Origin of the sequence: Acetobacterium sp. K1/6 (assembly GCF_034438075.1) — a bacterium.
In the GTDB taxonomy this organism is placed as follows: Bacteria; Bacillota; Clostridia; order Eubacteriales; family Eubacteriaceae; genus Acetobacterium; species Acetobacterium carbinolicum.
In genome coordinates this window covers 1-57,671 of the sequence record NZ_JAXQGA010000011.1, presented here as the reverse complement: position 1 = coordinate 57,671, position 57,671 = coordinate 1, and the positions used below count along the sequence as shown (strand labels likewise).

Below are 57,671 nucleotides of genomic sequence, written 5' to 3'. Positions count from 1 at the left end.
CCTTTATGCTTTGGGGGTAACTAAAAAAGACCTGATGCGATACTATCTTACCTTGCCGGTAATCATTACTGTTTTAGGTGGCATGATCGGGACCGCGATCGGTTACAGCCAATGGGGGGTTAATCTGCAAATGGCTGAGTCGCTGAATTATTTTTCGGTCCCCAATCTGGCCACGGTTTATTCATTACCACTCTTACTCTATGGGATTGTGATGCCGGCGGTTGTGGCCGCTGTTGTTAACGTCCTGGTGATTCGTAAAAAGCTTTCCAAAAATGTTCTGGATCTATTGTCAAATCGGGAAAACAGTGAGCAGGCAGCGACGATCACGCTTAAACGCTTTGGCTTTGTCCGGCGTTTTCAAATCCGGCAGATGATCAGGGAGGCCCGGACCAGCCTGACGGTTGTTTTTGGTTTGTTCATTGCCTTGTTAATTATGATGCTGGGACTAAACTGTTATGCGGTCTGTAGCCACGTCAGTTTAGAAAACAAAGCCGATACCCGTTTCGAATACATGTATAGCTATAAGTTTCCAACCGAAGCGGTACCAGAGGGCGGCGTGGCCGCTTTTGGGAAAACCCTGAAAAAAGAAGTCTTTGGCTACAACCTGGATGTGACGCTTTTGGGAATTGATGCGAGTAATCCCTATTTTGATGCCGCGGTTACCAAAGGACAAAATAAGGTTATCATTTCTTCGGCAGTGGCCAGGAAGTTTGGCCTTGCGGCAGGAGATGTGCTCGTGTTAAATGATGAGGAAGATGAAAAATTGGCAGCATTTACCGTTGACGGGGTGACAGCCTACGCATCGGGGCTTTTTTTTTATGAATTTGGCGGATATGCGGGATTATTTTGGTGAAACCGACACATATTATAACATCGTTTTTTCGGATCAGCCTTTGAATCTGGAAACTGAGCGACTAAATAATGTTACCACCAGGGAAGATAGTGTTAAGAGTGCCAATGTTTTTATTAGCCAGATGACCTCTTTGATTATTACGATGGTGGCGGTGTCTCTTATTTTGCTGGCGGTGGTGATGTATCTGATGATGCAGGTGATGGTGGATCGTTCCGCTTTTGGGGTTGCACTAATGAAAATATTTGGCTATCGGTCCAAAGAACTTAGAAAGCTCTATATAAACGGTAATTTCTATGTCATTGCAGTAGGTGCCGTTATCAGCATTCCCCTGGCTAAATGGGTGATGGATCAAGTTTACCCGATCCTGGTTTCTAATGTGGCGGTAGGCTTTAATTTAAGCTTTCCATGGTGGCTATATGCCGGGGTATACGGTATGATTTTATTTTTATATTTAGTCATTAACACATTACTGTTGCAACGGCTTAAAAAAATAAGTCATGCTGAGGTATTAAAGAATCGCGAATAAGGGAAATGTTCTTAATAAAAACAGTTCGGTAGTTGACAATCCCCATTGGAACGGGTTATACTCACATAAACACAAGAAAATATCAATGTGAAATATTTAAACGAAATAGAATGCACCTAACATAATTAAATAGTTGCGAATGGATGATGGCTACGGGAGAGACTGCTTAAAGTGCAGCACCGAAGGATTAAATTGATAGAATAGCTCATATCAATGATGATCTCAGGTAAAAAGGACCGTAACCGGACATAACTCTGGAAAGCGTAGCACCGAAGGGGCAACTTCCATAATGGAACGAAACTCTCAGGTTAATAACAGAGCAGAAGGCGTAAGCCTTCTGTTTTTTTGTTTATAAAATTTCAGAACGGGTATTGAATTTACAGAAACTAAACAAAGTGGAGGAGAAAAAAGATGAAAATTATTGAAGGTTTAAAGTATTCAAAAGATCATGAGTGGGTAAAAGTTGAGGGCAATCTGGCCACCGTTGGCATTACTGATTATGCCCAGCATTCCCTTGGTGATATCGTCTTTGTTGAATTACCAGAAATTGGTGATGTAATTGGCAAGGAAGAAGCCTTTGGGGTAGTGGAATCGGTAAAAGCTGCCTCAGATATCTATTTACCAGTATCGGGCACCGTTGTTAAAATAAACGAAGCCCTGGTTGATGAACCGGAACTGCTCAATACTGATGCCTTTGAAAACTGGATGGTGTGTGTGGAAATGGATGATCCGGCACAACTGGATGAACTGATGGACGCCGCAAAATACGATACTATTTGTCAGGATTAAAACGCAGAAAACAGGAGATTAAGAAATGGGAAATTTAAAACACACCCTCTTTTATGACAATCATGTCAAAGCCGGAGCAACCCTGGTCGATTTTGGGGGCTGGGAAATGCCCATCCAATATCCGGCTGGCATTGTTGATGAACATATTCATACCCGCATTAAATCTGGAATCTTTGATGTCTCCCATATGGGAAGATTCATCGTCTCCGGGAAGGAAGCGATCGCCTTTTTGCAACATGTGTTAACGAACAATGTATTAGCCCTGGACCTGCTTCAGGCCCAATACACGATGATTCAGAACAGTAATGGCGGGGCATTGGACGACGCCTATCTGTACCGTTTTTATGAAGACGAGTATCTGCTGGTGGTTAATGCTGCCAATGCCGAAAAAGACTGGCAGCACTTAAATAAAGAAATTGTCGCCTTTGATGCCCGGATTATTGATCAGTCCGCTGAAATTGCGATGATCTCGCTGCAGGGACCGGACTCAAAAACAGTGCTTAAAAAGCTCCTCGGCAGCGAGAATCTCACCGAACCCCTTAAGAATGCTTTGGCGATTTTAGACTATCAAGGTGAGGGCTTACTAATTGCCCGAACCGGCTACACCGGCGAACCCCTTGGCTTTGAGCTTTTTGCTAAGGCCGCACAGGGCCCGGCAATCTGGGAAAAGCTGCTTGACCTGGGTGCCATGGCGATTGGTCTGGGTGCCCGCGATACATTACGATTAGAAGCGGGTCTGCCTTTATATGGTCATGAACTGGGGCTTGATAGCGACGGGAACGAAATTCCCATTTTTTCCTGCCCGCTGGCTAAATTTGCAGTCAGTTTTGCCGCGGTCAAAGGCGACTATATTGGCCGGGAAGCCCTGGCAAATCAATATATTGGCTTTAAAAAAATTATGGAGCGGGATCTGGCTGATCTGTCCCATCTGGCTCGGATTGTCAGGCCAATTGCCATTACCGGTCGCGGCATTGCCCGGGCCGGTTGTAAGGTGTATAAAGATGGCAAAGAAGTCGGCACTGTCACCAGCGCTACGATGGTGCCTTATTTAAAGGCGGTAGGATATGGGCTGGACAGTAAAATCACCGACGAGAAAGCGATGCGGGCCATTGGTTTGGCCCTGATTGACGGTGATGTGGAACTAAATGATGCGGTAGCGGTGGAAATTCGCGGTAAGATGGTACCGGCGGTGATTGCCCCCTACCATATGAAAAGTGATGCACCGCCTTTTGCCAGACCGATCCTTTATGGGGTCGAAGTAGAGCGCAAATTTGATAGTCCCCGGGATTATGAAACCAAGGCTCTTAATCTGCTGGAAAAAAGCTATGACAATACCATCTTGAGACAACATCAAACCATTAATTTGATTCCTTCCGAGCAGACCCATTCTGCGGCGGTGCGGTTATTATCGATAATGGACCCTTCCTTCCGTTATGCAGAGCACAAAAAGACAAAATCATTTTATGATTATGATGTCTTCTATTATCAGGGTACCGCCTTTATTGATGAGATTGAATACTTGTTGATGGAAGAAATGAAAAAATATCTGCGTTGCGCCGAGGTAGAAACCCGGGTGATTAGCGGCCAGATGGCCAATGTCGCGGTCTTTAGTGCGCTGATGGATTATAAAAATCGGGTCAACCGGAAGGTCGATGCCAAACGATTAGGTTATGTGATGAATAACCACATTATCCGCGGCGGTCATTTAAGTGCTCAGCCGATGGGCGCGCTCCACGATTACATCGCCGTCGATCCGGTTACGGAAAAAACGGCAGTGGTGAATTTTCCGGTGGAAAAAGACAACCCCTTTAAGATTGATGTAGCGGAAACTAAAAAGGTCATTGAACAATATAAGCCAGAGCTGATTATCTTTGGTAAGAGCATGGTGCTTCACAAAGAACCCGTTCGGGAAATTCGGGAATTTATTGATGCGCAAAAGCTCAGTTCGATCATTATGTATGATATGGCCCATGTCCTTGGTCTGGTCGGGGATCATTTCCAGGACCCCTTTGCCGAAGGGGCGGAACTGGTCACCGGCTCGACCCATAAAACCTTCTTTGGCACCCAACGGGGCGTTATTGCTGGGAATTATGACAAAGACGATTATAAGTATGGTCTCTGGGAAACCATCGAAACCCGTGCCTTCCCCGGCAGCGTCAGCAATCACCATTTAGGAACGATGCTGGGTCTGCTCATGGCAAGCTACGAAATGAACTGCTTTAAGGATCTTTATCAGAAAAATGTCATTGACAATGCCAAGTATTTTGCCAAATGTCTGGCAGATTGCGGCCTGGAGGTGGCAGGAGACCCGGCCATTTCCTATACGGAGACCCATCAGGTGGTGGTGCGAGTGGGTTATGGCAGCGGTCCCGAAGTGGCCAATCGCCTGGAAAATAATAATATCATCATTAATTATCAGGCCACCCCGGAAGAAGAAGGCTTTACCGCTTCTGGTGCGATTCGCATCGGGGTTGCAGAAATGACCCGGTTTGGTTTTGGCAAAGAAGCCTTTGCCGAAACCGCAGCTTTGATGGCGGATGTGATTTTAAGAAATAAAGATGTTAAAGAAGATGTCAAGCGGCTTAGAGGCCAGTTTACGAGTCTTAAATATTGCTTCGATGATGAAGAAATTGCAGCACAGCTGGAAAAATTAAAAAATACGTTTTAAATAAAAAATAAGTTTAAAAGGGGGAAAAAGCGTGTCATCCTATTTATCCCATACCAAAGAAGAACAACAAGCGATGCTAAAAGCGATGGGAATCGCTTCGATAAACGAACTTTTTGCCGACATTCCAAAACAAGTGCGCTTAAACCGCGAGCTTCTATTACCACCGGCTCTATCAGAGATGGAACTGACTAGTTATATGCAAAAGCTGTCACAGCAAAATGCCAATCTGGATGCTTATAGCTGTTTTCTGGGAGCCGGGGCCTATGATCATTTCATCCCCAGCGTGGTCGGCAATCTGACTGCCCGACAGGAGTTTTACACGGCCTATACCCCGTATCAGCCAGAAATCAGCCAGGGTACCCTGCAGGCGATCTTCGAGTTTCAATCGATGATCTGCGAGCTCACCGGGATGGATATTGCCAATGCCTCGATGTATGATGGTGCCACCGCCCTGGCTGAGGCGGTCGCGATGGCCTGTAGTCATACCAGAAGAAATGAGGTGCTCATTGCCAGCACCGTTCATCCGGAGAGTCGGGAAGTCATAAAAACCTATGCCCGATACAAAGGCATTGAGGTCAAAGAAATTGACTATGATAATGGTAGCATCGATTTCGGTTGTCTGGAAGCAGCGTTATCGGATCAAACCGCGGCGGTTATTGTCCAGAATCCCAATTTCTTCGGTATCATCGAAGATCTGGGCCAGGCCGCCGAACTGGCACACCACCATAAGGCCCTGCTGATTGCCAGTGTCGATCCGATTTCGCTGGCAATCTTAAAATCCCCAGGCGAACTGGCGGCCGATATTGTGGTTGGGGATGGCCAATGTCTGGGTAATCCGATTAGCTTTGGCGGTCCCGGCCTTGGTTTTATGGCCACCTCTAAGGCATTAATGCGGAAGCTGCCGGGTCGCGTCGTTGGTCAGACCACTGATCTTGATGGCAAACGGGCCTTTGTGCTGACCCTCCAGACCAGAGAACAGCATATCCGTCGGGACAAGGCTACTTCTAATATTTGCTCCAACCAGGCCTTAAATGCTCTGGCTGCGACTATTTATATGACGGTTCTTGGTAAGGAGGGTTTAAAAGAGGTAGCCAATCTATGCTTTAATAAAGCTCACTATCTCTATGATCAACTGATCCAATCGGGGAAATTTACGCCTGTTTTTTCAGCTCCCTTTTTTAAGGAATTTGCTGTAATCGGCAGTTGCGAAACCAAAGCCCTGAATACGGCGTTGCTCTTGGACCAAATTATCGGTGGCTATGAGTTGGAGAAATCGTATCCGCAGCTAAAAAACGGCTGGTTGCTGGCGGTGACCGAAAAACGGACCCGAACCGAGATCGATAGTTTAGTAGAAAAGGCGGTGAATTATTGTGATTAAGAGCGAAGCACTGATTTTTGAAAAGTCAGTTTCAGGTCGAAAAACGGACCTGTTACCAGCCTGTGATGTTCCTGAATTAGATCTTGGCAGCGCCATCCCCGCCGGTTTTTTAAGGGCTCAGTCGCCGGAACTCCCGGAGGTCAGCGAAGTCGATACGGTTCGCCATTTTACGGCCTTATCGAAGATGAATCACGGGGTCGATTCCGGCTTTTATCCGCTGGGTTCCTGTACCATGAAGTATAATCCCAAGGTGAACGAGGAGGTGTCCAAATTTAGTGGCTTTGCCCGGATGCACCCGTACCAACCTGAAAAAACCGCCCAGGGTTGCCTGGCGGTTTTATACGAAACTGACATCATGCTGGCAGAAATCACCGGAATGGAGCGGGTATCCCTGCAACCGGCGGCTGGCGCTCATGGGGAGATGGCGGGACTGATGATTATCAAAGCTTATCATCAGAACCGCGGCGATACTAAGCGACAAAAAATCGTTGTGCCGGATTCATCCCATGGCACCAATCCGGCTTCGGCGTCGGTGGTTGGTTTTGATGTGGTTGAAGTGAAATCCAATGCATTTGGCGGCGTTGATATCCCGTCACTAAAGGCGGTGATGAGTGATGAAATTGCCGGACTGATGCTTACCAATCCCAGTACCCTGGGCTTATTTGAAGAAAATATTACCGAAATAGCTCAGATTGTCCACCAGGCGGGCGGCCTGCTTTATTACGACGGTGCCAATATGAATGCCATCATGGGTAAGACCCGGCCTGGCGATATGGGCTTTGATGTGGTCCATCTTAATCTGCACAAAACCTTCAGCACTCCGCATGGCGGTGGCGGCCCCGGTTCAGGTCCGGTGGGCGTCAAAAAAGAGTTAGTTCCCTTTTTGCCTGGTCCGGTGGTGGAACGGGTCGAGGATCGCTATTATCTGGATGATAACCGGCCCTTATCGATTGGCCGGGTTAAATCTTTCTATGGCAATTTTGGGGTGGTCGTTAAAGCCTTTGCTTACATCCGCTCCTTGGGGGCTGCGGGCCTTCGGGAGGCATCAGAGACAGCGGTACTTAATGCCAATTATATCCGTGCCAGACTGCAGGATGATTACGAATTACCGTTTGGCAAAATCTGTATGCATGAGGTGGTTTTCTCGGCTCAAAAGCAGAGCAAGTTTGGGGTTTCGGCGCTGGATATTGCCAAACGGCTGATTGATTTTGGTTATCATCCGCCAACGATATATTTTCCCTTAATCGTCAAAGAAGCGCTGATGATTGAACCGACTGAGACTGAAAGTAAGGAAACCCTGGATGAATTCATCGTGGCGATGCAACAAATTGCCAGCGAAGCGCAGACGAATCCGGAGCTTCTAAAGGAAGCACCCCATGACAGCATGGTAAAACGGCTCGATGAGGTTGCGGCAGTACGAAAACCGATGCTTCGGTATAACAAAGTCTAGATAATCCGATGTAAATCGGGTATTAATAACGCAAGAATACACCAGAATCAAATAGTGGTGCCTGAAAAAGTGGTTGCCCCAAAGTGGAGGTTGGCATGAATGTATTTGATATTATCGGACCGATTATGGTGGGCCCGTCCAGCTCTCATACTGCCGGAGCGGTGCGAATCGGCAAAATAGCCCGAGTGGTCGCAGGCGGACAGCCGGTTGCGGTGTCCATTGAACTCTATGGCTCCTTTGCCCAAACCTATAAGGGACATGGAACGGATAAAGCGATTATTGCCGGCCTGCTGGGCATGGCACCAGACGATGAGCGGATTAAAGACAGTCTGGCGCTGGCCAGGCAGGCGGGAATGAGTTTTAAATTTAGAAAGTCCGGTAATCAAGCGGTTCACCCCAATACGGCCTTGATTTCATCGGTCGATCAATTGGGAAAAAAAACAATTGTCCAGGGATCTTCAGTCGGTGGTGGCAGAATTGTAGTCAACCGGATTAACGAGATCAATGTCAAATTCAAGGGCGACTATTATACTCTGCTGATTCCCCACACCGATACGCCCGGGGTGATTGCGGCCGTAACTAAACTGCTGGCGGATCATGGGATTAACATTGCTGAGCTGAATATGTATCGTTCCCATCGCGGCGGTGAGGCGATGATGGTGATTGAAACCGATCAGGCGGTTAAAGGTGGATTGGTTTGCTCAATCGAAGCGGTGAAGACGGTAAAAAAGGCAGTATTAATTGAACCGATCTATTAGGAGTGAAGATGATTAGTTATGATTCGATACAGGAACTGGCAGATAAGGCCACAAAAAAAGGGAAGCGAATTTCGGAGCTGGTCCTTGAGGATCAGGCCTTGCATATGGAACAGTCAAACGATGAACTCTTTGAGCTGATGCGTAAAAGCCTTCATGTGATGGCGGCCGCAGCAGAAAAGGGACTCACTTCACAGAGTTTGTCGGCAAGCGGTTTAAGTGGCGGTGATGCCAATAAAATGAAACAGGCGGTTGATGCCGGCAGAGCCCTTAGCGGGAAGGTGCTGAGTGAAACCCTGGCAAAGGCGTTGGCGATTGCTGAAGTGAATGCCTGCATGGGTAGAATTGTCGCGGCGCCGACGGCCGGTTCCTGCGGGATTATTCCGGCCCTCTTGCTGACCTTAAAAGAAGAACACCATTTAGCTGAGGATCAGGTGGTGATGAGTCTTTTTACCGCCGCCGGACTCGGCATGGTGATTGCCCAAAAGGCCAGCGTTTCCGGTGCGGAGGGAGGCTGTCAGGCAGAATGCGGCAGTGCCGCGGCAATGGCCGCAGCCGCGGCGGTTGAATTAATGGGTGGTACCCCACAAATGTGTGCCCATGCCTGTGCGATGGCCTTAAAAAGTGTGCTGGGATTAGTTTGTGATCCGGTTGCCGGGCTGGTGGAGGTGCCTTGTATCAAGCGTAATGCCAGCGGAGCAGCCAATGCCCTGGTTGCGGCAGAGATGGCTCTAGCCGGGATAAAGAGTACTATCCCGGTCGATGAGGTGATTGGTGCGATGAAAGCCGTTGGCGATGCGATGCCCAAAACATTAAAAGAAACGGCAGAAGGGGGTCTGGCCGACACGCCCACCGCGAAGAAAATTGCCCGGGAAATTCGGCGCTGACCCAGGATCGGATAATTCGAGTCAATCACATTCAATTAAGGATTGGTGGGATCGTCTTGTCGGAAAAGATTTAGGAATATCTGGAAATAAATCGCACTAATTTTCACCTTTTTTTAACATATGCTTAAGTAAATGCATGTTTACAGAGAGCGTTAAGTTTAATGCGTTAGAATCTGTGATGTGAGAAAAGTTTCGACATCTTTTTTCACTTCACTATCACTGGCAGCTGTTCATTGAACGGCTGCTTTTTCTTTTTTTGATCCATCACTTTCCTCCTGGGAAAACGCAATCCCCCGGTGTTCTACCGAAGTCGAAAAGACAATCAGTGTTTTGGTTCGGCCAAATTGTTGCAGCTCCCCAATGAAGCTGTCCAGTTCACTGGTGCTGGGGAAAAGAACTTCCAGCAGCATCGAATAATCCCCAGTGACACAATTGCATTCAATCACATTGATGCAGGTCTTAATGTAGGGATAAAATTCTTTTTTGCGAACGGGTTCAACCTCAAGATTAACAAAGGCCTTGATATGATAACCCATCTTGATGGGATTCACCACTGCCTGATAGCCGCAAATATAATCGTTTTTCTCCAATTGCTCAATCCGTGAAGAAACTGCCGGTGATGAGAGGTAAACCTGGGCAGCTAAATCTTTGATTGAAATCCGTCCGTTTTTTTGTAACAGATTTAAGATCTGCAGATCGATGGAATCCAGTAACTTGTTTTTCATGGTTTTAATCTCCTGAACGCGTTGAAAATAATTGAAAATATACTGTTGATGTAAAAAACGTACATTCTTTACACTAGTGTAGCATAATTAAATTAAGTAGAAAAGCGAAAAAACTTTTTAAATTAGGGATATACACTTAAAATAATTAGGTATCATCGTTTTACATTGAGTGATTGACAATGTAAATGGTTTAAGTTTATGATTGTTTTCAGTTGATGTTCACAACAAATCATAAACAGGAGACAAGTATATGAGAGAATTTTATGATCCATATTTAAACGTGGTCGATGTAATGACAGAGGCAATGAAAATTGGCGGGATGAATCAATATATGTTTGAGATCATTAAAAATCCTCAGCGGGAGACAAAGGTCTATTTACCAGTCGAAATGGATGATGGAGCGGTAAAAGTGTTTGAAGGCTATCGGGTTCAACATTCCAATATTCGGGGACCCTTTAAAGGTGGAATCCGCTTTCATCAGGACTGTAATTTAAATGAAGTAAAGGCTTTGGCGACCTGGATGTCGCTAAAATGTGCAGTGGTCAATATCCCCTATGGTGGGGCTAAAGGCGGGGTGCGGGTAGATCCCGATACCTTGTCGCTGCGGGAACTCCGTAAACTGACCAGACGCTATGCCTTTGCCATCGAACCACTAATTGGTGCTGATACCGATATTCCGGCACCGGACGTCAATACCAACGCCCAAACAATGGCCTGGATTCTGGATACCTATAGCATGCTAAAGGGCAAGCCCTGTCCCGGCGTGGTTACCGGAAAACCACTGGAGTTGGGTGGTTCAAAAGGACGAAATTCGGCTACTGGTCGAGGGGTGGCTATCAGTACCAAGCTGATTCTGGAACGGGATGGCAGGACGCTTGCGGATATTTCAGTGGCAATTTCGGGGATGGGCAATGTTGGCGGCAATGCAGCCCGGATTCTTTTTCATCGCGGTAGTAAAATTGTGGCTTTAAGCGATGTCTCCGGGGGCATCTACTGCGAAGAAGGTCTGGATGCGGATGAAGTCTCAACGTTTCTGGAGATTAAATGTAATCAGTTAAAGGATTATCAGAAAGCGGGGGTCAGCCATATTTCCCATGAGGAGGTACTAACCTGTAAATGCGATGTGCTAATCCCGGCGGCACTGGAGAATCAGATTAATGCTGAAAATGCTCCAAAACTGCAATGCTCGTATATTGTTGAGGGCGCTAACGGACCGACTAGTGTGGAAGCCGATGCGTTGCTAAAAGAACGGGGTATCGTGTTGGTACCGGATATCTTTGCCAATAGCGGTGGGGTCATTGTCTCTTATTTTGAGTGGGTACAAAATATTCAAATTCTAACCTGGAATCGGGAGCAGGTTAATAAAACCTTGGAAAAGATCATGTCGGCCGCCTTTATTGAGATCCAGGAAGAAAGTCAGCAGTCCCAATGTTCATTACGGATGGCTGCTTATATCATTGCCTTAAAACGATTGATTTATGCAGAAGAAATAAAAGGCATTTTCCCTTGATCAATCGTGTTATTTGATAAAGTTTGAAGAGGTCACTCTTTTTCAACTTTATTTCAAGGTTCATGAATTAAATTATTTAGGTAGTAACATCCACCTCAACCAAAGAAAAAACAGCGGACTTTATATCAGTCGGCTGTTTTTTTGTGCTAATTTTGAAAAGTGATAATAAATACAGTGATTCCACAACGATAAATGCTATAATAAAAAATATGATAGTGCAGGTGAAACAGTCAAAAATAGAGGAGGTTTCCATGGATGAATATTTCGACATTATGATGCAAAATCCTCGCGTTTTGCAACTGGTTCTGGTGGTAGCAGGCGTGATCCTAATTTTGACGGCGAAAAACTTGATTCGGTCTCGCCTGAGCAGACACATCAACGATCAAAATAATTCCTATCGAACCAGAAAGGCCATTAACCTTGTGGGCTATTTTCTCATTCTACTGTTGATCTCAATTATTTATCGCGAGAGCCTGGGATCGTTAACAATTTTTTTGGGGATTGCCGGAGCTGGGATTGCTTTTGCACTACAGGAAGTTATTACAAGCATCGCTGGATGGATGGCGATCTTGTCCAGCGACATTTATAAATCTGGGGACCGGGTATTGATGGGCGGAATCAAAGGCGACGTGATTGATGTCGGTGTGCTGCGAACCACCATTATGGAAATAGGCGAATGGGTAGAAGGGGATTTATACAATGGCAGAATTGTTAGAATCTCCAACAGCTTTGTATTCAAGGAACCCGTATACAACTATTCCGCAGATTTTCCTTTTTTATGGGATGAGATTAAGGTTCCGATTCAATATGGAAGTAATTACACTCTGGCAAGAGAAATTCTCTATGATGTAGCTCAGGAAGTGGTAAGCGACTATTCTGATGAAGCGGAGAAGCATTGGGAGATCATGGTACAAAAATTTCTGATTGAAAACGCCTCAACCCATCCGATGGTAAATATTATTGCCAATGATAACTGGGTAGAGTTTAGCCTTCGTTATGTGGTGAACTATAAAATGCGTGTGGGTGTAAAGGATCAGCTATTCACAAAAATCCTTGAGAGGGTAGAAAGCAGTTCAGGTCAGGTTAAGTTTGCCTCAGCAACTTTTGCGTTAACAAAAATGCCTCCCATTGAAGTAAAATCGAACAATGAGATCAATAGCCCATAGGTGGTGTTAGTTTTGATGAGAATCAAAGCAATGGCAAATTTTGGCGGTTTCGTTGCCATTATTGCGCATAAATAAAAAATGCTTTTGATAAATAATGAAAGTAGGATGATTGAATGAAAAAAATAATTAATAAGATTCGAACAAGCATCTGGTTGTATCCAACGATTTATAGTTTGTTTGCGTTCGTACTCTCGATTAGTATTACAATCATCGATAAAACGTATACTGATGAATCATTGAACTATGTAAATGAGCTATTTTATACGACATCTTCTTTAGCCCAGGCAGTATTGAGTATTATTGCAGGAGCGTTTATTACAATTTCGACCTTTACTTTTTCGACAACGATGGTAGTGTTGACGATGTATTCTTCACAGTTTACACCACGCGTTGTAGAAAATTTTTTAAATAATAAGACAACAATGAAATCTTTTGGTATTTTTCTGAGTGGATTTATCTATGCGATTACTTCGTTGTTGTTTATTGACACAAATAAAGATGGTAATCTTGTAATTGCGGCCAGTGTAGGTGTTATTTATATCATAGTCGGTCTGGTATATTTCCTATTATTCATCCATAATGTTTCAACCCATATTCAAGCCAGTGATTTAATATCTAGACTTCATGAAGAAGCAATCGGAGAAATTGAAAAGTATACTAATTTTGCAAAAGAGTCAGAAATTATTTCAGAAGTCAAATTGGAAAAAATAATAGACAAAAAGAATTTTATTAAAATATTTGCTCGGTCCGATGGTTATATTCAAGAAATAAATTACCAAAGATTAAAAAAATTTGCACAGAGATATAAGTGTATTGTTTGTTTTAAAAAAGTTGTCGGGCAATTCGTTTCAACGGAAACGAGGATTTTAATAATTTATTTCGAAGGTTTTGAAGATTTTACTGAAATCGTATTAAATGAACTTCATCAATGTATTTTGATCGGAAATAAAAAAACGCAGGCTCAAGACTTTAGTTTTACAATTCAAAAGATCGTTGAAATCGCTTTAAAAGCACTTTCGCCAGGGATAAATGATCCAAATACGGCAGTTCATTGTCTTAAGATCATGGGTGTTTTGTTAAGAAATTTAGCAAATATCGAAAAAGGATATATTATCTTAAAAGAACAAAATGAATTTGGCTTTATAATCTACGAAGCTTTTGATTTTGAAGTGCTGCTGTATGATGCCTATAATCAAATTATGTTTTATGGGCAAAAGGATGTATCCATTGTGGTGGCAGGATTTAAATCGTTGCGATTTATAAAAGCCAAGGCAAGCCAGAACAATCGTGAAATAATTGATGAATATGCAAAACATGTATTTAATAAACGCGAAAATAAAGCTTTTGGCAAATTAGAATTTAGTAAAATTCAAAAAGAATTTAATGATTTGCTTAATTTCTAGAAGAACCGATTTTTTTCAGATCTTATTTCATGTGACGAATGAATTATAAAAGTTATAATATTCCTCTCACCCCAAGAAAAACAGCGGGCTAACAGTCAGCTGTTTTTTTGCGTGATTAGCTGTAGTTGGTTAAAAAAGAAAAGGTTCAAATTGTGAGTAAAGATCGAAAAGATTAATAAAATACTTAAATTGCAGAAGTTTTCTGGATCTTTATCAATTCCTTATCTTTGCTTTGTAAGATTGTTGGTAAGCAAACAAATTGGAGGAACTCATGGAAAAAATAATTTTAGAAACAAAACAATTGACGAAACAGTTTAAAAATCAAAAGGCGGTCAATGACCTGTCGATTAAGGTTAAAGAAAACTCTGTCTATGGTCTGCTGGGGCCAAATGGGGCCGGGAAGTCAACGCTGTTAAAAATGATCACCGGATTGATTAGGCCGACGGATGGGGAGATCTTGTTTGAAGAAACACCCTGGGAAAGAAAAGACTTAGCTAAAATTGGGGCCCTGATTGAAAACCCGGGCATTTATCCCAATCTGACTGCCATGGAGAATTTAAAGGTGGCGTGTACCCTCTATGAACTGCCCAGCTCAAGAGCTGAGGAAGTGCTAGCGGTGATTGGTTTAGAAGGTGCCGGCAAAAAGAAAACCAGAAATTTCTCGATGGGTATGAAGCAACGCTTAGGAATTGGTTTAGCCATTATTAATACGCCGCGGCTGCTGATTCTGGATGAACCAACCAATGGCCTGGACCCGGTGGGGATCGAAGAATTGCGAGAATTAATTCGTTCCTTCCCATCCCATGGGATCACCGTCATTCTTTCTAGTCACATTCTATCGGAAGTGGCACTGGTTGCCGATGAGGTCTCAATCATCGCGAATGGGGTTGTGGGTTATCAGGGCGCCGTCCAAAAAGGTGAAGACTTGGAAAAGATATTTATGGATGTGATCCGAAAAAACAAGGGTGAATACATATGTTAGCCATCATAAAATCCGAGTTTCAAAAAAGTAAACGGTCAGCGGTGAACAAGTTTGTTATTCTGGCACCCCTTATGACGCTCCTGCTTTGCTATTTTTTAGGTGGGGGACAAAACGGCGCCTATAATTGGTGGGTGGTCATGTTTCTGCCCGGGCTCATCGCTATTTTAGCGGCGATGGTCATCGGTCGTGATAAGAATCTTGAGTATAAAGGGCTGTTTCTCTATCCAAGAGAAAAAGCCTTATTCTGGATTGGCAAAACACTTTATGTCAGTTTACTGTTTTTAGGCTCCAGCCTGATTTTTATGTTGGGCATTGCCATGATGGGATTAATTGATCAAGCGACGATCTCCTTACAGGCCAACTTATTGGCCATGAGCATATTAATTTTAACCTTTCTTTTTCAGATTCCGATTTGTATGTTTCTGGCGGATCGTTTCAATCTTTTTGTGGCAACGCTGTTTAACGTCGGCATGGTTATTTTATCGGTGGTATCATTTGGAAGTGAATCAATTATAAAGTACTCCCCCTATGGTGTTGGTGTGGCCTTGATGTGCCCGATTCTCCATATTTTGCCCAATGGCTTACCGGTTCCCGAAGGCAGTCCATTATTAGCTGACAATGGAATCTGGAGTGCGGCACTCGGTTGTATGCTCGTTTTTATCATGCTAGTGGCAGCAACGGCCTGGTCCTTTAAAGAGCGGGAGGGAAAATAATGAAGTTTAAAAATCTGCTGATTACTGATATAATAAAACTTAAATCAACCCCGGTTCTGTGGCTGCACGTGCTGGTGCCAGCGCTAGGGTTGATGGTGTTTTTGAGTTATTATGCGGTGAGTCCAATGGACGTCTTTATGAAACAAAAAACTTATATTACAGTGATCTGTGTGGCGTTTCCGATTCTTTCTGGTGTGATTACCGCCATGGTCGCCGAAGCTGAAGACCAGGCCGGGAATTACCGCAACCTGTTAAATGTCTATCCGTTTAAGTGGCCGGCTTTAATGAGTAAATACCTCGTACTAATTGTGCTTGGAGGGCTTAGTACCCTTATGGCCGTGATTGGTTTTTATCTTGGCATGTCACAAATGACCGAGACATTGACGATTGGAACGTATTTTGCATTGACCGGCATTTTATTTGGATGCAGTTTGTTTTTGTATGCGCTTCATCTATTTTTAAGTCTGCGTTTTTCAAAATCGGTTTCTGTTGGTATTGGGATCTTTGAAGCCCTCATTGTGGCCCTTTTCAGAACCGGCATGGGGGATGGCCGGTGGGCCTATTTTCCCTGCGCCTGGAGCATCCGTTTTACCTGGACGATGATGACCCAAAGTGGCAAGGGTGTCATGATCCAGGACCCGATGATGCGGCTTGGCATTGCTTTGAGTATTGTGGTGACGATTTTGGGGGTGGGACTGCTAATGGTGTGGTTTTCAAGCTGGGAAGGCCGTAAATCGGAAGAATAGGAGCGGGTGATGGCAAACATATTAGTGGTCGATGATGACCCCGGGATGTTGGATTTAATCGCCAATGTCCTGAGTAAAAATGGTCATCAGATAAAAAAAATTGAAATACCGGAAGATGTTTTAAAAGAAAAATTGGATTATTATCAGCTGATGATCCTGGATGTGATGATGCCGGGGATGAGTGGTTTTGAATTATGTCACAAAATCAGAAATCAGGTCGATTGTCCGATTCTCTTTTTAACGGCCAAAGCGGAAGAAGCGGCCATTATTTATGGTCTTGGTCTGGGGGCCGATGATTACCTGACTAAACCATTTGTCATTGCCGAACTGCGAGCCCGGGTTGACGCCCATTTAAGACGGGAATCACGCCAAAAGAGCCATGCTTTTACGGTCGGGAATTGTCATTTTTTTATGTCCCGCAAAGCCTGCTATGTCGATGATACTCCCGTTGCACTAACGAAAAGTGAGTATGAAATATCGGAGCTGCTGGCACTTCATCATGGGCAGGTGTTTTCCAAAGAACAGATTTATGAGTCGGTTTTTGGTGCTTTTGGCGAGAGTTATAATAGTGTAATTGTCGAACATGTCAAAAACATTCGCGGTAAATTTGCATTAAGCAAAGAGGAGCCCATCAAAACGGTTTGGGGAGTGGGCTACAAATGGGACGCATAAGGGGTAAAAATAAATCGTTGCGGCGGATATTTATTTACTTTCTGGGGTGCATGCTGGGATTTAGTTTACTCATTATCGGAGTCAATTATGGACTTTTAAACTATGCGCTTGATTCAAAGATTGTATATCCGGCAAATTACTCTGAATCCTTTATTCAAAAAAATAGTGCGACACTAAAAGGAGCAAGTACCATTACCCTTGACATGATTCCCGACGGGTCTGATTTTGGGGTTTATGATGTAACTGGCAATTATCAATATGGTTCATTTCCAGAGAATGGACCAGAGCATCTTGAAAAAATCGGGCAGATATGGAAGAGTTATGAAAATGGCGACTCATCGCTTAGTGGATCAGAATTTATTTATGTGATCCAAAGAGAAAATGAAGTGCTCCTAATTACCTATCCAATCTCATTGCAATTTAGTGATACGCGCTTGCGTCAGATCTTTCCGAATCTGGAAGCCCTTTGGATTGGATTCTTTGGACTTGAAATGGTTATCCTGATTTTGCTTCTATCCATCAATTTTGGTAAATACTTAGGCAAAAAAATAGCGGTTTTGCAGCAGGCTTCCTGGAATATTGAAAATCAGAATCTGGATTTTGATCTGGGTGGTAGCGATGTGTGTGAAATCAATCAGGTATTGGACAGCCTGTACCATCTCCGGGATGAGTTAAAAGAGTCGTTGCTGCAGCAATGGCAGATTAAAAAAGGAAAGCAGGAACAAATTTCTGCTTTAGCCCACGATATCAAAACGCCATTAACGATTATTAAAGGAAATGTGGAGCTGCTGGGTGAAACGACCTTAGATCAGGAGCAAATGTTGTATCAGAAATATATCATTGAAAATGCGACTCAAATAGAAGGCTATATTAATAAATTAGTTGAGCTTTCAAAATCGGAGACACCGCAAGGGCTGACGCTTAAAAAGGTAGCAGTTAAAGATTTGCTTGATGAAATTCATGAACAGACTAAGGGTCTGATTATAAAAAAGAACATTAAACTCAACTGGCAGGAAATAGATATAGCTAAGGAAGTGATTCAAGCGGATCTGGAAAAGCTATATCGGGCGATCATGAATGTGATGGGAAATGCCGTTGAATTTACACCGTCCCAGGAGACCATTGCAGTAACAGTAAAGAAAAAAGACGGTGAACTTATCTTGACCATTTGTGATGGTGGAAAAGGCTTTGGAGCCCAGGCATTACGCCATGGGAAGGAGCAATTTTTCATGGGAGATACCAGTAGAACCGATCATAAGCACCACGGGATGGGACTTTATATTGCCGACAACATTGTGAAGCAGCATGGCGGTCAGCTTGTCGTTGGCAACACGGCCCAAGGTGGTTTGGTAACCATCACCCTTAAAGTTTAAGCCATGTATTAAAAATTAGAAAGAGAGATGACGATGGAACAAGATAATTACAAAAAAGTGTGCGAGTATTGGCGACTCAAGGCGCTTAAGTTTGACTACGAAGAGCGCTATGCTGCTCTGGGGCTGCCCGGGTATAATGCGGCTAATTTACCGATCACTTACTTTGGCGTTAACTACGAAATTAAACGCACCGATGCCAGCATTAGCCGCGTTGATAAACCGGAAGAAGTGCCGGATTTTTACACCCAATCAGCCATCTACCACTTATTTCATTTTTCGAAACAAGCACCGAAAAATTCCGGCAATTTTATTCCCCTTCATGAGCTCCGGGGCGCAGCGCCGTTTAGTCCGGCATTTAAAAAATCGACTCTCGCTCCTTTTGCTAAAACATTTGAAGGCAAAACCCAGCAATTGATAGATACCGCGGAAAAGCTGGGGTTTGAGCGGCTGCCTAATTCAGACGCCGGTTTTCAGGCGATGGCGTTTGTCTGTATGCCCATCCGGTTTCTATTTTGGGATGGCGATGATGAACTTCCCGCCCAGGCAACCATTCTTTTTGACGAAAAAATCACGGATTTTACCCATGAGGAAACCGTCATCGGAATCGGTTCGGATCTGGTGAATCGCTTGATCGATGCGGCGGGGTTAAAACGATTGGTATAAATAAAACCGATTGATCAGGATCATCTTGATTTTAAGATCAATGGGTATAAAAAAGCCACCACCACGTAAAGTGATGGCTTTTATTTTGGTAAGGAACAGGAAAATTATCGCAGTTGAAATTGGTCAATCATTTGTTTTAATAAAACCGATTGGCCGGATAATTCTTCACTGGCCGCCGCACTTTGTTCGGCTGTGGCCGAGTTTTGCGAAACAACATGGGCAACTTGTTCAACGCCCATATTAATTTGGGCAATGCTGGTAGCTTGTTCATTGGAAGAACTGGCAATATTACCAATCAGGCCCGTAACTTGACCAATGCCAGCGACAATTTCATCCAGCGCTGCTGCTGTTTCATCGGTGATCTTGGTACCTTCCTGAACCTTGCCGATTGAACCTTCGATAAGTTCGGTTGTTTCTTTTGCAGCATCAGCACTGCGAGCGGCTAGGGTTCTTACTTCTTCGGCGACGACTGCAAATCCCTTGCCATGTTGTCCGGCCCGAGCGGCTTCAACTGCAGCATTTAGGGCTAAGATATTAGTCTGGAAGGCAATATCATCAATGACTTTAATGATTTTTGAAATATCATCAGAAGACTTGTTAATATCGACCATTGAACGCTGCATTTCGGTCATCTGATAATTACCTTTATCAGCATTTTTAGCGACTTCTGTAGCTAATTCATTGGCACGGTTTGCATTAACTGCATTGTGCTTAGTCTGGTCGGCGATTTCAGCGATGGATGCTGTTAATTCCTGAATTGAGCTGGGCTTGTTCAGTGGAACCTTGAGCCAGCGATTGGCTGCTGTCAGAGATTTGGTTGGCACCGGCATTTACTTGCTCAGCCGCATCGTTGATATTACTCAAAAGCGTGTTTAATTTTTTGATAATCGTATTGAGAGAAATAGAAATGGCATTAAAATCGCCTTGATAGACTCTTACATCGTTAATACTAAGATTTCCATTGCCAATTTCTTCAGTAACTGCCGAAATTTCAGTCACGACTGTTCTGAATCGGCTTCCCATGGAGTTAACTGATGTTTTTAGGGCTTCAAAACGTCCTTGATAGGTGCCATTCACGGAAACGTTTAAATTTCCCTCGGACATCTCATCCATCGTAGCAGAAACTTCATTTATTGGTTTTGAAATTTCTTCAAGAATAGCATTCATACCCTTAATCAATTTTTGCCAGGAACCACCGAAGCTTGTTTCATCAGCCCGGGTATCCAGTTCACCCTGGATAGCTGCCCGGGTAAGCTGGGTTGCATCTTCGATGAGAACACTAATTGAATCTTTTACTTTGATTAAGTTGTTTTCAATAGTCATAAACTGTTCGTAGGTCTCATTGGTATAGTCATTTGGCTTCTGAATATCCAGATTGAAATCCAGATTTCCAGCCGACAATTGTTCTAAGTTCTCTTCTAAACGGAGGACTTCTTTTTTTGTATAGTGGGCAACACTTTCGCTTGGCGTTGTATCGTGAGAAACTTCCAGATAACCAATCGTTTCACCGTTTTTATCTACAATAGCCGTTGTGTCCATCCGGTAGTATCGGTCCCTGAATTCAAACGGATATTCGATTCGGCCACTTTTTTTAAATGCTGTAACACCACAATTTTCGGTTTTGCACATTTGTAGATTACAGTCCGAACAGTTAGTGCCATACATGTCTTCACGATGTTCGGCAGTTCCGGTTTTTTTCATCAAATCCCCCAGGGCTTTATTAAGAAAAGTAATCTTCGAATCATTATCAACGGTGGTAACACGATATGGCATTGCATCAAGAATAGCCATAAAGAAATCCTTTTCATTTAAGACTTCTTTTATGGTCAAATTGAGTTGTTCGATCGCACTTTTATAATCTCCGCTCAAATCTACTTCTGCTGTCGCGACTTCAGGTAGTGTTTTTAGACAAGTAAAAACGTTTTCAACGGATTTTTGGATGCTCAGTAAACTATTTCCCATTAGATCGCTCTTAGAGGTTGGCGTGATGACAACCGATAAATCGCCATTACCAAGGCGATTAGCAATGTCAATCTGTGATTTGAGATCTGCCGCAATTTCATTTAAGATGTAGCCTAATCGTTCTAACTCATCACGTGGTTGTACGGTTTCGGAGTTAACGTCAATATCACCATCAACGATTCGATTGGCAACTTTGATAAGATGCGATATTTTGTTAGAGGGGTCTTTCAAGCCAAGTACAATCACACTAACGATCACAACCAATCCGATGGTATTGATGAGGATCATGGTGTTTAGAACACTTGCAAATTGATCAATGTTCTGACTTAAAACATACATAGAAACGCTAACGGTTGCTAAAAAAATCAAAGCAACAGGTAAAACAACCGTCAACAGGATCTTTGACAATAAACTTATTTCATGCTTCATTTTTACTCCTTTTTAGTATGGATTTAAATGTGTTTAAACAACAATTCAGGTTTAATTCACCACTTTTCTTTGAAAGACTATACCACTGATCAATGCGCGCATCGATGCTGTTACTCTTCACAGCAAGGGTATTCAATCGAATCTGTTTATTAACATCCAACATTATATCCGATCGTTTTAGCAAACTCAATCATATTTTATGCATTGCATGATTTAAATTCATTTAATTCACAATAGGAAAATTTGTCAGAATGGTTTCCTTACCCATTGGCCGTCGTCATTTACCCGGAATGTTGTGGATTGATAATGTTCGAAAAATATGATTGACAACACAACGAAAATAATTTAAGATAAGATTGACTAGTCAATTGTAGAAGGAGAGAATACATTGGAAATTGAAAACATGCATTTTATTATGTTCAACAATAAAATATTTAGAAACAATCAGATTCAACTGGACAAGGTGATGAAAAAATATGATTTAAGCAGTGGTTCGATGTCCTATCTCTTTATTCTGGAAAAAAGCGAGGGTGTCAGCCTTCATCAACTCAGTATAAAAATCGGTAATGACAAAGCGATGACCACCCGCACCATCAAACGCCTGATTGAGCTGAAATATGTTTATAAGGTCGGAAAAGACGGGGATTGTCGAGCTTATCAGCTTTATCTGACAGAAAAAGCTAAAGCGATACTACCTCAGATGCACAGGGAAATTGAGGAGATTGTGGACTTAATCACAGTAGATTTATCCCAAGAAGAAAAAGAAGTAACCCTGGCAGCGATGAAAAAAATATTTATGCGAACCCAGCAGATAAGAACTGAGGAGGAAGTAAATGGAAAAAATCGATGAAAAAAATAAATGGCCGATTCTGCTAATTGTGGTGATGTCCACCTTTATGGCAACCCTGGACAGTAGTATCGTCAATGTGGCTCTGCCCCAGATGGCCCGGGCAATGGATGTTGACACATCTCAGATTCAACTGGTGGTGACCAGCTATCTGATTGTCATTGTGGGGATTATTCTCATTTTTGGAAAACTGGGAGATATGCTGGGTAAAACCAGGATCTTTACTTTCGGTATAGCATTGTTTACCGTTGGTTCGTTGCTTTGCGGTATCACCAGTTCATTTCCGGTACTTATCGGTGCCCGGATTGTTCAAGCGGTTGGTGCTGCGGCAACCATGGCCAATAATCAGGGCATCATTACCCAGGTCTTTCCAGCAACACAGCGGGGTAAGGCCCTGGGTTTAACGGGTACATCTGTGGCGTTGGGATCTCTGGTAGGGCCTGGTTTGGGAGGAATTATAGTCGGTGCTTCCAGTTGGGAGTATATTTTTTTGATCAATGTACCGGTGGGGGTGGTGGTCTTGTTTTTTGCCATTAAGCTGCTACCGAGAAGCAATAAAAAGGCAACAGTGAGACTGGATGCACTGGGGGCTGTTCTGTTTATGCTAAGCATCGTGCCATTATTTGTGGCACTGGGTCAGGTGCAAAGTCTGGGTTTTACCAATCCGCTGATTCTGGCTGGCTTTATCGTGTCGATCGGATCATTTATCGCATTTATACGGGTTGAACAAAAACGCGAAAACCCGTTGATTCCGCTTTATATTTTCAAAAACAAACTGTTTTCACTGAGTATATTCTGTGCCTTTATTACCTTTGTGGGACTCTTCTGCAACAATATTATTCAACCATTCTATCTCCAGGATGTGATGATTTATTCTCCGGAGCAGGCGGGTTTAATGATGATGATTTTCCCGCTCGTTTTAGCGGTGCTGGCACCAGTTAGTGGTCATGTGTCTGACAAAATTGGATCAGAATTGCTAACCTTCATTGGCTTACTGCTGATCAGTTTGGGTTTGTTCCTGATGTCCACCCTGACTGAGCAGTCCACCCTGACAACCATGGTTATTTTCATTGTTGTCTTATCGGTAGGGATGGGTTTATTTCAATCGCCAAACAATTCTTTGATCATGTCAACCGTAAAAAGAGATCAACTGGGGATTGCCGGGAGTATCAATGCTCTGGTCCGAAATATGGGCATGGTTACCGGGATTGCTTTGGCAACCACCCTGCTTTATGGCAGCATGAGTGCAGAGCTGGGTTATCGTGTAACAGATTATGTGGCCGGTCAAAATGGTGCCTTTATTAACGGTATGAGCAACGTTTATATTACCGCGGCAGTCATTTGTCTTTTTGGTGCGGTGTTAACATTTTTGCGACTGCTGAGAAAAAAGTCAGGGGCGATCGAACAAGCCGTGATTTTGGAGAATGAAATAAGCGGCAACCGGAAATAAGCCCAACCAGAAAACAGTATTCTAGTAGTTTTTGTAGTAAATATATCCAACTTCAGGTGCCTCGGTTTTGGTGATGGTCACATCTGTTAGCATCGGTACAGGATGGCCATTGTATTGATAGGAAGTGATGGTTCCGGTAACCATAATCCATTCTTGGTCAACCAGTTCATTTCGCAGATTGCTTTCACAAATTATGCCATAGCCGGCCAAATCGGCGGCACAACAAACCATAAAATTTCTTCCTGCTAAAAACTGATTATCTTTAAAATCATCCATTGAAAATACTTGAGCCAAATACTGGTACCTTTTTCCGGTAAAGTCATCAAGATGAGCATAGGTATCAAAAAACCAGGCGGAAAAAACATCATCGTTAATTTGTACGACGTCATCGACCTTATAGTGTTCATATTTTTCAGAAGCATCTTCATTCGAATCAGATTGTTCTTCAATAGTATCGGTTGTGGTAGGTTTGTTTTCTGCTATCGGTTGTTCACTGGTTGTCGTTGAAAGACTACTTTCGATCATGGTCACGTCCTTACTGATGACCTCTCCGGAGGGAAAGAAAAGAGCAGCGGCGAGGGGAATGATAAAAATCAGATAAGGACTGATACTCACATTATGTCTTGCTTTTTTAATTTTAGGGATTAAACTTAGAGCAAAGAAGACCAGTATAATTATAGAAAGCCATAATCCCAGGTAATACCTTGGATGGACATAGGCGTTTATTTTCTTGGTAATTAAGGCGTAACTAAGCAAAACAACAGTAAGGATCAGAATGATCAATTGGATAAGTGCATCCGTATTTATTTTTTTGTTCATATCAAACTCCTTACAGAAAATAAGCTAAGGTGCTAAATACGACGGCGCCTTCTAGAATTACCAGAGTGGCAAGAACAATCAAAAAGCGCTTTTTTAATACACCGGAAAGCATCAGCATGTTTTTTAGATCCAGCATCGGTCCCATGACAACAAAGGCTAAAATAGGTATGGTAGAAAAATTATTCGAAAAACTTTTCCCAATAAACGCGTTTGACGTGGAACAGGTGGACATAAAGATGGCGGCGGCAACCATAATCATAAATTGTAACAAGGGGTTGCTACTAATTAAGTGCATTAGTGTTTGTGGCAGAATCGTCTGTAAAATTGCCGAAACCAAGGCACCGATGATGACATATTTCGACACTCTGAAAAATTCACTTTTTGCGCCGGCAAAAACCGCCTCGATTTTTCCTTTGGTCCCTTCAAATTTTAAATCAAGAATATCCTTGCCGATCGTTTGGAAGTAGCGGCTGTCCTGAATAACAGCACTGGTTTCCAGATGGGCCAATTTTAAGATGATTCCAGCAACAATACCAATTACTACGCCAGTTATCACACGGATAACAGCCAGGTAGGGTTGCTCGGGAAAGGCATAGAGCATGGAAAGAAAAACAATTGGGCTGACGGCTGACGAAGCCAGCCAGAAGGTAATTGTTTGCGGTAAGGGAGTACTTTTTTTAAGTAAACCAGAAACAATAGGAACTAATCCACAGTCGCATATCGGCAAGAAAAAGCCAGCACTGGCAGCAATTAAAAAAGAAGTCCAAGTTCCCTTGGATATTTGCGTGATAATCCAATTTGATGAAACAAATAGCTGGATAATGGCTGAAAAAAATGCCCCAAACAAGATAAAGGGTAGTGCCTGAATCAGAATACTTAAAAAGATCGTGGTGATCGATTGAATGTAGTGATAGTCATTAAAATCACTAAATATCAGAATCACCGAAACACATAAAAGCATCAACATGAATAGGTTCAATTTGATCAGTGAATTTAAGGGACTGTTTTTCTGGTTGTCGGGTTTACCAAAATAGGGATTTAATGCTTGGGTAGGTGCGACGGCTTCAGCAAAAACCGTTTTTGTTTTCGGATTAATACTTTTTATATCTTGGACTATTTTTTTTAGGATCTCCGGAGCCATGGTTTCGTGTCGGTTAAAAACAGTGACATTGCTATTTTGAATATGAGGATGCATAAGGGTAACCATATTGCTTAATTGATTTCTAAAAGTTCCGGTTTCGCTGATAAAAAAAACATTTCGGTAGCGATAATCAGGGTCCATTTTCAGACCTAAAAGTCGGGAAATATCCCAGGTTCCATTATATTCGACAATGATGTAGTCGGGATGAAATTTTGCGTCAATCTGTTTAAATAAGTCATCATTTAATTCAGTGGGGCTCTCTAAAATGATGCTTTTGATATTCTTCTGCACAAATAATTCTTGATCATAGTCAGTAAAGCCCTCTTCGCAGATAACCAGGACGATTGAATTGAAATCCGAAACTTGGCCGTTGTTTAATATATTTTGAATGAATGTGGTTTTTCCGCTTTCTAAAAATCCCGTAACAATATCTATATAAGTTGCCATAAGGATCGCTTACAAACCGAATAATTCAGTAATCTGGACATCATTGATCTGTTCTCCAATGACACAAATTCGTCCAATGTAATCGGGTTTGATATCTTTTATAAAGGTTTCGTCAGGCACATAATCAAATTGAAGCCATTGATTTTTTTCGACCTTGATGATACCTTTGGCCCGGAGAATCGTTCCTTCTAAATGCTTTAATTGTTTTAAGACCGATTCAATTTTGTTACGTTCAAATGTTTTAGCCGTCTCTCGTCCCCAGACACTAAAAACTTCATCAGCGTGATGATGACTCGCATGGGTATGTTTGGTTGGGTTGATTAAAGAATGGAGAGCTTCGATATTATCTGTGAGTTCGCCAATTTCTTTTATTTTGCTTCCGTCTAATTCTTGCCAGTCAGTACTAATGATTTGGGCATGGGGATTGATTCTTCGCAGATCTTTGATGATCATTTCTATGGTATCTTCGTTAACCTTTTGACTACGGCTTAAAATAATCGCTTTTGCATTGGCCAGTTGATTCGTATAAAATTCAGTAAAATTTTTGACGTAGACCTTATACTTTGTCGCATCCACAACGGTAACACACATATTTAATTGAGCAGCAGCTCCTTTTAAGGCGTTTTGACAGCCATTGATTACATCAGAAAGCTTGCCAACGCCGGAGGGTTCAATAATGATTCGGTCAGCCGTATCAAGTGCTAATATTTCTTTTAAGGCGGCACCAAAGTCCCCGGCAATGGAACAGCAGATGCATCCGGAATTCATCTCGGTTATCTGGATTTTGTAATCTTTAAAAAGTGCGCCGTCGATGCCCACTTCCCCAAATTCATTTTCAATGAGCACGACTTTTTCTTCAATAAATGCTTCTTCCAGTAATTTCTTGATCAATGTCGTTTTGCCAGCACCCAGAAAGCCTGAGATAATATCTATTTTCGTCATTGGTATATTCCTCCCGAACTATTTATCAGTATTAAACAAGCAGTGTATATTGATAGCGATTGTAACTGCATGAACTTAATTATAATACAGATTAAGGCAGGAAAACCTTAAGTGCAAATACGAATCATTTGCAAATGAAAATAGAATGTTTTATTCGTGTTTGCCTCATTAGAAGGCCAGATATCGAAAGATCATATAGACTGTTGCGATCAGGATCGTAAAGATCATAAAGGGGAAAGCGACTCTGAAATAGCGGCCAAAGGTAATCCGGTAACCTTGTGCTTCGGCAATCCCGATGGCGACTACATTGGCACTGGCACCAATAACGGTTCCGTTCCCTCCCAGACAGGCGCCCAGGGAAAGTGCCCACCACAGCGGGTAGATATCAATGCCGGAGAGATGCCCCATTTCCATGATCATCGGAATCATCGTGGCGACAAAGGGGATATTATCGATAAAAGCTGAGGCAATTGCAGAAACCCATAAGATCGATAGCGTTGTCATGAAAACATCGCCATGAGTTAAGAGCAGTACCTCTTTGGCCAATATTTCGATGACGCCGGTGGCTTCAATACCACCAACCAGAATGAAGAGACCGATGAAAAAGAAAATGGTCTTCCATTCCACCTCGTGAAGAATTTCTTCCGAGCTGATACCTGAAATTAAGATGAGGATAACCGCTCCCGATAAGGCAATAGTCGGTGATTCTATGTGGAGCACCCCATTGAACAAAAAACCAAGAATAACAAGGGTAAAGACAATCATCGATTTTCGTAGTAGCGGTAAATCAGTGATGGCATCTTTTTCATTAACGGATAAAACCTTGGCTTTGACAGATTCATCGGCAATCAAAACTTTTTTATATAAAAGCGCAAATAGAATGGATGTCAGCAAAAGAATTGGCAGCGCGATGACAGAATTATTAAGCAGAAAATCATTGAAGGTAAAACCAACCTGACTTCCAATCATAATATTGGGCGGATCGCCAATCAGTGTAGCAGTGCCACCGATATTGGAAGCGAAAATTTCAGCAATGATAAAGGGGATTGGATCAAGCTTTAAGTCTTTGGCAACGCTGAGCGTTACTGGTATAATCAGCAAAATTGTGGTGACATTATCAAGCAAGCCCGATAAGACACCGGTAATCAGTGAAAGCAGAATAATCAGACGCTGGGGATCGGCTTTGGAAATTTTTAATACCTTAATGGCCAGGTATTCAAAAACGCCGGTTCGACGCATGACCATAACAATCATCATCATCCCGATTAAAAGGGTAATGGTATCGAAATCAACCGCCTCGATGGCAGATTCCTGATTCAGAATTCTCAGAATAACCATCAGCATGCCGCCGCCTAAAGCGACAAGGGTTCGATCGAATTTGTCCCAGATGATTAAGGCATACACAATTAAAAAAATAGCGATCGATACAAAAAAATAATTACTTTCCGTCATTTCAGTTCTCCTCAATTTACAATGTGTGAAGCAGCCAACCGATCCTCACATCATTTAAATCGTCTGAATGCCATTACCCATTATCGTGTTAACGGGGTGATTTGTCAATCGATTTTGTGTTTTTTTTGAAGTACATTATAATAAGAAGAAACTTTAACGTTTGCAGCCGGAGATACCGAAGGTGGTTAGTAAAATAGTCATTGCAATTTTAGAAAAAAATCGTTATCATGAAGCTAACTAAATAATACAGGGAGGCACCATATGAAAAAATTACTTGTTCCCATTGATGGCTCGCCAATATCAACAAAAGCGGTACTGGAAGCAAAAAAACTGGCGGAAGCCTTAGGCTCGGATATCGTTTTATTGTCGGTTGCCAATATTACCACACCCAGTGGAACGGATGAGTCCAATCTATTAATCCAATCCGGCTTGGAAGTCCAGGCCTATGTATCTCAGTTTAAACTTAATGCAGAGCGCAACCTTGCTGACGCAAAGGAAATGCTAAAAGATTTGTCAGTCAATGTGGAAACCGTTTTGCTCTATGGAGATCCGGCCGATCAGATAGCCGATTATCTCGATGAAAATGAGGTGGAAATGGTAATTATGGGTTCTCAGGGGGTTGGCATTTCACGACTGCGCCAGGTGTTTATTGGCAGTGTCACCTCAAAAATAGTGCGTCATTCCAAACAGCCGGTTCTGGTCGTTAAATAAACGAAAAAAGAAATGGCTGATGTTTAAAAAAGACAATGGAGTTTCTCCCATTGCAACCATTAAAGCGATAAAAAAACCCAGAGAAGCAGCTTCTCTGGGTCAAATATTTCCTCGTTTAATAATCTCAGCCCTTCTTTTTTTGGCATGCTTTGCAATAATAGGTACCTCTGCCACGAACCATTTCTTTGGTAATTGCACCACTACATAGCGGACAAAATTTTTGTGTATGTACCTGCAACTGCACCTGAAACAAACCGTTAATGCCATTGGCGTCAAACGAGTGAATCGTTGTTCCGCCTTGGGCAATGGCCTGCTCCAGGATTTCTTTTGAAACAGCAATTAATTCCACTACCCGCTTTTTACTGACCCGTTTGCCTGGGGTGGTAGGATCTATTTTTAATCTAAAACAGATTTCATTGGCGTAGATATTGCCGATTCCTGTCATAATGCTTTGATCAAGTAGCAGCGTTTTAATCGGCAGATTGCTCTTATGTATTTTGGCGTAGATCGCTTTAGGATCAGCATCCCATGGTTCGGGACCAAGCTTGCAAAGCGGTAAATCCTGACGATACGTTTTTTTGTTGACGCGCTCAAGCCGACCAAATTTGCGGGTGTCCTGATAACGTAATTCGGTGCCGTCACGAAAGACAAAGGTCAGATGTTCATGTTTGTTAAGCGGCTTTGAAGCATCGACAAGATTATATTTGCCTTCCATTCGCAAATGCGAAATAAACGCATCGCGATCGAGAATAAAGACCAAATATTTTCCCACTCGATCAATATCCCGAATGGTTTGTCCTGTTAATGACGTCACAAAGTTATCCGTATCCCCGACGACAATCTTATCGTAATGAACCTGGATTTCCTTGATTTCTTTGCCAATAATAAAGTTTTTTAACGTTCGGCGAACGGTTTCGACTTCTGGTAGTTCGGGCATAAATTTTCACCTGCTTTAATGGATTTAAGTAAAGTTAACAAATAGAAACTTCCTTAGCTGATACTTACGCGATATATTCGCCGACGATGGGAAGATCAGCTAGTACCCTTTCACCATGGGAGAACCAGAAAGAGCCTGGGTTAAATCATTGTCGGCTATTGCCATTGTGTTCACCGTTTACCCATTGTGATACGTTCGAAACATCATAAACCACGTTTTTGTAAGCAACATAGGTGGGATTACCGTCTTTACCATTAAGCTGGCAAGTCATCCTTTGTAAAACGCGTTAATTGACGATCCGCTTCGGTTGACCGAGTGTCTGTTTCCGTCGATTGTACCGCTGAGGTTGCGGGTTGCAGCAGTATACGGTTAAGTGAATACGGAGCCAATAAGTGTAAGAGAATTCCGATTATGATCAAAACGGCAATTAACCGGTGGGCAACAAACCACGCACCCTTGCGCGGCTTGTGAGCACGCGTAGCGTAGATCCCTAAACTGACCTGGGAAATAATTAAGATGGCCGCCAGGGCGCCAGTTAGATTAATGCCATAGCGGCTAAACTGAATGGTAAAATGTGTCAGTAGCAGTGCGGCAGTCAGGAAACCAAAAAATTTGTGATTCCGAACAAAGACGGTCATCAGTAATTTCATCGTTTTTTTGCCAGAACTGTTGCTGGAAATCGTCTTGCCCCATTTTTTATTAGCAAATTTTACGAGATAGTTAAGCAGGGTGCACGCGAATGCACCAATTAAAAGCCAGCCAAAAAAACCACCTAATTCTTCAAACATTTCACTTTCCTTTCTTGAACAAATCGTTATTGATAATCATTATAACATGTTTCATCATGATAAACACCCTTTGTTCACTTAAATTTATCTTTGGCATCGGTGAGTTTCGCGATTTCTAACAGGTGAGGATGAGCGATTTAATTTTTAGCCGGTAGCCTATTTTGTAGATTTTATGGTCATTAAAAAATATCTCTAGAATGAGGAGGATAACGAATTGAAAACAACACTGCGTAAATGGGCAGAAGAAGATGCCAATCAGTTGGCAGCAGCCCTGAATAACAAAAAAATTTTGGAAAACCTGCGGGATGGCTTACCATTTCCCTATACAGTTGAGGATGCAAAAGAATATATCAAGGCCATGCAGGATTCACAAGCCGATAATACCTTTGCCTATGCCATTACCGATGAGGGTCGGGTTATTGGGAGTATCGGTGTATTTCGCAAAGATAATATTCACTTTCGAACGGCTGAACTGGGTTATTATATTGCCGAACCCGATTGGGGACAGGGACATGGAACTCGGGCAGTAAAACAGATCTGTGAACTTGTTTTTGAAACAACCGATATCATCCGAATTTTTGCCGAACCTTTTGCCCGGAACCTGGGTTCGTGCCGGATTCTTGAAAAAGCTGGTTTTCAACTAGAAGGACTGCTTAGAAAAAATGCCATTAAAAATGGTCAGACAGAAGACATGAAATTGTATGCGTTAGTTAGAGAATAAAGAAAAAAAGGAGCAAAAACCATGATTTCTTATCGTAAAGAATTGCATTTTAATTTGCCTAAACGAAGAGGCCTGGTCAATATCACCGGTGATGTAGAAAAAGCCCTGGCTGAGAGTGGGATAAGTGAAGGACTGATTTTAGTTAATGCCATGAACATTACCGCCAGTGTTTTTATTAATGATGACGAAGGTGGATTACATCAGGATTATGAAGACTGGTTGGAAAAACTGGCACCGGAAAAACCATATAGTCAGTATCATCATAATGGATTTGAAGATAACGCTGATGGTCATCTCAAACGAACCATTATGGGCCGCGAAACAGTGGTGGCAGTAACCAATGGCAAGCTGGATTTTGGCAGATGGGAACAAATCTTTTACTTTGAATTTGACGGAAAGCGAGATAAACGGGTTTTAGTTAAAATAATTGGAGAGTAGGGGGCTTGTCATAGCGGACCAAATTGCAATCTTGCTGATGCGTTTGGTTTTTTTTAGCGCATTCATATTTATCATGCGAAGTGCGATGGCGGATTGGGTAAAGCGACCTGAGACGCAAAAAGAAAACTAAATGTCCCCTTATTATTAATTACAAAGAGAGACGCTTCCCTTGCGGGCCACGTCTCTCTTTTGCGTTTGCGTATTAATTGGGGGAATGGGTTCAGTAAATTTTTGATTAAAGCAGTCACATAACGACAAATTCTAACAAACTCTTAACGCAATCTTTACATTGGCGAAATACTTAAGCGGGTTTTCTGGGGTACACTAAACTGAATCCATCCATCGATTTTTGCGAAATTCTTTTGTGAAACACTTGAATGAAATGGGGTAAAGAATGGTGTTAATGGGCGTACAGCCGATTATCTTTTTAAAAGCTGAAGAGTGTTTTATTATCTCAGCTGATTTTACAGTTGGGAGGAGTCGATGAACTTTTTTAATAAGCTGTCCAGCATCCGAACGAAAATGTTGATTGCATTCATCCCGATCATCTTACTGGCAACTGTATCGATTGCGGCTGCCTCGGTGTTAAAAACAAAGGCGGGATTAGAAGAACAAATCGAAGCAAGAGTAACAGAAGCCCTCAATACCATCGAAGCATCGATTGAGTCTGAATTTACCACGAATAGACAAATAGCAGAAGCCGTCGCTGCTGTTTATGAAGTCCAGGCAAATACGCTGACAAAGACGGATTATCGCGGCATTATTGAGAAATTCCTGGCGATGAATAAAAACACCCTCGGCAGTGGACTGTGGCTGGAAAGCGGGGTTTATGATAAAAACATCCGATATTTTGGGCCTTATCTCCACAAAGAAGGGGAGACCATTGTCTATAGTGAAGCGTACGAGTCAGAAGATTATGATTATTTTAATACGACTGGTATCTTATCGGGAAAAACACCGAAAAAGGAGTTGGCTGGACAGATCCATACTACGATGAGGTGACAAAAATCTCAATGGTTACTGCAGCAGTCCCGATAAGCACCGAATACGGCATCATCGGTGTCGCTTCGGCTGACTACGACTTGACAACGATCCAAAAAATCATTAAAGAAGTGAAATTGGGTGAGTCCGGTTATGCCTTTCTGATTGATACAAAGGGACGCTTTATTGCGCATAAAGACCCCCAAAAGGTCATGAAGCTAGCAATTGAGCAGGATCAGGAATTAGGCGTCATCGCCGATACCATTATGAATAATAGTGAGGGGTCAATCAATGTTGCATTAGGCGGCCAGGATTTTAGAGCCGATTATTTAACCCTCGCAAGCACTGGCTGGAAATTAGTTGTGATGACGCCCTTTGCCGAATTGTTTTCTTCGGTGAGCGATATGATTGCCAATGCCATTATGATTACGCTAATCATTATTGCTTTGACTGTTGGGCTGATCATCATTTACAGCACTTCTTTTTCCCGGGAATTCAAGCAATTTGTGGATAGTTTGGGTTTTGTTGCACAAGGTGATTTTACACGAGCAATTGAAGTGAAGACCAAAGATGAGATCGGGCAAATGGGCGCTTACTACAATCATGTCCTGGTGGAATTAAGGAATATGGTTGATACGATTAAAGAAAAGGAACAGCATATTCAATTTCTGGCCGATCGCGACCCGATGACAGAGTTATACAATCGCCGGAAATTTAATGAGTTGCTCACTAGGGACTTATTAAATAATGTGCACGGAAATATCGTCTTATTGGATATTGATAACTTTAAAACAATTAACGATACTCTTGGTCATAATTACGGGGATCACTTATTGCGTTATGTAGCCGAGATCCTGCGTGAAAAGATGTGTTGTGATAATACGATCCCCTTCCGATTGGGAGGCGATGAATTTTTAATCTGGCATCGAAACCAAAGTGAAAAATGTGACGTTCGTCATTGCATGGAGGTCACAATGGCTAAGCTCAGAAAGAAAATCAACATTGAAGGGGTCGTGATTCACATTACCGTAAGCGCCGGAATTGCCGCTTATCCAGCTGATGGGCGGACGGTGGATGAGCTGCTTGTTAAAGCCGATATTGCTATGTATAGTGCCAAAAATAATGGCAAAAACCGGTGCATGATGTTTGATGAGCAGATGACGTCCGCCTTCCATGAGCGTTTTAAAATTGAAAAAATACTCCGAGAAGCACTGGAATATCAGCGATTCCGTTTACTATATCAACCCGTAATCGACGCCCAAACCGGAGCGATCGCTTATTTTGAGGCACTAATTCGGATTCAGGACAGCTCGCTTTCGCCAGCCGTCTTTATCCAGGTGGCAGAGGAGTCCGGTTTAATCATTCCCATTGGCAGATGGGTCATCCAGGAAGCAATCTGTCAACAAAGAAAATGGATCGATGCAAACTATCCAGTCAAAGGGATCGCGATTAATATTTCGGGAAATCAGTTTTATGATGAAAATTTGGTTGCATATATCGCAAACAGCCTCGATGAACAAAAAGTTGATCCAGCGTTGATCGAAATAGAGATAACCGAGAGTGTGTTAATCGACAATCAGGAAAAGGCCATTAATATTATGAAAAAGTTAAAAGAAATGGGGATCCGGATCGCCCTGGATGATTTTGGGACAGGTTTCTCATCCCTAAATTATTTAACCTTTATGCCGGTGGATAAGATTAAACTTGATAAAAGTTTAAAGGATAAGTTCATTCGGATGGAGAGTATTCAGGTGATGGAGGGGATTGTTTCCGTTGCCCATGGTTTGGGATTAATGGTCGTTGCTGAAGGGGTTGAGGAAGAAGTAGAGGCTAACCGTTTGAAACGCGTAAAGTGTGATTACCTGCAGGGCTACCTCTACAGCAGACCGCTTAGGAGTAATGATGTTGAACGTTTGCTGAAAATTCAAACAAACTTGTTTGGGTTCACAGAAAGAGTACTGTGATATAGGAATTGAATTAAGTGGCGATGAGATAAGTAGACTGGCAAAAAAACGTCCTGTCTACCAAAAGGTTTTGGGTTCAAAGCGGTGCACGTAGCACGTCAAAACTCAAAAAACCAGTTGGATCAGTTTAAGCATCAGTCCCAGACCATAAAGTATAATAATAATACCGCAAACCAGATTGATATACCGTAAGGTTCGGCCTTTGATAAGATTGCCGGAATAAGATACAACAAGGGCGAGCCCGGTAAACCAGATCAGCGAGGCAAACGCCACACCGATGATAAAGTACTGGGCATCATCCGCTGGCAGGGAGACACGGAAGGCACCAAGCATCATGGTTCCGTCAATCAATGCCTGGGGATTAAACCAGGTCACCACAAATGCTGAGACAACCATCTTACGGATCGATAAAACCGCACCTTCGGTTGGTTTGTTTTCAGTCTTCGCCAGAAGTAGTGTGACGCCAATATAAGTAACGATTAAACTGCCGCAAAACAGGATCAGCGCTCTTAGCCCGCTATAATAGTCCATAATGGCACCAATGCCATAGAAACAGGAAAAGGCCAGAGCTACATCAAAAAGTGTCACGGTCAGCCCAACCAAAAGCGCCTGTTTCCGGCTATGAGCCAGAGCGCCATTAATCACAAATAAATTCTGCATCCCGATTGGAGCGACATAAGCCAATCCCATGAGAAGGCCTTGTAAAAAGTATTGCATAGAAACTCCTTTTAATTATATTTCTAACCTTTATTTCTGATATAATTTGATTATACTTATATCATAAATAGAAACTGGTGTTTTGTAACCAGCCATATGTTAGTTTAAAACCAGCCAAAAGGAGTAATAACAGCGTAATGAATAAAAAACAGACCTGCACTTTTGAGTGGTTACCTGATCGCAGTTCAAAGATACCAATCTACCGGCAGATTATCCACTTTATTAGCGCTCAAATTCAATCCGGTGCCTGGGAAGTCGGGACTCAGTTGCCCTCTCAACGGGATCTGGCCGCTAAGTTGGGCGTTAACCGCAGTACGATTACCACTGTCATGGATGAGCTGGCCGCCGATGGGATCATTGAGAGTAATTTTAAGGGCGGAACCCGGATTATCAGCAATACCTGGACGCTGTTATTGTCTGAAAACAGCATCTGGAATCGTTATGTGAACCTGGGTAGTTTTAAGTCTAATCATGCCATGATTCAAGCGATCAATCGACTTGAATTTACGCCAGGCATCCTTCGTCTGGGGACCGGGGAATTGGATCCGGCTCTGTTTCCATCAGAACTATGGAAAAAAGCAGTAAAACCGCTGGAGAATATTCCGTCCTTGAATTATCTGGAAGCTTCCGGTCTTTATCAGTTGCGTTGTGCGATTGTCAGGTATGTAACAAAATTTGGGATTATAGCTACCCCGGATCAGGTTTTGATAACCTCCGGATCTTTACAGGCACTACAACTCATATCCGTCTGTATTCTTTCGGCAGACTCGGTAGTCTACACTGAAGCACCAACCTATTTGAAATCCTTGCAGATTTTTCAGTCAGCGGGAATTACGCTGGAAAGTATCCCCATGGATGAGGAAGGCATTTTGCATCATCGGCTTCCCAGGACGGATCAACGGACCCGAATCCTCTACACCATTCCTACCAACCATAACCCCACTGGTATCACAATGTCGAATCAACGGAGGAAGGCTCTTTTCGAATATTGTGGGGTCAATCGCATTCCGATTATTGAGGATGGTGCTTATGAAGAATTATATTTTGATAAACAACATCATCAGCCAATTAAACAAATGGATCTCAACGGCGATATTATTTACCTCGGCACAGTGTCAAAAACGTTGTCACCGGGCCTGCGAATCGGTTGGGTGATTGCTTCGGAGCCAATTATTGATCGTCTGGGAGATGTGAAAATGCAAATGGACTATGGTGCCAGCTCAGTTTCACAGTGGATCATGACCGAATTTTTGAACAGTGGCATGTATGAACAGCATCTGGAACAGATCAGAACTGAAATGGAGAAGCGCAGAGACCATGGGGTCCGGGTACTCAGGCAATATCTGGGTGATCGGGTATCCTTCAAATCACCGGCCGGCGGTTTTTATATCTGGATGCGCTTTAATAAAAAAATACCGATGCAAAAATTATTTGAAGAAGCCGTAAAAGTAGGGGTTCTCCTGAATCCCGGAGATATCTATGACTATGCTCCGACAAATGCTCTGCGGATTTCTTATTCTTATTTGAGCTGCGGGGAATTTGAGGAAGCCGTGAAACGATTGGCTGGTATTACCAAAAGATGGTTTGAAGTGTGACTACAATCAATTGACAAATTCGCTAACGACCGGGCGATTCGCAAAAACCTTATCGCCGTGAGGCTAAGCAGAAAAACCTTGACACCGTTAAGGTTATTAGATAATATAATCATATAAACTAGATCATGTGCTAAACGTAATTATATAATATCGGGAAGTATGACAGATAATGTTGTTAAATGAACATCCGTTTTTAAATTGAACACACACCATATTGACTCAAATCATAACTTGGAAATTAATGAATGAAAAGAGGATTATTCTATGGAAAACGAACATGAAAAAGATGTAAGAATATGTGTGTTTGGAGATTCCATTGGAAAAGGAGTCATCCAGCAAAATAATTCCGGCCGTTATGGACTGGTGAAAATTGATTTGAATGCCTTGGTCGGACAGAAGAATATTATTCTTGATAATTTCTCGAAGATGGGGATCACCGTTTCGAAGGGGCTATCCATAGTCAAACGCCATGCTGCTAAGCTCTCAAATTATGACCGCATTTTTCTGGAATTTGGTGGCAACGACTGTAGCTATGCCTGGAATGAGATTGCCGAAAATCCTCAGGATGAACATATTCCCAAAACACCGACCACAGTATTTGAAGACCTCTATACCGAAATGATTGAAGAAATAAAAACCAATGGAGGTAAACCCATTATGCTCTCGTTGCCACCGCTTGTGCCGGAACGATATTTTGAATGGTTTTCAGAAAACTTAAACAAAGAAAATATCTTAAAATGGATCGGTAGTGTTGATGTCATTTATCGTTGGCAGGAAATGTACAATTTAAAGGTTGTTTTACTGGCGAAGAAGCTGTCAATTCCACTCATTGACATACGCAGTGCGTTTTTAAGCAAACGCCAGTATAAAGATTTTTTATGCGAGGACGGCGTTCATCCAAATAAGTCGGGTTATAAATTGATTTATGAAACCGTAATAAAAGCGATACTGGACCAGAAGATGATCCCGAATGGCGCAACTGATTAGCCCGCACACCATTTCTCGAGATGATCCGGGCAAACGGTGTCAAGAAAAAATAAACTGAGCCGAAATGATTGTGGAATAGATTGCGGCAGCATTATTGGGGTAATCTTAGCCATGTTTATTTAGTTCTGACTGGCTGAAATGAACCGGCCGCAACAACACAATTTGTTAACGAACAGCAGGAGAAAAACACAAGCCCCTCTGCTTACTATTTTTTTATGCTGACTTGAAAATACGTTTTATTTGCAAATGCAAGCACGGCTGATTTAAGAATAATCAGTTCGGGCGCTTTTATTTGATTGCTCGGTTGAACTTTCGGAGAGAAAACCTCTTTGATGGCACTTTCCAGTTCATCACAGAATAAATTGTAGGCATAATCGATTTTGTGCTGGCTGATTAAATAGGTAATCAGATCACCAGTTTCGGAAATACTGAGAACCCGTTTCATGATACAAATCACAAAAAAATAGGCAAGGTGGCTCCGGTTATAGCGCTTTTTAATTGGCGGCTCAACGACTTTTTGCTTAACATAGTTATTGATCATCATGGAGGTGATAATTTTTTCACCCCAAATTTCTTCGAAAATAACCAGATTCTTTTCTAAAATACTGACTAACTGATCCATATATAAATCAATGTCGGGAAGTTCAAGCCATCGCGGACAGTGAAAGTTAAGGAGTTCCTCTGATATTGTTTCCATTTTCTGATACCTCTTTCAATAAGACTCCTCTTAATTATAAGGTAATATACAAGATGATGTCAAAGTTAATAAAAAAAATTGGTTTGTTATAGCAATCATCTTATCTGGTGCAAAAAACGGGGTTAGCCTGGATAAAACTAATCGCGGACCTTAAAAATATGTCTTTGTATTGCCTGGCAATTCTCTGGGCTTTGCAGTGAATTCAGGCCGGATGGCCGGAAAAAATGCGGTGACGTATATTAAAGAAGAATTGGCTGAATAACGCTCAAATGGGCAGGAGACTGAGCATCGGGTGGTTTTGTCTTTGATTGCAATGGGGTGCTATTTATTCTTAAGTGGTTCTAAATTATCGTGAAGAAAAAAGCTAAGAGCAGGGACACAAAATCCCTACTCTTAACTTTCACAGTGCCCCAATCGGCGCTATTTTTTTGTCTGATTTAGAAGATGGTATATCCGCCGTCTACAGCCAGACTGGCACCGTGAATAAAGGAGGCATCGTCGCTTGCCAGGAAGAGAATCGCCTTTCCAACCTCTTCTGGTGCACCCGCTCTTGTGGCCGGGCTCATTTTAATCTTCATACAAACCGGATGTTGGGGGATGGTTAAAACCCGGGCAATCATTTCGGTATCGATGGGCCCTGGAAGGACTGCGTTAATACGGACGCCGTTACGGCCATGGTCCATCGACATTTGACGCGTCAGACCCAGAAGTCCGTGTTTAGCGGAGGTATAAGCAAGGCCACCTCTTCCGGCACCGGTGGACGCCATTGATGCGACGTTAACGATGGCACCGGAACCTTGTTTTTCCATCACTGGGATGATCTTTTTACAAAGCATGAAGGGAGCGGTTAAATTGGTAGAAAGGACAGTATTCCACTCATCACTGCTGATATCATTCATATTTGCCGTGGTGCCGCTGACGCCGGCGTTATTGACCAGGATATCAATCCGGCCGTAATGTTCCATGGTGGCGTTTACCAAAGCATCCAGGCTGGCCTCATCGGTTACGTCAGTTTGCTGGAAAAAACCTTCGCCTCCGGCAGCCAGAATTTCCTTTACAGTGGCATCGCCTCTTTCTTTGTTGGTCCCGACAACGACAACCTTTGCACCTTCCGCCACAAAAATCATGGCGGCAGCTTTTCCGATGCCTTTCGTTGAGCCGGTAATAATCGCAACTTTATTTTCAAGTTTCATAATCAAATTCCTTTCGTATTTTGGTGATTTTATTTTTGCGTTCAGGTTTTACGAGGGCTTATTTCCGGCCAGTTTCCATAAATGCGGTGCGGTCGTAGCGTCCGGCCATTAAATAGGGGACAATATCTTCGGCATTCAGGTTTTCGACCAGATTTAGCTTATGGACAAGTAAACTGTTTACAGAGTAAGCACCGCCGACGATTGTGTTTATCGGCAATTCACCCCAGGGGTCGTCGATGCTGGAACGAAGCTTCAGACTGGCAAAACCCGGCTCCCAGGATTTGTAAGTGTACTCACAGAGATTCTGAAGCAAGGCACCATTGGTAAAATGGGACACCCCTTCTTTATCCGGTTCGCGGTCAAAATGAAAATAAAAGCCACCACCATAGGTCTGTTTTCCCGCTTCCGGGAACTGATACATGGCACCAGTCAGCGGACTATTGGTCTCACCGAGTTCCAGTTTTACTTCAATTAACTGAACACCCCGACGGGTGACGCTGGCCATAACGGTATTTCCCGCCTGGCGAATCACAAACTCTGCGCCCATTTTTTTGGGAATGCTGCCATTATCACGACCAAGCTGAACGGCCATCTCGGCTCCGGGGCCGCCGAGAACCAGACTAAGGGGATAGAGCCCCAGTTCTTTTCCGTACATTGCATAGACGCCCAGGATTGCTTCATAATAATCATCGGCAAAAGAGGGATTGTGAATATGCGCAATCGACAGGGTTACCACCGGCATTGAAAAAGGTTTAAGTGGTGGAGGTAACAGGCGCGCGATAACAGCGGGATCGGTGAGAAAGCAAAGATACAGACCTTCCTGATTATCCATCAGAGAAAGCTTGCCAAAGTTTTCCAAGTCTTCTTTTGGGGTCAGAAAACTGGTGGCTTTGGGTTTGTCGATAAACAGACAGCGGCCTGCTTCAAAGCCGGCCCGGATAGCCGGTTCAATGCGGTCAACTTTAAGGGCATCACCGATAATTTCCACCCGTTCGAATTTTTTCTTTAGTTCTTCGGCAAGGCTATTATTGGAGCAATAACCCATCGACAACACAACCGCGTCAGCTGGTATCTTGATTTCCGAGTGATCTTCCATTTTTTCGAGAATCACGCCATCCGGTGTGATTTCTTTTAACGCATGGGATAGCATGTAAGTCGCACCATATTTTGCCAGACGTCCGGTAACATCTAAAACATTCGTGCCATTTCCGTCGGGTGCGACCTTGTTAAGCATATCAACGATGGTTAATGAATTTCCGGCGGCACACAGATACTCGGCGGTTTCAATTCCACTCATCCCGGCACCGATGAGTACCACCTGTTTATCTTTTAATCCGGTGGCTCCGGATAGGACACGATCAATTCCAAAGACATTTTCGCCATCGACTCCAGGGATGCGTCTGGGTACAACGGGGGTACTGCCAGTAGCCAGAATGACCGCATCGGGTGCCATTTCTTCTAATACAGAAAGAGTCGCTTCGGTATTTAGTTTCACTGCGACATTCAAACGATCGAATTCATTTTGATAATACTGGCAGATCCAGTCCATGGCACCTTTATGAGGAGGCATTTTAGCAATATTAATAAGCCCACCAAGAGTATTTTCTTTTTCAAACAAGGTGACATGAATACCGCGAAGTGCCAGTGTGCGGGCTGCCGACATACCAGCGGCACCACCACCGATAACCGCTACTTTATGGTCGAACGAATCGTGAGCGAGGTTGCCAAGCTGTTGTTCCCGGGCAAGACGTGGGTTTACCGAACAAACCAGCGGAAGACCAACGGCATTATTTTCGTTTAAGCTTTCGAAGCAGCGCAGGCAGGAGATACACTTGCACAACTGCTTTTCCCGTCCTTCTTTTACCTTTAAACCCCATTCTTCATCCGCCAGCCAGGCGCGGCCTAAGGCCACAAAATCGACGATACCGTCGGCCAGAAACTGTTCACCGACAGCCGGTTCGCGAAAGACGGAAACAGCGATTACCGGAATCGCTACATGATCTTTAACCGCTTTGATCAGATCCCGGCGCCAGCCCTGGGGGAACGAAACCGGTTCGACACAAACCGAGCCAGTTTCATAAATACCACAGCTTACATTGATGACGTCGATTCCCAGTTTTTCCAGTGCCATGGAAATTTTGACACCATCCTGAATATGAATATAATCATCGGTGACTCCGACATTGCTTAAAAATTCCTCGACAGAAAGACGGACACTAATAGGAAAATCAGGACCACATTCGTTTCGTATACCGGCGATGATTTCGGCAATAAAACGCAGCCGGTTTTCAAAACTTCCGCCGTATTCATCATCGCGTTTATTGGTATAGGGGCTTAAAAACTGATTGATCAGATAGCCATGAGCGGCATGCAGTTCAACACCGTCACAACCTGCTTTCTGCACGCGAACAGCACCGGCGACAAACTGCTGAACCAGTTCCTTGATTTCAGCATGTTCAAGCGCTCGTGTTGGCTGCTTAAGAAAATTACAGGGAATTGCCGATGGCGCAGCGACGGGTCCTCCGACCAGCGAGGTCATCGTTTCACGACCGGGGTGATGTAGTTGAATAAAGATTTTCGTCCCATGTTTATGCACCGCTTGCGCCAGTCTTGATAGTGGTTCAATGTGACGATCTTTAGTAACAGAAAGCTGACGCAGCATTCCGGCACCGTGCACATCATTTACACGGGTAATTTCAGGGATGATTAATCCGGCGCCACCAATGGCACGGGCCTCATAAAAAGCAATCATCTCTTGCGTTGGTGAACCGTCCAGCTCAGCCAGCCCAATCCCCATTGGCGACATAACCAAACGATTTTTAAGTTTCAGTTTTCCAATGGTTCCTTCGAGAAACAGTTTTTCATACATAGGTTTCCTCCTTATTATTAACGAATTGCGTTTATAATAAATAGATTATACTGTGTTCGTTGGAATTTGCCTATATTGACGGGAAACGATTTCACATTGACAATTTGTGTATGATGCACTATTCTAATTTTAATGTGTAGACATAAAAATAATTTAATCTGGAAGTGATAAGTATGAAATTTAATGACCTAATCACAAAAATAGCGATTAATTTACCGATCACAAAGGCGTCTTGTGAAAATCAGGCTGAGATTATCGACATCGCCTTAATTGATGGACGACAAAATTCATTTCAAGGAAATATTCTATACTTTGGTTATAGCAGCCAATTAGCAAAAAGTGAAAATCTACCCTGTCACTGCATCCTTGCTAAAGATGACAAATCTCCGACTGATAAGATCCAAAATCTCGCTCTGGTCGAGTCATCAGAATTATTTTCGGCGGTCAATCTGGCCCGGACATTGATGAAAAATTCTGGGGGAGGGCTTATTTATGAAGAACTCGTAAAGCGTGCCAATGAGACCAGGGATCTTCAGGCGGTTGTTAATACAGCCTCAATCATGCTCGGAAATTCGCTGATTTTTAGCGATGTCAATTTCAAAATTCTGGCTCATTCCACGTCGATTCCAGTTACAGATGACTTATGGAAGGACAATATCAGACGAGGGTATTGCAGTTATGATTTTATCAAGGCCGTTCAACAGCTTAAGCCGATACAGCAGGCAGCCCACACAACCGATGTTGTTGAAGTTTCATGCACTGAATCACCCCATCGAAAGCTGAGCAGTAAGGTATTTCATAATGGCATCCAGGTCGGTTTTATCCTGATGATTGAAGGCGAAACGCCGGTAACGCCGGAACATATGGAAATTCTGGAGATTGTCAGTCATGTGATCAGTTATACTATTACTCATTATTTTGCTTATCTGTTTCAGACCGGCACGCTTTATCAACAGTTGCTGTATGAACTGCTTATCGGTGCACCGCCGGAGAACATTCCGATTTGTTTTCCCGGCTTAGAGTTTGCCTCCAAACTGATCGCACTTTCGGTTTTTCCGATCCGCTACCTTGGCGAGCGACATTTAAAAGATCATATCGTTCCGGCTTTAAAAGGAGTTTTAACGGGGTCACATGTGACTTATCATGAGGGGAAGGTGGCGGTTTTAGTGCCGCTCTTAAAAGATGATTGTATCGAGGGGGAACAATTAAAAGCGTTGCAGAATTTGGTAGATAATGAGCATCTTCGCATTGGTGTCAGCAATGCGTTTGATCATGTTGAAAGTTTTGCGAAATATTATCATCAGGCGGTTTCTGCTCTGAATCTGGGCAAACGGCTGCAGCCTGAAAATCTCATTTGCGATTACATCGATTATCAGTTCTATGATTTGCTTGATCATGTGGATGCTCCGTCGCGACTCGGTTTGTTCTGCCATCCGGCGTTAAGCATCCTGCGGCAATATGACCGAAAAAATGAAGCCAGTTTGTATTCGACACTGAAAGTCTACTTAAATTGTGGCTGCAGTATCAAGCGGGCTTCAGAAAAATTGTTTGTTCACAGGAATTCTCTGGCGTATCGGCTGGAGCGGATCGTAGAAATTAGTCATATCGATCTGGATGACGCATATATTCGGTTCCTGTTAAGGATGTCTTATCTGATTGACTGTTATAAAGGGCAGGATGCCTAAATACAAACGCTCATCTGTACCAGACGGCTCGCAAGCATATTAAAAAAAATATTGACGCCGTTAATCTTATTAGATAACATGGTTATATAAATTAAGTTGCATGTAAAATACAATTAGATGTAGCTGGAAGTATGACGGATATTGTCGTTTAATTGTTGACCTCTGTTTGCAATTGAACATACTAGAATGTGATGAGAGCTGGTGCAAATTTTTGTCAAGTAACAATGTTAGTGAAGAAATTTTAGAATTGATTAATCATGGTGATAATAATCGGGTGGCGTTCAGGCGACACACTGGTGGACCCAATTTGTTAAGTAAGATCCTTTCATCGTTTGCAAATGCATCGGGCGGTAAATTGATTATCGGTGTTGGTGATGAAGGTAAAATTTATGGCTGTAAAAAAGACTCGGTGGTCGAGACATTTAATAAGGCAAAAGAGAAATTAACACCCTGTCCAAAGATGTTGATTGAATTTGTTGAGTTGGAAAAGAAGCAAATCGCAATTATTTCAATTGATAAAACCGAAAAAATTGTTGCTTCCAGCTTAGGTGTATTCAAAAGAGCTGATCATTCAGATGAAATAATGCCAACAGAAGAAATTTCAGAAAAAATTCTAAACACAACAGCAGATGATTTTAAAAGTACCGTTAACGAAATGGCGCAACAGATTACCCAACTTACCATTTCCTTGGAGGATACCGTCAAGCGGTATCAAGAAAAAAATAAACTAAGCCGAAAGATTATAGAATGGGTGGCCTGTGGTATTATTGGGATTGTTTTATCGATGACGATTAATTTTTTGATTGGCTAAACTAAATCGGATACAACAACCCAATTCGCTTAACAACCATAAGGGGAAAAAGCATACGCTCCTTATGGTTGTTTTGCTGTCTTAAAATTACATTTTATTGGCAAAAGCAAGCACAGTTGATTTAAGAATAACCAAGCGGTTGTGATGTTACAATTATGATGCATTGAATTTATAATGAATCAGAAGTGACCATGTGCAGTAAAAAGCATAGCAATTACTTAATGCACTGACAAAAATGGAGGCCAGGATGAAAAAACATTATCGATACAGGAAAGCATCATAAATTATTATATGCGTGCCGTAGAACGTGAGGGCTGAAACAGATGGATTTTTTAGTAGATGAGATGGGATTTGTTTTGGTGCTTTCACGAAAACAGCCGATGATAACTTTCATCGGCTGTTTAAATGTATCAGCGCCACAAAGGCGGGAATGTCGAAAATTATATGCCGCTTCAAGCGCATCGCCCCACGGTAGCCGATTTGAAAGGTGGACGAAATGAAATATATCACCTTCGTTGTCCCTTGTTATAATTCAGAAGATTATATGAAACGCTGTATTGATTCACTTTTACTTGCCGGGAGTGATGTGGAAATCATCATCGTCAATGATGGCTCAAAAGACAAAACCCGTGAAATTGCCGAGGATTATAACGTCAAGTATCCCGACATCATTCGGGTCATCAATAAAGAAAACGGCGGTCATGGTTCGGGTGTAAATGTTGGATTGGAACAGGCAACCGGGATTTATTTCAAAGTTGTGGATTCCGATGACTGGCTGGACCAACAGGCGTTGGATCAATTGATGTTTAAAGTGAGAAGTTTTTGTCAGTTGAAACAAAAAGATAACGCGTTTGTTATTCCTGATTTGTTCATCTGCAATTACGTCTATGACCATTTGCATGAGGAAATACGCCATGATATTTCTTACAAGAATGCGTTGGATGAAGAAAAACTATGTACATGGCAGGATATTGGTTTTTTTAAGCCGTCTCAATACTTGCTTATGCATTCTCAAATCTTTCGAACGTCAGTTTTGAGAGAAAGCGGCGTAAAACTTCCAGAGCATACGTTCTATGTTGACAATATTTTTGCCTATCAACCACTACCCTATGTCAAATACTTATACTATATGAATATTGATCTTTATCATTATTTCATTGGCCGTGATGACCAATCTGTGAATGAAGATATCATGCTCAAGCGAATCGATCAGCAAATCCGGGTAACCGAACAAATGCTGACCTGTGTAAATTTACAGGTTGTCAAAAAGAAAGAACCAAAACTTGCGTCATATATGTGTCGATATCTTTCAATCATCATGTCCATCACAAATATCTTATTGTTAATGATTAACTCCGAAGAATCCATGCTTCAAAAAAACAAATTATGGAGCCAGCTCAAAGCACTAGATAAAGGTCTTTATCTAAAACTGAAATACACATCCATGAGTGGATTGACCAACATGCCCGGTGCCATTGGTCGGAAACTAACAATTTCCGGCTATCGCGTTGCCCAAAAGCTTTATAAATTCAATTGAAGTTATCTGTATTGAAAGGCTGGTGAATGACTATAAAAGTAAATAAAAACCTCTTTTATCTGCTCTTTTTCCTGTTCGTCATGGGGTTGACGATGTATACGATGCTTAAAGGCAATGACATTACGGCGATCCTGCTGGCCATTTCCAGTATGAAAATCGGTTACTTGTTCCTAGCCATGTTGGTGGCGCTGCTTTTTGTTATCCTTGAGGCGGTTATCATTTGGTATTTAATGCGTAGTCTTGGTGAACCGAACAGTATACTACGATGTGCGGCTTATTCGTTTATCGGCTATTTTTATTCAGCCATCACACCGACTGCTGTGGGAGGGCAGCCAATGCAGCTTTATTATATGCGGAAAGATGGAAACTCTTTATCGAAAAGTTCTGTGATATTAATAATATTGGCGCTGTTTAGCAAGCTGGTACTCGCGCTTATCGGCATTGCGCTTTTGGTCTTTTGTTATGCGCCGTTGGTTTACTATCTTAAAAACTATATGTTTTTATTTTATCTGGGCCTGGCACTTAATATTATATCCGTCGCCGTTTTGCTTGCTGCCATGTTCATCCCAGGAATTGTTCGCCAAATTACGCGATCGATTGATGGATTTCTAACTCGAATCCATATCCTTAAATTTTCGCCGGAACGTCAGCAAAAAATCGAAAACTTTATTGAAGGTTACCATAGCGCTGTCAATTTTTTAATGCTTAACAAAAAGAAAGTTCTGGTTGTTTTTATCTTGACGTTTCTGCAACGAAACTGTTTGTATGTTCTTACCTATTTTGTATACCGGGGATTTTCTATGAGTGGAACTTCAATGGTCACGATTGTATTACTTCAGGCGGCAATTTACGTGGCAGTCGAAATGATGCCCTTACCCGGAGCTCAAGGTATTACCGAATTGATGTACTATGCCGTCTTCCAAGGGGTCTTTACAAACGCATTGTTAACGCCGTCACTGTTAGTAACCCGGGGGTTGGACTTCTACTTCCTGGTGATGATTAGTTTGGTTGTTGTCATTGCCAAGCCGTTACTCTATCAGAAAAACGCGATATCATTAAAAAGAGTAAAGAACACCTGATCAAAAATCGATCGATCAAGAACGAAGTAAAATGAACGAAATAAAACGAACGATCCGAAGCAAAATTATGCTTAATCATACAACCATTTATTAACCAGAATCATCATTCATAAAAATGCGAAATAAAAGCAGACGCTAGATTGCAAGGCTGTCGTTTCATGCCATATATTATTTTCTTGCAAATATTATACGAGGAAAATCAAATGAAAGTAAACTATCTCATTGTTGGAGCAGGTTTGACAGGACTGACCTTTGCCAATCTGTTGGCACAAAATGAAAATAATAAAATCCTGATCATTGAAAAACGCCATCATATCGGTGGCAACGCTTATGACAGTTATAACGCAAATCATATCCTGATTCACAACTATGGCCCTCATATCTTTCATACCAATAATCAGACGGTTTGGGATTACCTGAGTCAATTCACCGAATGGTGTGATTATCAGCATCGGGTCTTAAGCTTTGTGGACGGACAGTTTATTCCCATGCCCATTACGCTGGAAACCATTAATCAGCTCTATAACACCAACTTTTCGCAGTTTGAGATGGTTGATTTTATTGAAAGCCAAAAGGAAAGTGTGGTACCGATTAAAAGTAGCGAGGATGTGGCCTTAAACAATGCGGGTAGGGACATCTATGAAAAATTCTTTATGAACTATACCACGAAACAATGGGGCGTGGCGCCAAGTGAATTGGACCCGGCGGTCATATCCCGAATACCTTTTCGTTTCAATCGCGATACCCGTTATTTTACCGATCGCTATCAGGGGATTCCCAAAGCGGGTTATACTAAAATGTGTGAGCAAATGATCGATCGTCCGAACATAAAAGTAATGCTGAATACGGATTATAAAGAAGTGCGCGACGCGATTGACTATGACAAGATGATCTATACCAGTCCAATTGATTATTTTTATGACCATCAATTCGGTAAACTGAAATATCGAAGCGTTCGTTTTGAGATGGAAGATCATGATTGTGAATCGTTTCAAAAATCCGCGGTCGTCAATTATCCCAACGATTATGATTTCACTCGAATTACCGAATACAAAAAAATAACAGGACAGCAAGGCCGTAAAACCACAATCATGAAAGAATTTCCGTGTGATGGAGAAGAGCCTTTTTATCCATTTCCGACAAAGGAATGGCAAGAACTTTATTTACTGTACAAAGCAAAAGCCGATGCCGAAAAAAACGTTATTTTTGCCGGTCGGCTCGCGGAGTATCGCTATTATAATATGGATGCTGTGGTTGACCAGGCGATGCGATTTTTTGAAATGCGATTTTTATAATCGGTGGATTGAGGACTTTTTCCGTTCTCACCGAAGAAGCAAGAGCAGAAATAGTGCCGGGTTAACTCTGGGTGCTTTTTTGTGCAGGTTAACTAGAAATTTAGCAACGATTAGAGTACAATGGACAACAATAATATGTATAAAGGGGTTGTGATGGATACTGCATTGGTTTTACGGCTTGCTGTTGAAGATAAAAGAAGTCCCGATGGGGATGAAGTAACCAATTTATTAAACCAGTCAAAACTGGTAGCCAAACTCACCAGTGATTTTGTGGATCATCCGTTATTTGTCGTATTTCGTTTGTTAGGATTAAGCGAAATACCGTTTATTCAGGACTTGCCCTACACTAAAAAATTACTGAGTTATGTAAATGAAAACATATCAACGCCCCAGGGTTTTTCATGCTTGGGAGGAGTTGCTGAACTGGTACCATGCTATAATGCCCTTCTTTTGGAAGCTTATTGCCGATTTGGTTTGGCAGACAGCAAAGAAGCAAAAGCAGCCCTTCATTGGATTAAAAGCTACCAATTATTTGAAAGAGATTGCAGGACGACCTGGCGCTATAAAGGCGTGTGTAAACATGGCGGTTGTTTAGGAAAGGTGCCTTGTTATATCGGAATCGGGAAGACGATCCGCGCGCTAATCACTTATTCTGAATCGGTTGATTACACCGATAATGCTGTGGAAGAATTGATTGATAAAGGCATCACTTACATGCTGCGTCACAATATGTATCAGCGTTTGTCGAGTGGAGCACCGATTAGCGCCCATATTACCGATATTATGATGCCTCAAAGCTATGCGCTTTCGCTTACCGACTTAACCTATATTGCCGGCAAACGGAAATTAACCGATAAACCAGAATGCGCCTCATTAATGAAGCTTATCAATAACAAACAAATTTCTGAAAACCAGTGGAAAATTGATTATCGCTATACCTATAGGGGTTATATGGGATTTGAATCAAAAATCAGGGCATCAAATTGGATTTCTAATTTATTCCCGTTGTGGTTGTCATAGATAAATATCCAGATGAAGAAATGCGTTTTAAGTAGTTACAGTTTCCTGGATCAATTCACTTTCAGTTTCTGATTTCCCGGCAGCGCAAATGAGCGTGGAAAATCTACCGTAGGTAATGGAGCAGTTTGAGATAAACCGAGTTAATAAGGTAAATGAAAAAGATAAAAAATGAACATGTTTCAGGAGGATGGGAAAAGCATACTACTGCATTTTTAAGCAGCTAGGATCATTATATAAAAGAAACCCAGGTTTTTAAACCTCGGTTTCAGACAGAAAACAAAGGTCAGGAAATCCGGACCTCTTTTAATTTTTTGAATTCATATGACCTGAGACGTTTTATTTGTCATATTCGACAGACATTTGGTAACTGTTAAAAAAACAAGTAGTGCAATCAGTTATCATTTAACTTTGGCGCTGATGCCAAATTTAATCACCTGTTTGGGGCAGATATCTGCACACTCCAGACAACTGATGCATTCATTTGAATCCATTTGATTGGTTTTAACCATTTCCACAACATCAAGGCTCATCGGGCACTTTTTGCTGCAGCGTCCACAGGAAATACAATTCTCAGTTTCGGCTTTAAGTCTGAACCGGGGAATGTGCAATAAATCCGCGCATTTTTCTCCGATGATCATAAAAGGTGCCATCCAACATAAGCTATGACACATACCCCTTTTTCCCGTTGCCAATGCAAAGATATAGATTAGGGTGACAACAATCATATAGATGACAAAAATATGGCTGTCCAGACTATACATACTAAAAAAATTGACAGCGAGGGGACCGTTGCTGATCCATAAAAAGACAACAAAAGCTAACAAGAAAAACCAGATTATGTATTTTGAGCTATTTTTCCATTTCCCATTCCAGGCTTTGCTGTTGGAGTGCGCGGCCTGTTCCTGAATGGCACTCCCTGGATAAAGCCAGCCACAGAACAGGCGACTTCCGACTATCGAGAACAGCAGCAAGAATCCAAAAAACAAGGCACTACCGTTTGCTATACCATTGGTGGCCGACATGATAATGACATAAGGCGACATAAAGAAAAAGGTTAGGGAAAAAAGCAGGGCTGAATAGGTGAGAATACCTTTACGTATTTTTTGTTTCATGTTCTAATTCCTTTTGATCCAAGATCTTTTTTTTCGCTGCCACAACCCAATCTTTCATGGCTATGTATAAATATTTTCTGCAAAGTGCTGTCAGTTCGCTCCCCAATCGATCTGACGTTTTAGTTCGGTCTGGCTTTTTTATTACATGTCTTTGTCTACGCTAATAGATCATTATGATATATTAGCGTAGACGGGTGGATTTGTAAATAAATAGATACGTTGCTTAACATATTTGTAGACGTGGGGTTACTGAGCGCTTATTGGTGTCAAATCAGCTTGAAGATTTTTGGAATGCGATGAAGGAAGTACGAACGAATCAGTTCAAATGAACTGATTCGTTGTGCGCTATTGCGCCTGTTTTTCATAGACCGTGTTAATTGCCAAGCATTGGGATATCACGAGAATGGCTTTTTTTATCATAAGGTTGCGATCATCGCTCAGTTAGGCGTATAATAAATAAGTACATTAAATACAAATAACCAAAAATAGCAAGAGAAAGGATTTAAATAATGAAACTATGTGTTTTGTCAGGTAATCCCAAAAAAGATGGGTTATGTCAGTCTGTAATTGATGCGGCAAAGCTGGGTGCAACCGATGGCGGCGCCGAGGTCGATGAAATAAGATTGTGTGATTACGAACTAATACGATGCAAAGTATGTGGTGACGGTTGGGGTCCTTGTCGAGATGAAAATTTCTGTACGTTTGGAAATGATGGCTTTGATGAAATTGTCGCTCGGATCGAAGCAAGTGATGCCATCATTTTGGTCTCACCTGTCTATTGGGGAGAAACAACCGAAGCATGGAAAAGCTTTATTGATCGACTTCGTCGCTGCGAATTTAATGGACAAAAAGTCTTGCGTGATAAGCAGGTTCTAATGATTGCTTCAGCCGGAGGAACCGGAAATGGACTCTTAACCAGTCTTGAACAGATGGATCGTTTCTGTCGACATACCGGTATGGTTATTTTTGACTATATTGGCGTGAACCGTTGGAATAGTGATTATAAACGAGTTGCAGCGAAAGCCGCCGCTTATGCAATCGCAAGTGGCCGAAAAACGGAGAAAAGATGAAAGAAAATATAAACAAAGCGAAGAGTAACTGGAATATATTATTGGTCATTTTAATGGCAGTATTTGTCATGGTGATTGATACAACCGCAATGAATGTATCGATAGAAAATGTCGTAAAGGATCTAAATACAAACGTTAGTACGGTCAAGGGGGTAATGTCATTATATACATTAGTCATGGCATCCTGTATGCTTTTAGGAGCGAAACTGTCTGATATTATCGGAAAGAAAAAAGCATTTATATATGGATTATTGATTTACTGTGTGGGTACCTTAACGGCGGCATTGAGTGCAAATATCATGATGTTAGCAATTGGATGGTCGGTGATTGAAGGGATTGCAGCAGCAATCATGATGCCGGCAGTTTTATCAATACTAATCAGCAATTACGAAGGCCGTGACCGTGCAAAAGCAATGTCTATATATGCGACAGTTGCAGCAGTAGCCTTGGCAGTCGGACCGATTATCGGCGGAGCAGTAACCACATATTTATCATGGCGCGTTATCTTTGGTGGTGAAGTGATGGTTGCTATAATTGCATTAGTATTTTCAGGGGTGATACCAAAAGATTTTATTGTAAAAGAAAACCGACCGAAAATAGATTTTGTGGGTTTTTTGTTTTCAGCTTTAGGATTGTTTTTGATTGTTTTAGGACTATTAACAGCACAGGACTATGGCTGGTTTTATGCCAAGCAGCCATTTGAAATTGGCGGGGTTACTCTCTCATTATTTGGATTATCGGCCTCTTTTATCATGATCTTATTCGGAATTGCATTTTTGTTTATGCTTTTAATGTGGTTGAGAAAACGGGTAAAAAACAATAAAGCGGTTTTATTTCATCCCCAGATATTTAGTAACCGTATATTTTCACCCGCCATATTCGTGTATTTATTTGGGCAGATGACATTTTCAGGAATTATGTTCTGCATGCCAGTATTTATGCAAAATGCATTGGGTTATAATGCGTTCAATACCGGGATCAGTTTAATGCCACTGTCGATCGCACTGTTGATATCGTCATTATTTGTGACACGATTGATTTACCGTTTTTCACCTAAAATTATGCTTGTTGCTGGTTTAATTTCGTTGCTGACAGGTATTACCTTGATGAGGATGCCGTTTTGGGGGAATTTTACCGATATCAGTGGTAGCAGTTTTATTTCCGCCTTTCTTTTTATCGGGTTTGGTGTGGGGATTGCATTCAGTGTGGCCTATAACCTCGCATTATCAAACGTCAATATAGAATGGAAAAACGAAGGCTCAGGATTATTAACGACATTTCAGAACCTTGGTGCATCTGCTAGTGTCGCAGTTTTAGGAACAGTATTGTTTTCAAGTGTATTTGGTTATATTGCCCAGGGGATACTTGATTCAAGTATTTTAAATACTACGGATATGACAAAAAATGAAATTCGCGAATTACTCATTCAGAATGTAGAGACATTTAAAGAAGTGGTAGAACCGAAAATAGCGAGTATTGTAACCAATGCAATGTCGATGTCAATGGATTTAGTAGGAATTGTTCTTACGGTAATTGTAAGTATCGGATTACTGCTGGCAGTTTTCGTATTACCAAACGTAAAACTGAAAGAGTAGTAATAAGAGGTATAAATGGCCTTTTGAATGACGGCATTGTTGTTATTGCAATGATCCAGAACCTTGGCTTCCTTAAATTCAGGAGGTTCTTGATTTGTTTTTTGATTACCTTTACAAAGGTTATACATAATTTTGAAGAATTTAAGGAGAAGATGATTTGAACGTTAATAAATTATCAATCGCATTTTTAAATGGAACTGTTGCAACAACGAATGGTATATATCGTATCAGTGATATTGATTTTGAAACGGCTAGGAGGTTAGTTAAAGAAAGTCCATATATTTCAGCAATTGGTCATGAAGGTACAGCAGAAATTATGACAGAATTACTAGGTGTGGAAATTGCTTTTAATCGAATCCAATTTGAACAAAAAGTAAATCAAATAGCGATTGTATTTAAATTAAATAAAAGACCGATCGAAGGGGTTATCTTGTCTAGGCAAGAAGTTATAGAAGTTGGTTACAGTTTAAAGTTAATGGAACGATTAGAATAGCATGGACTGGGGGCATCGGGTGAAAAATAACAGGGAGGTTTTAAAATGCTAAAAGAATTTAAAGAATTTGTATTGAAAGGTAACGTCATGGATCTTGCCGTTGCGGTGATCATTGGTGCAGCTTTTGGGAAAATAGTCACATCATTGGTTAATGATATTTTAATGCCAATAATCGGGATTCTATTAGGAGGGATTAATTTTGAAGATTTGAAATTTATCATTACCCCTGCAAGTGGAGAGGTTGTTGAAGTGGCCATTCGCTATGGCGCATTTATCCAGTCGATGGTTGATTTTTTAATTATTGCAGTTTCTATTTTTGGGATTATTAAACTCTTTACATTTAGAAGAAAAAAAGAGTCTGAAGAAGCGATTGCCTCTGAAGTGCCGAGCAAAGAAGCGCTTTTGCTTGAAGAAATTCGCGATATTCTCAAAACAAAATAGTTTAAATAGCGTGTTCGTTTAAAACTCTCGAAAAATAGCCTCGAATTTCTTGGCTGGTGGGAATCCTTGCATAATTCAGATTTTAACCTCCTCGAATTCGAGGGGGCTCATACTTTGAGATGAGATGTCCTTTTCGTAGTTTGTTAACGATTACAACTCCGAAATTTGGTTTTAGTACGGTACGGACAATAAACATATGGGACGTTATTAGGCAAAGGCAGCACAAAAAAACGTCCCCGTGTGCTCCTTGGGCATTATCTACGGCTTAAACAATTCTTTTATTAAAGAATAACTTCTTTTTTTTCAACACTGGTAACGGATGGGGTATCATCCATCGTGACACTCATCTGTGTTTCATAAGATTTCCTTTCAAAATCAGACCAGCTAACGCCTTGTTCGACAGTATCGCTTTTGCTTGTTTCTTCATTGTCTGTCATTCCAGTATCAGTCTGTTTTTCTTGTCTTTCTGCCATCATCTTTGCAGCCATTGCCATCGCATAAAGCTGCGGACTTGTGTCCATCAATTTTTTTAGGTCAGAACTGGATACTTTTCCGCCTGCGGAAATTTTTCCGGCTATTTCAATCGCTTCCGCTAAATCTTTGTAGGCACTTGCCCATGCTTCACTTTGTTGTTTGGAGACTGCCAGATCATGTGCCATAATATATTGATAAAAAGCGGCTTCACGGTCAACTTGTGCCTGATTATCTATTTCGGTTAACTGTTTTTTTAAATCATCGGAAAGCTGGATATCGACACCGTTAACGGTAAGATAGCCTCTCGAAACAGCTCTGCTTACCATCGCTGAATCAGAAAAATGGATAACATAACTGTTTGCGTTCTGGCCTTTTGTTATTCCAAGCGAGTCTTTTCCAGATGTGGCAGACATCGTCTCGTCACTTACCGCCGTTTTATAGGCTGCTTTTGAAATATCAAGCGTATCCGTTTTTTTTGAAACTGCCTGATTGGACGGTTGGCTTTTCTCCATCGATTTTTGCCTTTCTGTCATTTGACTGTAGCTGTTATACAAATTTTTATCAATAGAATTTATTTTCATCGAAACATTGTCTCCTTTTTGTAGATAAGTGTGTCTTTATGTTCAATATCTATTGTCGGCAATAAGGCTAATTTCTTTAATATCGCCAACAGTTAATCCGAAATGTCACAGGTCCCGAAACGTCCCCACGTCACCTCCCAATACGGTACAAACCACTAAAAAAGGGGTGATTTTGTTGTGGCATATTGATCAACTAACACTAGTGAAATTCCGAGAATGAGAACAAAAAGGGCTGCGAAATTTTCGATTATTTTCAAACGTAAACGAGCCGCCTTTTTTTATTGATGTGAATGAGAGCAAGTGACAGGATCAGAGCGATCACGGCACTAACCGTATGGATGAAGACAATTCCATTTACCCATTTTTCTTCAAGGAGGGTTTCGGCGTAAAACTGATGATAAAATAAAAGATGTGTGCCAGATTGACAACTCCAATAGCTGGAATTAGTAAAACAAGGCGACTGGCATTTTAGCAATCACTTCATCTTCAACGGATTGATTCAGCTTTTTTTCTTTCGAAAAGTATAGTTTTATTTTATTAAAATAGACGTTTAATTGACGAATAATTATTCCAGGACAATGATAATAAGATTGGTTTTGCTTTTAGACTTGTTAAGCCAGTACTTTTATCCGAGTGGAATGGTCGATGATTGTAATGATATTTTATCATTTTAGAAGTGTGGAAACAAGAATAAACACATTGCAATTCGGGAGGCTTTATGGTCTCCCGAATTGCAATTAAAAAGAAAAATAAATGGAGACTAAAGAAAACTTCGCAATTGGTTGAGACGGAAACATCCTGGCGGTGGTATAATGTAAAAAAATCACGAGCAAAACCAAATTTGAAACAATTAAAATTTATAGTCATGGATTAGGAGCGCAACGGGATGTTATTTAAAGAATTTGGAAATAAGCAGAATAAATCGATCATTCTCATTCATGGATATGGCATATCCTGGAGAATGTGGAAACCTCAAATAGATGTTTTAAGTAATGATTATTTTGTTATTGTGCCGGTATTGGATGGACATGACATAGAAAATAATTCGACGTTTATGGATTGTCAACACTTTTTCAGACAACTTTTTTAAGGTCTGCTGTTTTGAATTCAATCGGCGTCATATAATCAAGAG

The 57,671-nt window shown here is 41.9% G+C and carries 50 protein-coding genes, 1 pseudogene and 1 riboswitch (1 of these 52 running past the window's edge); of the genes and pseudogenes, 36 read left to right on the top strand and 15 right to left on the bottom strand.

What is annotated here, in order from left to right:
* The 8 genes from U2P91_RS11200 to sdaAA all read left to right on the top strand — a co-directional run.
* A protein-coding gene (locus U2P91_RS11200) for an FtsX-like permease family protein (RefSeq protein WP_322519635.1) crosses the window boundary here: on the top strand, window positions 1-853 show its final stretch. 869 nt of this gene lie to the left of the window's left edge; the window shows 853 of its 1,722 coding nt (coding positions 870-1,722); its start codon lies beyond the left edge, outside the window; the stop codon is at window positions 851-853.
* Complete coding sequence (locus tag U2P91_RS11195; protein ID WP_322519634.1) at window positions 819-1,379, top strand: FtsX-like permease family protein; 561 nt, start codon at window positions 819-821, stop codon at window positions 1,377-1,379. The genes U2P91_RS11200 and U2P91_RS11195 overlap by 35 nt, the downstream gene beginning before the upstream one ends.
* Window positions 1,380-1,522: 143 nt before the next feature.
* A riboswitch (glycine riboswitch) is annotated at window positions 1,523-1,628 on the top strand.
* Window positions 1,629-1,790: 162 nt separating this feature from the next.
* Window positions 1,791-2,168 carry a glycine cleavage system protein GcvH gene (gene gcvH / locus U2P91_RS11190; protein WP_111888179.1) on the top strand — a complete coding sequence of 126 codons (378 nt, stop codon included), beginning with the start codon at window positions 1,791-1,793 and terminating at the stop codon, window positions 2,166-2,168.
* Between the two features lie 25 nt (window positions 2,169-2,193).
* Window positions 2,194-4,836, top strand: a complete 2,643-nt coding sequence (gene gcvT / locus U2P91_RS11185) for a glycine cleavage system aminomethyltransferase GcvT (protein ID WP_111888178.1) — start codon at window positions 2,194-2,196, stop codon at window positions 4,834-4,836.
* 31 nt (window positions 4,837-4,867) lie between these two features.
* Window positions 4,868-6,214, top strand: a complete 1,347-nt coding sequence (gcvPA, locus tag U2P91_RS11180; RefSeq protein ID WP_322519633.1) for an aminomethyl-transferring glycine dehydrogenase subunit GcvPA — start codon at window positions 4,868-4,870, stop codon at window positions 6,212-6,214.
* Window positions 6,207-7,664, top strand: a complete 1,458-nt coding sequence (gcvPB, locus tag U2P91_RS11175) for an aminomethyl-transferring glycine dehydrogenase subunit GcvPB (RefSeq protein WP_305781824.1) — start codon at window positions 6,207-6,209, stop codon at window positions 7,662-7,664. Before gcvPA ends, gcvPB begins: the two co-directional genes overlap by 8 nt.
* 95 nt (window positions 7,665-7,759) lie before the next feature.
* The gene (sdaAB, locus tag U2P91_RS11170; protein WP_111888175.1) at window positions 7,760-8,422 is read left to right on the top strand and encodes an L-serine ammonia-lyase, iron-sulfur-dependent subunit beta; all 663 of its coding nucleotides are present in this window, start codon (window positions 7,760-7,762) and stop codon (window positions 8,420-8,422) included.
* An 8-nt stretch (window positions 8,423-8,430) separates the two neighbouring features.
* The gene (gene sdaAA, locus U2P91_RS11165) at window positions 8,431-9,306 is read left to right on the top strand and encodes an L-serine ammonia-lyase, iron-sulfur-dependent, subunit alpha (RefSeq protein WP_111888174.1); all 876 of its coding nucleotides are present in this window, start codon (window positions 8,431-8,433) and stop codon (window positions 9,304-9,306) included.
* Between the two features lie 230 nt (window positions 9,307-9,536).
* Here the strand turns inward: sdaAA and U2P91_RS11160 are convergent, their stop codons facing one another.
* On the bottom strand, window positions 9,537-10,016 hold the full coding sequence (locus U2P91_RS11160) for an Lrp/AsnC family transcriptional regulator (protein WP_322519654.1): 480 nt from the start codon (window positions 10,014-10,016) through the stop codon (window positions 9,537-9,539).
* 265 nt (window positions 10,017-10,281) lie between these two features.
* On the opposite strand from U2P91_RS11160, the gene U2P91_RS11155 reads away from it, so the two are divergent.
* From U2P91_RS11155 to U2P91_RS11115, 9 genes are all read left to right on the top strand, one after another.
* The gene (locus tag U2P91_RS11155) at window positions 10,282-11,541 is read left to right on the top strand and encodes a Glu/Leu/Phe/Val dehydrogenase (RefSeq protein ID WP_322519632.1); all 1,260 of its coding nucleotides are present in this window, start codon (window positions 10,282-10,284) and stop codon (window positions 11,539-11,541) included.
* Window positions 11,542-11,792: 251 nt separating this feature from the next.
* Window positions 11,793-12,707 carry a mechanosensitive ion channel family protein gene (locus U2P91_RS11150; RefSeq protein WP_111888171.1) on the top strand — a complete coding sequence of 305 codons (915 nt, stop codon included), beginning with the start codon at window positions 11,793-11,795 and terminating at the stop codon, window positions 12,705-12,707.
* A gap of 113 nt (window positions 12,708-12,820) precedes the next feature.
* Window positions 12,821-14,110 (top strand): DUF2254 domain-containing protein, encoded by a 1,290-nt coding sequence (locus tag U2P91_RS11145; protein ID WP_111888170.1) that lies wholly within the window; start codon window positions 12,821-12,823, stop codon window positions 14,108-14,110.
* A gap of 271 nt (window positions 14,111-14,381) precedes the next feature.
* Window positions 14,382-15,092, top strand: coding sequence for a lantibiotic protection ABC transporter ATP-binding protein (locus tag U2P91_RS11140; protein WP_322519631.1), 711 nt, complete (start codon window positions 14,382-14,384; stop codon window positions 15,090-15,092).
* Window positions 15,086-15,805, top strand: a complete 720-nt coding sequence (locus U2P91_RS11135; protein WP_111888168.1) for a lantibiotic immunity ABC transporter MutE/EpiE family permease subunit — start codon at window positions 15,086-15,088, stop codon at window positions 15,803-15,805. The genes U2P91_RS11140 and U2P91_RS11135 overlap by 7 nt, the downstream gene beginning before the upstream one ends.
* Complete coding sequence (locus U2P91_RS11130) at window positions 15,805-16,551, top strand: lantibiotic immunity ABC transporter MutG family permease subunit (protein WP_322519630.1); 747 nt, start codon at window positions 15,805-15,807, stop codon at window positions 16,549-16,551. Before U2P91_RS11135 ends, U2P91_RS11130 begins: the two co-directional genes overlap by 1 nt.
* 9 nt (window positions 16,552-16,560) lie before the next feature.
* A complete protein-coding gene (locus tag U2P91_RS11125) occupies window positions 16,561-17,223 on the top strand; it encodes a response regulator transcription factor (RefSeq protein WP_322519629.1) in 663 nt (220 codons plus the stop codon).
* On the top strand, window positions 17,211-18,596 hold the full coding sequence (locus U2P91_RS11120; protein ID WP_322519628.1) for a HAMP domain-containing sensor histidine kinase: 1,386 nt from the start codon (window positions 17,211-17,213) through the stop codon (window positions 18,594-18,596). The genes U2P91_RS11125 and U2P91_RS11120 overlap by 13 nt, the downstream gene beginning before the upstream one ends.
* A 33-nt stretch (window positions 18,597-18,629) precedes the next feature.
* Entirely contained in the window at window positions 18,630-19,259 is a 630-nt protein-coding gene (locus U2P91_RS11115) for a DUF3786 domain-containing protein (RefSeq protein WP_162624495.1), read from the top strand.
* A gap of 104 nt (window positions 19,260-19,363) precedes the next feature.
* On the opposite strand, the gene U2P91_RS11110 is transcribed toward U2P91_RS11115, so the two are convergent.
* Together U2P91_RS11110 and U2P91_RS11105 are read right to left on the bottom strand one after the other, a co-directional pair.
* Window positions 19,364-20,083: a methyl-accepting chemotaxis protein gene (locus U2P91_RS11110; protein ID WP_322519627.1), complete on the bottom strand. Its 720-nt coding sequence runs from the start codon at window positions 20,081-20,083 to the stop codon at window positions 19,364-19,366.
* Window positions 19,989-21,650 carry a HAMP domain-containing protein gene (locus U2P91_RS11105; protein WP_322519626.1) on the bottom strand — a complete coding sequence of 554 codons (1,662 nt, stop codon included), beginning with the start codon at window positions 21,648-21,650 and terminating at the stop codon, window positions 19,989-19,991. Before U2P91_RS11105 ends, U2P91_RS11110 begins: the two co-directional genes overlap by 95 nt.
* Before the next feature lie 388 nt (window positions 21,651-22,038).
* On the opposite strand from U2P91_RS11105, the gene U2P91_RS11100 reads away from it, so the two are divergent.
* Window positions 22,039-22,500 (top strand): MarR family winged helix-turn-helix transcriptional regulator, encoded by a 462-nt coding sequence (locus U2P91_RS11100; RefSeq protein WP_322519625.1) that lies wholly within the window; start codon window positions 22,039-22,041, stop codon window positions 22,498-22,500.
* Window positions 22,484-23,947 (top strand): MFS transporter, encoded by a 1,464-nt coding sequence (locus U2P91_RS11095; protein WP_322519624.1) that lies wholly within the window; start codon window positions 22,484-22,486, stop codon window positions 23,945-23,947. The genes U2P91_RS11100 and U2P91_RS11095 overlap by 17 nt, the downstream gene beginning before the upstream one ends.
* Window positions 23,948-23,968: 21 nt before the next feature.
* Here the strand turns inward: U2P91_RS11095 and U2P91_RS11090 are convergent, their stop codons facing one another.
* From U2P91_RS11090 to U2P91_RS11075, 4 genes are all read right to left on the bottom strand, one after another.
* Complete coding sequence (locus U2P91_RS11090; RefSeq protein WP_111888160.1) at window positions 23,969-24,766, bottom strand: TIGR03943 family putative permease subunit; 798 nt, start codon at window positions 24,764-24,766, stop codon at window positions 23,969-23,971.
* Between the two features lie 10 nt (window positions 24,767-24,776).
* A complete protein-coding gene (locus tag U2P91_RS11085) occupies window positions 24,777-26,354 on the bottom strand; it encodes a permease (RefSeq protein WP_111888159.1) in 1,578 nt (525 codons plus the stop codon).
* A gap of 9 nt (window positions 26,355-26,363) precedes the next feature.
* A complete protein-coding gene (locus U2P91_RS11080) occupies window positions 26,364-27,296 on the bottom strand; it encodes a CobW family GTP-binding protein (RefSeq protein WP_111888158.1) in 933 nt (310 codons plus the stop codon).
* 168 nt (window positions 27,297-27,464) lie between these two features.
* The gene (locus U2P91_RS11075; RefSeq protein WP_111888157.1) at window positions 27,465-28,748 is read right to left on the bottom strand and encodes an ArsB/NhaD family transporter; all 1,284 of its coding nucleotides are present in this window, start codon (window positions 28,746-28,748) and stop codon (window positions 27,465-27,467) included.
* 261 nt (window positions 28,749-29,009) lie between these two features.
* Between U2P91_RS11075 and U2P91_RS11070 the strand changes: the two genes are divergently transcribed.
* Window positions 29,010-29,459: a universal stress protein gene (locus tag U2P91_RS11070; protein WP_111888156.1), complete on the top strand. Its 450-nt coding sequence runs from the start codon at window positions 29,010-29,012 to the stop codon at window positions 29,457-29,459.
* A gap of 124 nt (window positions 29,460-29,583) precedes the next feature.
* Here U2P91_RS11070 and mutM read toward each other — a convergent pair whose 3' ends face one another.
* Together mutM and U2P91_RS11060 are read right to left on the bottom strand one after the other, a co-directional pair.
* A complete protein-coding gene (mutM, locus tag U2P91_RS11065; RefSeq protein WP_111888155.1) occupies window positions 29,584-30,396 on the bottom strand; it encodes a DNA-formamidopyrimidine glycosylase in 813 nt (270 codons plus the stop codon).
* Window positions 30,397-30,650: 254 nt separating this feature from the next.
* Window positions 30,651-31,184: a hypothetical protein gene (locus U2P91_RS11060; protein WP_111888154.1), complete on the bottom strand. Its 534-nt coding sequence runs from the start codon at window positions 31,182-31,184 to the stop codon at window positions 30,651-30,653.
* Window positions 31,185-31,398: 214 nt separating this feature from the next.
* Between U2P91_RS11060 and U2P91_RS11055 the strand changes: the two genes are divergently transcribed.
* From U2P91_RS11055 to U2P91_RS11040, 4 genes and pseudogenes are all read left to right on the top strand, one after another.
* Window positions 31,399-31,905: a GNAT family protein gene (locus tag U2P91_RS11055; RefSeq protein WP_322519623.1), complete on the top strand. Its 507-nt coding sequence runs from the start codon at window positions 31,399-31,401 to the stop codon at window positions 31,903-31,905.
* Window positions 31,906-31,926: 21 nt separating this feature from the next.
* Window positions 31,927-32,343 carry a secondary thiamine-phosphate synthase enzyme YjbQ gene (locus U2P91_RS11050; protein ID WP_322519622.1) on the top strand — a complete coding sequence of 139 codons (417 nt, stop codon included), beginning with the start codon at window positions 31,927-31,929 and terminating at the stop codon, window positions 32,341-32,343.
* 483 nt (window positions 32,344-32,826) lie between these two features.
* Window positions 32,827-33,695, top strand: a pseudogene (locus tag U2P91_RS17970) (cache domain-containing protein); the annotation flags it as partial.
* Complete coding sequence (locus U2P91_RS11040) at window positions 33,690-35,288, top strand: EAL domain-containing protein (RefSeq protein ID WP_416173382.1); 1,599 nt, start codon at window positions 33,690-33,692, stop codon at window positions 35,286-35,288. The pseudogene U2P91_RS17970 and the gene U2P91_RS11040, both read left to right, overlap by 6 nt.
* Before the next feature lie 105 nt (window positions 35,289-35,393).
* On the opposite strand, the gene U2P91_RS11035 is transcribed toward U2P91_RS11040, so the two are convergent.
* The gene (locus tag U2P91_RS11035) at window positions 35,394-36,005 is read right to left on the bottom strand and encodes a LysE/ArgO family amino acid transporter (RefSeq protein WP_322519620.1); all 612 of its coding nucleotides are present in this window, start codon (window positions 36,003-36,005) and stop codon (window positions 35,394-35,396) included.
* A 137-nt stretch (window positions 36,006-36,142) separates the two neighbouring features.
* On the opposite strand from U2P91_RS11035, the gene U2P91_RS11030 reads away from it, so the two are divergent.
* Complete coding sequence (locus U2P91_RS11030; protein ID WP_111888149.1) at window positions 36,143-37,600, top strand: PLP-dependent aminotransferase family protein; 1,458 nt, start codon at window positions 36,143-36,145, stop codon at window positions 37,598-37,600.
* Between the two features lie 264 nt (window positions 37,601-37,864).
* A complete protein-coding gene (locus tag U2P91_RS11025; RefSeq protein ID WP_111888148.1) occupies window positions 37,865-38,587 on the top strand; it encodes an SGNH/GDSL hydrolase family protein in 723 nt (240 codons plus the stop codon).
* A gap of 205 nt (window positions 38,588-38,792) precedes the next feature.
* On the opposite strand, the gene U2P91_RS11020 is transcribed toward U2P91_RS11025, so the two are convergent.
* The 3 genes from U2P91_RS11020 to U2P91_RS11010 form a co-directional block, all read right to left on the bottom strand.
* Window positions 38,793-39,284 carry a DUF1836 domain-containing protein gene (locus U2P91_RS11020; RefSeq protein WP_111888147.1) on the bottom strand — a complete coding sequence of 164 codons (492 nt, stop codon included), beginning with the start codon at window positions 39,282-39,284 and terminating at the stop codon, window positions 38,793-38,795.
* Window positions 39,285-39,721: 437 nt separating this feature from the next.
* A complete protein-coding gene (locus U2P91_RS11015; RefSeq protein ID WP_111888146.1) occupies window positions 39,722-40,477 on the bottom strand; it encodes an SDR family NAD(P)-dependent oxidoreductase in 756 nt (251 codons plus the stop codon).
* 58 nt (window positions 40,478-40,535) lie between these two features.
* Window positions 40,536-43,346, bottom strand: coding sequence for an FAD-dependent oxidoreductase (locus tag U2P91_RS11010; protein WP_322519619.1), 2,811 nt, complete (start codon window positions 43,344-43,346; stop codon window positions 40,536-40,538).
* A 173-nt stretch (window positions 43,347-43,519) separates the two neighbouring features.
* On the opposite strand from U2P91_RS11010, the gene U2P91_RS11005 reads away from it, so the two are divergent.
* From U2P91_RS11005 to U2P91_RS10980, 6 genes are all read left to right on the top strand, one after another.
* Window positions 43,520-45,031 carry a PucR family transcriptional regulator gene (locus tag U2P91_RS11005; protein ID WP_322519618.1) on the top strand — a complete coding sequence of 504 codons (1,512 nt, stop codon included), beginning with the start codon at window positions 43,520-43,522 and terminating at the stop codon, window positions 45,029-45,031.
* A gap of 211 nt (window positions 45,032-45,242) precedes the next feature.
* Window positions 45,243-45,842: a helix-turn-helix domain-containing protein gene (locus U2P91_RS11000; RefSeq protein WP_162624494.1), complete on the top strand. Its 600-nt coding sequence runs from the start codon at window positions 45,243-45,245 to the stop codon at window positions 45,840-45,842.
* Window positions 45,843-46,338: 496 nt separating this feature from the next.
* Complete coding sequence (locus U2P91_RS10995; protein WP_111888142.1) at window positions 46,339-47,379, top strand: glycosyltransferase family 2 protein; 1,041 nt, start codon at window positions 46,339-46,341, stop codon at window positions 47,377-47,379.
* 26 nt (window positions 47,380-47,405) lie between these two features.
* Complete coding sequence (locus U2P91_RS10990) at window positions 47,406-48,458, top strand: lysylphosphatidylglycerol synthase transmembrane domain-containing protein (RefSeq protein ID WP_111888141.1); 1,053 nt, start codon at window positions 47,406-47,408, stop codon at window positions 48,456-48,458.
* A 203-nt stretch (window positions 48,459-48,661) separates the two neighbouring features.
* Window positions 48,662-49,753: a UDP-galactopyranose mutase gene (gene glf, locus U2P91_RS10985; protein WP_322519617.1), complete on the top strand. Its 1,092-nt coding sequence runs from the start codon at window positions 48,662-48,664 to the stop codon at window positions 49,751-49,753.
* A gap of 153 nt (window positions 49,754-49,906) precedes the next feature.
* Window positions 49,907-50,773 (top strand): hypothetical protein, encoded by an 867-nt coding sequence (locus tag U2P91_RS10980; RefSeq protein WP_111888139.1) that lies wholly within the window; start codon window positions 49,907-49,909, stop codon window positions 50,771-50,773.
* A gap of 398 nt (window positions 50,774-51,171) precedes the next feature.
* On the opposite strand, the gene U2P91_RS10975 is transcribed toward U2P91_RS10980, so the two are convergent.
* Window positions 51,172-51,885, bottom strand: coding sequence for a 4Fe-4S binding protein (locus tag U2P91_RS10975; protein ID WP_322519616.1), 714 nt, complete (start codon window positions 51,883-51,885; stop codon window positions 51,172-51,174).
* Between the two features lie 509 nt (window positions 51,886-52,394).
* Between U2P91_RS10975 and U2P91_RS10970 the strand changes: the two genes are divergently transcribed.
* The 4 genes from U2P91_RS10970 (at window position 52,395) to mscL (ending at window position 55,484) form a co-directional block, all read left to right on the top strand.
* On the top strand, window positions 52,395-52,955 hold the full coding sequence (locus tag U2P91_RS10970; protein WP_322519615.1) for a flavodoxin family protein: 561 nt from the start codon (window positions 52,395-52,397) through the stop codon (window positions 52,953-52,955).
* Window positions 52,952-54,550 (top strand): MFS transporter, encoded by a 1,599-nt coding sequence (locus U2P91_RS10965; RefSeq protein WP_322519614.1) that lies wholly within the window; start codon window positions 52,952-52,954, stop codon window positions 54,548-54,550. Before U2P91_RS10970 ends, U2P91_RS10965 begins: the two co-directional genes overlap by 4 nt.
* Window positions 54,551-54,707: 157 nt before the next feature.
* Window positions 54,708-55,043 (top strand): YddF family protein, encoded by a 336-nt coding sequence (locus tag U2P91_RS10960; RefSeq protein WP_322519613.1) that lies wholly within the window; start codon window positions 54,708-54,710, stop codon window positions 55,041-55,043.
* A gap of 45 nt (window positions 55,044-55,088) precedes the next feature.
* The gene (mscL, locus tag U2P91_RS10955) at window positions 55,089-55,484 is read left to right on the top strand and encodes a large-conductance mechanosensitive channel protein MscL (RefSeq protein ID WP_111888134.1); all 396 of its coding nucleotides are present in this window, start codon (window positions 55,089-55,091) and stop codon (window positions 55,482-55,484) included.
* Window positions 55,485-55,765: 281 nt separating this feature from the next.
* Here mscL and U2P91_RS10950 read toward each other — a convergent pair whose 3' ends face one another.
* A complete protein-coding gene (locus U2P91_RS10950; protein ID WP_322519612.1) occupies window positions 55,766-56,539 on the bottom strand; it encodes a hypothetical protein in 774 nt (257 codons plus the stop codon).
* Between the last annotated feature and the right edge of the window lie 1,132 nt (window positions 56,540-57,671).

Bases quoted from the DNA above. Each gene is read 5' to 3' on its own strand.
- U2P91_RS11195 (WP_322519634.1), top strand. From the start codon at position 819: ATGAATTTGGCGGATATGCGGGATTATTTTGGTGAAACCGACACATAT.
- gcvH (WP_111888179.1), top strand. From the start codon at position 1,791: ATGAAAATTATTGAAGGTTTAAAGTATTCAAAAGATCATGAGTGGGTA.
- gcvT (WP_111888178.1), top strand. From the start codon at position 2,194: ATGGGAAATTTAAAACACACCCTCTTTTATGACAATCATGTCAAAGCC.
- sdaAB (WP_111888175.1), top strand. From the start codon at position 7,760: ATGAATGTATTTGATATTATCGGACCGATTATGGTGGGCCCGTCCAGC.
- sdaAA (WP_111888174.1), top strand. From the start codon at position 8,431: ATGATTAGTTATGATTCGATACAGGAACTGGCAGATAAGGCCACAAAA.
- U2P91_RS11155 (WP_322519632.1), top strand. From the start codon at position 10,282: ATGAGAGAATTTTATGATCCATATTTAAACGTGGTCGATGTAATGACA.
- U2P91_RS11150 (WP_111888171.1), top strand. From the start codon at position 11,793: ATGGATGAATATTTCGACATTATGATGCAAAATCCTCGCGTTTTGCAA.
- U2P91_RS11145 (WP_111888170.1), top strand. From the start codon at position 12,821: ATGAAAAAAATAATTAATAAGATTCGAACAAGCATCTGGTTGTATCCA.
- U2P91_RS11140 (WP_322519631.1), top strand. From the start codon at position 14,382: ATGGAAAAAATAATTTTAGAAACAAAACAATTGACGAAACAGTTTAAA.
- U2P91_RS11135 (WP_111888168.1), top strand. From the start codon at position 15,086: ATGTTAGCCATCATAAAATCCGAGTTTCAAAAAAGTAAACGGTCAGCG.
- U2P91_RS11130 (WP_322519630.1), top strand. From the start codon at position 15,805: ATGAAGTTTAAAAATCTGCTGATTACTGATATAATAAAACTTAAATCA.
- U2P91_RS11125 (WP_322519629.1), top strand. From the start codon at position 16,561: ATGGCAAACATATTAGTGGTCGATGATGACCCCGGGATGTTGGATTTA.
- U2P91_RS11120 (WP_322519628.1), top strand. From the start codon at position 17,211: ATGGGACGCATAAGGGGTAAAAATAAATCGTTGCGGCGGATATTTATT.
- U2P91_RS11115 (WP_162624495.1), top strand. From the start codon at position 18,630: ATGGAACAAGATAATTACAAAAAAGTGTGCGAGTATTGGCGACTCAAG.
- U2P91_RS11105 (WP_322519626.1), bottom strand. From the start codon at position 21,650: ATGAAGCATGAAATAAGTTTATTGTCAAAGATCCTGTTGACGGTTGTT.
- U2P91_RS11095 (WP_322519624.1), top strand. From the start codon at position 22,484: ATGGAAAAAATCGATGAAAAAAATAAATGGCCGATTCTGCTAATTGTG.
- U2P91_RS11090 (WP_111888160.1), bottom strand. From the start codon at position 24,766: ATGAACAAAAAAATAAATACGGATGCACTTATCCAATTGATCATTCTG.
- U2P91_RS11085 (WP_111888159.1), bottom strand. From the start codon at position 26,354: ATGGCAACTTATATAGATATTGTTACGGGATTTTTAGAAAGCGGAAAA.
- U2P91_RS11080 (WP_111888158.1), bottom strand. From the start codon at position 27,296: ATGACGAAAATAGATATTATCTCAGGCTTTCTGGGTGCTGGCAAAACG.
- U2P91_RS11075 (WP_111888157.1), bottom strand. From the start codon at position 28,748: ATGACGGAAAGTAATTATTTTTTTGTATCGATCGCTATTTTTTTAATT.
- U2P91_RS11070 (WP_111888156.1), top strand. From the start codon at position 29,010: ATGAAAAAATTACTTGTTCCCATTGATGGCTCGCCAATATCAACAAAA.
- mutM (WP_111888155.1), bottom strand. From the start codon at position 30,396: ATGCCCGAACTACCAGAAGTCGAAACCGTTCGCCGAACGTTAAAAAAC.
- U2P91_RS11060 (WP_111888154.1), bottom strand. From the start codon at position 31,184: ATGTTTGAAGAATTAGGTGGTTTTTTTGGCTGGCTTTTAATTGGTGCA.
- U2P91_RS11050 (WP_322519622.1), top strand. From the start codon at position 31,927: ATGATTTCTTATCGTAAAGAATTGCATTTTAATTTGCCTAAACGAAGA.
- U2P91_RS11040 (WP_416173382.1), top strand. From the start codon at position 33,690: ATGACGCCCTTTGCCGAATTGTTTTCTTCGGTGAGCGATATGATTGCC.
- U2P91_RS11035 (WP_322519620.1), bottom strand. From the start codon at position 36,005: ATGCAATACTTTTTACAAGGCCTTCTCATGGGATTGGCTTATGTCGCT.
- U2P91_RS11030 (WP_111888149.1), top strand. From the start codon at position 36,143: ATGAATAAAAAACAGACCTGCACTTTTGAGTGGTTACCTGATCGCAGT.
- U2P91_RS11025 (WP_111888148.1), top strand. From the start codon at position 37,865: ATGGAAAACGAACATGAAAAAGATGTAAGAATATGTGTGTTTGGAGAT.
- U2P91_RS11020 (WP_111888147.1), bottom strand. From the start codon at position 39,284: ATGGAAACAATATCAGAGGAACTCCTTAACTTTCACTGTCCGCGATGG.
- U2P91_RS11015 (WP_111888146.1), bottom strand. From the start codon at position 40,477: ATGAAACTTGAAAATAAAGTTGCGATTATTACCGGCTCAACGAAAGGC.
- U2P91_RS11010 (WP_322519619.1), bottom strand. From the start codon at position 43,346: ATGTATGAAAAACTGTTTCTCGAAGGAACCATTGGAAAACTGAAACTT.
- U2P91_RS11005 (WP_322519618.1), top strand. From the start codon at position 43,520: ATGAAATTTAATGACCTAATCACAAAAATAGCGATTAATTTACCGATC.
- U2P91_RS10995 (WP_111888142.1), top strand. From the start codon at position 46,339: ATGAAATATATCACCTTCGTTGTCCCTTGTTATAATTCAGAAGATTAT.
- U2P91_RS10990 (WP_111888141.1), top strand. From the start codon at position 47,406: ATGACTATAAAAGTAAATAAAAACCTCTTTTATCTGCTCTTTTTCCTG.
- glf (WP_322519617.1), top strand. From the start codon at position 48,662: ATGAAAGTAAACTATCTCATTGTTGGAGCAGGTTTGACAGGACTGACC.
- U2P91_RS10980 (WP_111888139.1), top strand. From the start codon at position 49,907: ATGGATACTGCATTGGTTTTACGGCTTGCTGTTGAAGATAAAAGAAGT.
- U2P91_RS10975 (WP_322519616.1), bottom strand. From the start codon at position 51,885: ATGAAACAAAAAATACGTAAAGGTATTCTCACCTATTCAGCCCTGCTT.
- U2P91_RS10970 (WP_322519615.1), top strand. From the start codon at position 52,395: ATGAAACTATGTGTTTTGTCAGGTAATCCCAAAAAAGATGGGTTATGT.
- U2P91_RS10965 (WP_322519614.1), top strand. From the start codon at position 52,952: ATGAAAGAAAATATAAACAAAGCGAAGAGTAACTGGAATATATTATTG.
- mscL (WP_111888134.1), top strand. From the start codon at position 55,089: ATGCTAAAAGAATTTAAAGAATTTGTATTGAAAGGTAACGTCATGGAT.
- U2P91_RS10950 (WP_322519612.1), bottom strand. From the start codon at position 56,539: ATGAAAATAAATTCTATTGATAAAAATTTGTATAACAGCTACAGTCAA.